This is a genomic window from Pseudomonas sp. NPDC086581 (assembly GCF_044746165.1).
GTDB lineage: Bacteria > Pseudomonadota > Gammaproteobacteria > Pseudomonadales > Pseudomonadaceae > Pseudomonas.
Genome location: NZ_JBIVBR010000024.1, coordinates 1 through 46,728 on the forward strand (window position 1 = coordinate 1; position 46,728 = coordinate 46,728).

39 protein-coding genes and 1 pseudogene are annotated in these 46,728 nt (G+C 65.8%); 13 read left to right on the forward strand and 27 right to left on the reverse strand.

Translation table 11 applies throughout. From position 1 onward, the window contains the following. Positions 1–136: 136 nt before the first annotated feature. From ACIPK7_RS29185 to ACIPK7_RS29200, 4 genes are all read right to left on the reverse strand, one after another. Entirely contained in the window at positions 137–451 is a 315-nt protein-coding gene (locus tag ACIPK7_RS29185; RefSeq protein ID WP_192430932.1) for an AzlD domain-containing protein, read from the reverse strand. Beyond that, complete coding sequence (locus ACIPK7_RS29190) at positions 448–1,146, reverse strand: AzlC family ABC transporter permease (RefSeq protein ID WP_401091819.1); 699 nt, start codon at positions 1,144–1,146, stop codon at positions 448–450. The genes ACIPK7_RS29185 and ACIPK7_RS29190 overlap by 4 nt, the downstream gene beginning before the upstream one ends. A gap of 108 nt (positions 1,147–1,254) precedes the next feature. Then, positions 1,255–2,277 carry a DNA topoisomerase IB gene (locus tag ACIPK7_RS29195; RefSeq protein WP_401091821.1) on the reverse strand — a complete coding sequence of 341 codons (1,023 nt, stop codon included), beginning with the start codon at positions 2,275–2,277 and terminating at the stop codon, positions 1,255–1,257. 77 nt (positions 2,278–2,354) lie between these two features. Further along, the gene (locus ACIPK7_RS29200) at positions 2,355–3,587 is read right to left on the reverse strand and encodes an oxygenase MpaB family protein (protein ID WP_401091823.1); all 1,233 of its coding nucleotides are present in this window, start codon (positions 3,585–3,587) and stop codon (positions 2,355–2,357) included. Positions 3,588–3,690: 103 nt separating this feature from the next. Between ACIPK7_RS29200 and ACIPK7_RS29205 the strand changes: the two genes are divergently transcribed. After that, positions 3,691–4,299 carry a TetR/AcrR family transcriptional regulator gene (locus ACIPK7_RS29205; RefSeq protein ID WP_192430936.1) on the forward strand — a complete coding sequence of 203 codons (609 nt, stop codon included), beginning with the start codon at positions 3,691–3,693 and terminating at the stop codon, positions 4,297–4,299. Positions 4,300–4,611: 312 nt separating this feature from the next. Here the strand turns inward: ACIPK7_RS29205 and ACIPK7_RS29210 are convergent, their stop codons facing one another. Next, on the reverse strand, positions 4,612–5,814 hold the full coding sequence (locus tag ACIPK7_RS29210) for an NAD(P)/FAD-dependent oxidoreductase (protein WP_401091825.1): 1,203 nt from the start codon (positions 5,812–5,814) through the stop codon (positions 4,612–4,614). A gap of 323 nt (positions 5,815–6,137) precedes the next feature. Between ACIPK7_RS29210 and ACIPK7_RS29215 the strand changes: the two genes are divergently transcribed. Then, on the forward strand, positions 6,138–6,653 hold the full coding sequence (locus ACIPK7_RS29215) for an RrF2 family transcriptional regulator (protein WP_401091827.1): 516 nt from the start codon (positions 6,138–6,140) through the stop codon (positions 6,651–6,653). On the opposite strand, the gene ACIPK7_RS29220 is transcribed toward ACIPK7_RS29215, so the two are convergent. Next, on the reverse strand, positions 6,650–7,273 hold the full coding sequence (locus tag ACIPK7_RS29220) for a cell wall hydrolase (RefSeq protein ID WP_401091829.1): 624 nt from the start codon (positions 7,271–7,273) through the stop codon (positions 6,650–6,652). The two genes, ACIPK7_RS29215 and ACIPK7_RS29220, sit on opposite strands and share 4 nt — an antisense overlap. A 112-nt stretch (positions 7,274–7,385) precedes the next feature. Then, a complete protein-coding gene (locus tag ACIPK7_RS29225) occupies positions 7,386–8,180 on the reverse strand; it encodes an alpha/beta fold hydrolase (RefSeq protein WP_401091831.1) in 795 nt (264 codons plus the stop codon). 401 nt (positions 8,181–8,581) lie between these two features. Between ACIPK7_RS29225 and ACIPK7_RS29230 the strand changes: the two genes are divergently transcribed. Next, positions 8,582–9,286, forward strand: a complete 705-nt coding sequence (locus ACIPK7_RS29230) for an MgtC/SapB family protein (RefSeq protein WP_401091833.1) — start codon at positions 8,582–8,584, stop codon at positions 9,284–9,286. Between the two features lie 19 nt (positions 9,287–9,305). On the opposite strand, the gene ACIPK7_RS29235 is transcribed toward ACIPK7_RS29230, so the two are convergent. The 3 genes from ACIPK7_RS29235 to ACIPK7_RS29245 all read right to left on the reverse strand — a co-directional run bounded on the left by ACIPK7_RS29235 (position 9,306) and on the right by ACIPK7_RS29245 (position 12,377). Continuing rightward, on the reverse strand, positions 9,306–10,391 hold the full coding sequence (locus tag ACIPK7_RS29235; RefSeq protein ID WP_401091835.1) for an MBL fold metallo-hydrolase: 1,086 nt from the start codon (positions 10,389–10,391) through the stop codon (positions 9,306–9,308). A 309-nt stretch (positions 10,392–10,700) separates the two neighbouring features. Beyond that, the gene (ampC, locus tag ACIPK7_RS29240; protein WP_401091836.1) at positions 10,701–11,840 is read right to left on the reverse strand and encodes a class C beta-lactamase; all 1,140 of its coding nucleotides are present in this window, start codon (positions 11,838–11,840) and stop codon (positions 10,701–10,703) included. A gap of 96 nt (positions 11,841–11,936) precedes the next feature. Next, positions 11,937–12,377 carry a hypothetical protein gene (locus ACIPK7_RS29245; RefSeq protein WP_024763830.1) on the reverse strand — a complete coding sequence of 147 codons (441 nt, stop codon included), beginning with the start codon at positions 12,375–12,377 and terminating at the stop codon, positions 11,937–11,939. Between the two features lie 205 nt (positions 12,378–12,582). On the opposite strand from ACIPK7_RS29245, the gene ACIPK7_RS29250 reads away from it, so the two are divergent. After that, positions 12,583–13,629 (forward strand): RNA methyltransferase, encoded by a 1,047-nt coding sequence (locus ACIPK7_RS29250; protein ID WP_401091838.1) that lies wholly within the window; start codon positions 12,583–12,585, stop codon positions 13,627–13,629. Between the two features lie 89 nt (positions 13,630–13,718). After that, positions 13,719–14,603: a helix-turn-helix domain-containing protein gene (locus ACIPK7_RS29255; RefSeq protein ID WP_192430946.1), complete on the forward strand. Its 885-nt coding sequence runs from the start codon at positions 13,719–13,721 to the stop codon at positions 14,601–14,603. 200 nt (positions 14,604–14,803) lie between these two features. On the opposite strand, the gene ACIPK7_RS29260 is transcribed toward ACIPK7_RS29255, so the two are convergent. The 4 genes from ACIPK7_RS29260 to ACIPK7_RS29275 all read right to left on the reverse strand — a co-directional run bounded on the left by ACIPK7_RS29260 (position 14,804) and on the right by ACIPK7_RS29275 (position 19,904). Next, the gene (locus ACIPK7_RS29260) at positions 14,804–16,099 is read right to left on the reverse strand and encodes an FAD-binding oxidoreductase (RefSeq protein WP_192430947.1); all 1,296 of its coding nucleotides are present in this window, start codon (positions 16,097–16,099) and stop codon (positions 14,804–14,806) included. 14 nt (positions 16,100–16,113) lie between these two features. Next, positions 16,114–17,199, reverse strand: a complete 1,086-nt coding sequence (locus tag ACIPK7_RS29265; RefSeq protein WP_192430948.1) for a polyamine ABC transporter substrate-binding protein — start codon at positions 17,197–17,199, stop codon at positions 16,114–16,116. Positions 17,200–17,240: 41 nt separating this feature from the next. Further along, the gene (locus ACIPK7_RS29270; protein ID WP_192430949.1) at positions 17,241–18,599 is read right to left on the reverse strand and encodes a glutamine synthetase family protein; all 1,359 of its coding nucleotides are present in this window, start codon (positions 18,597–18,599) and stop codon (positions 17,241–17,243) included. A 210-nt stretch (positions 18,600–18,809) separates the two neighbouring features. Beyond that, entirely contained in the window at positions 18,810–19,904 is a 1,095-nt protein-coding gene (locus ACIPK7_RS29275; RefSeq protein ID WP_192430950.1) for a polyamine ABC transporter substrate-binding protein, read from the reverse strand. Positions 19,905–20,125: 221 nt separating this feature from the next. Here ACIPK7_RS29275 and ACIPK7_RS29280 point away from each other — a divergent pair, with 221 nt between their 5' ends. Further along, positions 20,126–20,899, forward strand: coding sequence for a nuclear transport factor 2 family protein (locus tag ACIPK7_RS29280; protein WP_253450511.1), 774 nt, complete (start codon positions 20,126–20,128; stop codon positions 20,897–20,899). Between the two features lie 23 nt (positions 20,900–20,922). Here the strand turns inward: ACIPK7_RS29280 and ACIPK7_RS29285 are convergent, their stop codons facing one another. The 4 genes from ACIPK7_RS29285 to ACIPK7_RS29300 all read right to left on the reverse strand — a co-directional run bounded on the left by ACIPK7_RS29285 (position 20,923) and on the right by ACIPK7_RS29300 (position 24,470). After that, positions 20,923–22,209, reverse strand: coding sequence for an NAD(P)/FAD-dependent oxidoreductase (locus tag ACIPK7_RS29285; RefSeq protein ID WP_401091841.1), 1,287 nt, complete (start codon positions 22,207–22,209; stop codon positions 20,923–20,925). Next, positions 22,206–22,949, reverse strand: coding sequence for an amino acid ABC transporter ATP-binding protein (locus tag ACIPK7_RS29290; RefSeq protein WP_401091843.1), 744 nt, complete (start codon positions 22,947–22,949; stop codon positions 22,206–22,208). Before ACIPK7_RS29290 ends, ACIPK7_RS29285 begins: the two co-directional genes overlap by 4 nt. Then, positions 22,946–23,602 (reverse strand): amino acid ABC transporter permease, encoded by a 657-nt coding sequence (locus ACIPK7_RS29295; protein WP_038803618.1) that lies wholly within the window; start codon positions 23,600–23,602, stop codon positions 22,946–22,948. Before ACIPK7_RS29295 ends, ACIPK7_RS29290 begins: the two co-directional genes overlap by 4 nt. A gap of 109 nt (positions 23,603–23,711) precedes the next feature. Beyond that, on the reverse strand, positions 23,712–24,470 hold the full coding sequence (locus tag ACIPK7_RS29300; protein ID WP_401091845.1) for an ABC transporter substrate-binding protein: 759 nt from the start codon (positions 24,468–24,470) through the stop codon (positions 23,712–23,714). Between the two features lie 178 nt (positions 24,471–24,648). Here ACIPK7_RS29300 and ACIPK7_RS29305 point away from each other — a divergent pair, with 178 nt between their 5' ends. Then, positions 24,649–25,425: an IclR family transcriptional regulator gene (locus tag ACIPK7_RS29305; RefSeq protein WP_081516971.1), complete on the forward strand. Its 777-nt coding sequence runs from the start codon at positions 24,649–24,651 to the stop codon at positions 25,423–25,425. 10 nt (positions 25,426–25,435) lie between these two features. On the opposite strand, the gene ACIPK7_RS29310 is transcribed toward ACIPK7_RS29305, so the two are convergent. The 5 genes from ACIPK7_RS29310 to ACIPK7_RS29330 form a co-directional block, all read right to left on the reverse strand. Further along, positions 25,436–29,416, reverse strand: a complete 3,981-nt coding sequence (locus tag ACIPK7_RS29310) for a response regulator (protein WP_401091847.1) — start codon at positions 29,414–29,416, stop codon at positions 25,436–25,438. Positions 29,417–29,465: 49 nt separating this feature from the next. After that, positions 29,466–30,599, reverse strand: coding sequence for an HD-GYP domain-containing protein (locus ACIPK7_RS29315; protein ID WP_192430955.1), 1,134 nt, complete (start codon positions 30,597–30,599; stop codon positions 29,466–29,468). Between the two features lie 160 nt (positions 30,600–30,759). After that, complete coding sequence (gene cobF, locus ACIPK7_RS29320) at positions 30,760–31,524, reverse strand: precorrin-6A synthase (deacetylating) (protein ID WP_401091849.1); 765 nt, start codon at positions 31,522–31,524, stop codon at positions 30,760–30,762. Positions 31,525–31,724: 200 nt separating this feature from the next. After that, the gene (gene metE / locus ACIPK7_RS29325; protein ID WP_401091851.1) at positions 31,725–34,022 is read right to left on the reverse strand and encodes a 5-methyltetrahydropteroyltriglutamate--homocysteine S-methyltransferase; all 2,298 of its coding nucleotides are present in this window, start codon (positions 34,020–34,022) and stop codon (positions 31,725–31,727) included. A gap of 417 nt (positions 34,023–34,439) precedes the next feature. Then, positions 34,440–35,237: a helix-turn-helix domain-containing protein gene (locus ACIPK7_RS29330; protein ID WP_192430958.1), complete on the reverse strand. Its 798-nt coding sequence runs from the start codon at positions 35,235–35,237 to the stop codon at positions 34,440–34,442. Positions 35,238–35,322: 85 nt separating this feature from the next. Here ACIPK7_RS29330 and panB point away from each other — a divergent pair, with 85 nt between their 5' ends. Together panB and ACIPK7_RS29340 are read left to right on the forward strand one after the other, a co-directional pair. Further along, complete coding sequence (gene panB / locus ACIPK7_RS29335; protein WP_192430959.1) at positions 35,323–36,147, forward strand: 3-methyl-2-oxobutanoate hydroxymethyltransferase; 825 nt, start codon at positions 35,323–35,325, stop codon at positions 36,145–36,147. A 71-nt stretch (positions 36,148–36,218) separates the two neighbouring features. Continuing rightward, the gene (locus ACIPK7_RS29340) at positions 36,219–36,665 is read left to right on the forward strand and encodes a GNAT family N-acetyltransferase (protein ID WP_192430960.1); all 447 of its coding nucleotides are present in this window, start codon (positions 36,219–36,221) and stop codon (positions 36,663–36,665) included. A 4-nt stretch (positions 36,666–36,669) separates the two neighbouring features. Here ACIPK7_RS29340 and ACIPK7_RS29345 read toward each other — a convergent pair whose 3' ends face one another. Beyond that, complete coding sequence (locus tag ACIPK7_RS29345) at positions 36,670–37,338, reverse strand: TIGR04211 family SH3 domain-containing protein (RefSeq protein ID WP_192430961.1); 669 nt, start codon at positions 37,336–37,338, stop codon at positions 36,670–36,672. A gap of 308 nt (positions 37,339–37,646) precedes the next feature. Between ACIPK7_RS29345 and ACIPK7_RS29350 the strand changes: the two genes are divergently transcribed. Then, complete coding sequence (locus tag ACIPK7_RS29350) at positions 37,647–37,982, forward strand: co-regulatory protein PtrA N-terminal domain-containing protein (protein ID WP_192430962.1); 336 nt, start codon at positions 37,647–37,649, stop codon at positions 37,980–37,982. Between the two features lie 17 nt (positions 37,983–37,999). On the opposite strand, the gene ACIPK7_RS29355 is transcribed toward ACIPK7_RS29350, so the two are convergent. Together ACIPK7_RS29355 and ACIPK7_RS29360 are read right to left on the reverse strand one after the other, a co-directional pair. After that, the gene (locus tag ACIPK7_RS29355; protein WP_192430963.1) at positions 38,000–39,385 is read right to left on the reverse strand and encodes a heavy metal sensor histidine kinase; all 1,386 of its coding nucleotides are present in this window, start codon (positions 39,383–39,385) and stop codon (positions 38,000–38,002) included. After that, positions 39,382–40,056, reverse strand: coding sequence for a heavy metal response regulator transcription factor (locus ACIPK7_RS29360; protein ID WP_192430964.1), 675 nt, complete (start codon positions 40,054–40,056; stop codon positions 39,382–39,384). The genes ACIPK7_RS29355 and ACIPK7_RS29360 overlap by 4 nt, the downstream gene beginning before the upstream one ends. A 439-nt stretch (positions 40,057–40,495) precedes the next feature. Here ACIPK7_RS29360 and ACIPK7_RS29365 point away from each other — a divergent pair, with 439 nt between their 5' ends. The 3 genes from ACIPK7_RS29365 to ACIPK7_RS29375 all read left to right on the forward strand — a co-directional run bounded on the left by ACIPK7_RS29365 (position 40,496) and on the right by ACIPK7_RS29375 (position 46,291). Then, entirely contained in the window at positions 40,496–41,707 is a 1,212-nt protein-coding gene (locus tag ACIPK7_RS29365; RefSeq protein ID WP_401091859.1) for a TolC family protein, read from the forward strand. Between the two features lie 171 nt (positions 41,708–41,878). After that, the gene (locus tag ACIPK7_RS29370) at positions 41,879–43,129 is read left to right on the forward strand and encodes an efflux RND transporter periplasmic adaptor subunit (RefSeq protein WP_401091855.1); all 1,251 of its coding nucleotides are present in this window, start codon (positions 41,879–41,881) and stop codon (positions 43,127–43,129) included. Positions 43,130–43,141: 12 nt separating this feature from the next. Beyond that, positions 43,142–46,291 (forward strand): CusA/CzcA family heavy metal efflux RND transporter, encoded by a 3,150-nt coding sequence (locus ACIPK7_RS29375; protein ID WP_401091857.1) that lies wholly within the window; start codon positions 43,142–43,144, stop codon positions 46,289–46,291. A gap of 334 nt (positions 46,292–46,625) precedes the next feature. Here the strand turns inward: ACIPK7_RS29375 and ACIPK7_RS29380 are convergent. Further along, positions 46,626–46,728 (reverse strand): annotated as a pseudogene (locus ACIPK7_RS29380) (IS110 family transposase); the annotation flags it as partial.

The window sequence follows — 46,728 nt, forward strand, 5'->3', positions numbered from 1 at the left end:
CGACATCGGCCAGGGCCTGGCCAGCCGCGAGGAGCAGTGGCAGCGCGGTGAAATCGCCAATCCCTGACGGCCCGCCCTGAATGAAAAAGCCCCGGTCATGTGCCGGGGCTTTTTTTCGGGCCTTTGCCGCCAGCCCCTATAGCCACCAGCGCAGCAGATAGAACGCGCCCATGCTGAGCAGCACGCTGAGCAGCACGTTGCGCGTCCACAGCACCAGCGCCACGGCGACGATGGCGCCGAGCAGGTAGGGGTTGTCCTGGCGCAGGTTCAGCTGGTGCTCGGGTAGGAACACGATCGGTCCGCAGATCGCCGTGAGCATCCCCGGCACGGCAAAGCCGAGGAACTGCCGCACGTTGCTGCCCAGGCGGATCGGCAGGCGCGGTTCGAGGAATACGTAGCGGTTGAAGAACACAATCAGCCCCATGCCGAAGATCACTGCCCAGGCCATCATGCGCGCACCCCCGAGAATTTCTGGCAGAGGAAGCCGGCGAACATCCCCGCCAGGCCGGAAAGCACCAGTGCCGAGCCGATCTGCCAGTAGCTGAGCAGCACCGAGCAGAACAGCGAGACGGCGACACAGACCACGGTCGGGATGTTCTTCACCACCGGCACGATCAGCGCGACGAAGGTGGCGGCGATAGAGAAGTCCAGCCCGAGGTGCTCGAGGCCGGGAATGTTGGTACCCACCAGCACGCCGGCGAGGGTGAAGAGGTTCCAGGCGATGTAGAACGTCAGGCCGACGCCCAGCGCGTACCAGCGGTTGAAGGTGTTGCGGTCATGGCCGCTGACCAAGGCGAACAATTCATCAGTGAGCAGAAAGCCCAGCCCCGCGCGCCAGCGCCCCGGCAGGCCGGCTATCACCGGGCGCAACGTCATCCCGTAGAGCAGGTGCTGCGAAGTCAGCAACAGCGTGGTGATCATGATCGAGAAGAAACCGGCGCCGCCCTTGAGCATTCCGATGGCTACCAGTTGCGCGGCACCGGCGAAGACGATGGCCGACAGGCCCTGGCCGTGCAGCGGCGAAAGCCCGGCGTCAATGGCCAGGGAACCGGCGAGCAGGCCCCAGGGCAGGACCGCGAGCGACAGCGGCATGATGTCGATGGCGCCACTGAGGAAGGCGCGGGAAGGAAGCTGGTCTTGGGGCATGGACGTTTCTTGCAGGCAGTTAAGTGCCGTCAGCGTGGCAGAAAAACGCCGCCCCTGGCTTGAACAATCTTGCTGTCGTTGCCCTCGCGCGCGTTGCCTCCTGACTTCTCACGACGGCGGCCGGGCCAGGAACCCGAGCAGGGTGGCCTCCTCGGCACTGAGATTTTGCCGCTTGCGCGCCTTGCGCAGGCCGACCAGCTCGCCCGCAAGGAAGGCTTCGATCACCCGTGGATGCACGTAGCACTTGCGGCAGATCGCCGGGGTGTTGCCCAACTCGGCGGCGACCTGCTGGATGATTGCCTTGAGCTGGCGGTTGGCGCTTTTCTCGTTCTCCCAGCGCGCCTTGCGGCAGTACTCCAGGGCCAGGGTGGTACCGGCCCAGGTGCGGTAGTCCTTGGCGGTGAATTCCTCGCCGGCGTGCTCGCGCAGGTAAGCGTTGATATCCCGGGAATCGATCATGTGTCGCTGACGCTGTTCATCCAGGTACTGGAAGAGTTGCTGGCCGGGCAGTTCCAGGCAGCGCCGGAGGATGCGCGCCAGGCGCGGGTGTTCGATGTCCACGCTGTGCTTCACGCCGCTCTTGCCGCGAAACGCAAAGCGGATGCGTGCGCCCTGAACCTCGACATGGCGATTACTCAGCGTGGTGAGGCCGAAAGAGCGATTCTCCTTGCGGTAGCGCTGGTTGCCGATGCGGATCAGCGTGCGGTCGAGCAGTTCGACCACGGTCGCCATGACCTTTTCCGCCCCCAGTCCCGGCTGCGCCAGGTCCTGCGCGATGCGTCGGCGCAGAGCTGGCAGGCTCTCGCCGAAGCGCAGCAGGCGTTCGTACTTGGCGCTATCGCGCACCTCGGTCCAGCGCGGGTGGTAGCGGTACTGCTTGCGCCCGCGCACGTCGCGCCCGGTGGCCTGCAGGTGGCCGAGCGGGTCGATGCAGATCCATACATCGATGTACGCCGGCGGAATGGCGAGCTGGTTGATGCGCTGGATTTCCGCCTCCACGCGAATGCGCTCGCCGCCGGGGTCGAAGTAGGCGAAGCGCCCGCGCAGCCGTCGCCGGCTGATGCCTGGCAGGCTGTCGTCGACGTAGTGCAGGTCAGGCGGTAGTTCCAGCAGCTCCGGTGGTGTACTCATGGCAATTCCTCGAAGGCCTTCCCGTCAATGGAGCGCGAAAGGGCGCTTCGAGTGCCGTATTTTTCGTCGTACAGCCTTCAGGGACGTGCGTCTTCGGCTGCCAGGTGAGTCGGCGAGACCAGCCGTGGATCGGCACCGCCAAACAGGGTGAGCAGGTAGTCCTCCTGGCTTTGCAGGCCGTGGCGCACCAGCCAGCCGCGGCCGCCGGGCACTGCGCGAAGCAGGCAGTGGAAGAGGAAGCGCGGCGGCGCGGTCAGCAGCGGGTACCAGGGCAGGCTGCCGCCGGGCAGGCCGAGGGCGCGACGGCCGTCGGCATCGATGAAGGTGTCGGCGATGCTCAGGTGGATGGCCCGGTTCAAATGTCCGCGCAGCCAGGCGAAGTTGGTGTAGTGGCGTTGCAGCGGCTCGTCCACCAGTGCCGAGCCGAGGATGCGACTGCTGTCGTCCGGCGGCGCCTGGGACAGCAGGTTGTGGTAGAGCGCACGGATCGCGTCATTCTCGCTGTCGCACAGCCAGCGCTCCTCGACGCCCATCAGCCAGGCGATGTAGCGCCAGAGGTGGATGATGGCTTCGCGCTCGTGCCGACTCAGGAGCACACCCAGCATGCGCTGGCCGATCAGGAAGATCGCCGAGAAGGCCAGGTAGGTCGCGTGCATGTCGCCCTGGTTGACTGGCAGGCCGTCCTGGGCGAAGTCCCACTCTTCCAGACGTGAAACCCGCCGTCGCACCAGGGCATGCACGAGCCGGACATGCAGCGTGCTGCGATAACCCGCCGCGCCGCGCGCCATGCCGCCGGGACGGGTGCAGTCGATCCACCATTTGGTGGTTTCCGCGATGCGCCGCTGCGGGCCTTTCTCCAGCGCGCCGGTGAGCACCAGGGTGCGGTTGATCCCGGAAGCCTGGTAGCCGGCCAGCAGGCCCAGGTCACGCAGTACGCGCATGCCGGTGAGCCCGGACAGGCCGCAGGCGCGGGCACCCTCTTCGAGGCGTTGCAGGTCGACCCAGGCGGGCAGCGTGTTGACCTGACCGAAGAAGGTCTTCAGCGCTTCGGGTGCCTCGGGGATGGTGGCGATGCCCTGGCTCAGCGCCTGTTCGTACAGGCGCATACCGGCGCCGAGCCCGACATCGAACATCCAATCCACCAGCGCATCCATGGGCGCATCGCCTACCGTTAGGGATTCGCCGATGGCCTGCCAGGTGGCGGCATCCGGCTCGCTTGGTCCCTTGAGGAAACGTTTGACCGGCGCGGCGGTGCGTCGGGCGCGCTGCAGGTCGGCGCCGTGGCGGGTTGGCAGGGCGGTTGCGCTCATCGATTCATACCTTGGTTGGGTGGCCGGGCGAATGCCTCGAATTACGCTATTGCGAGTATTTGCTCGCATTCAACTCGCATCCGGCTCGCACCAGGAGGCAGGCATGAGGAAGCAACCCACGCAGCAGCGCGCCAGCGAGATGGTGGCGGTGCTGGTCGAGGCGGCGGCGCTGGAGATTGGCGAGCGCGGCCTCGACGGCCTGACCACCAACCACGTGGCGCGCCGCGCCGGGGTGAGCGTCGGCTCGCTTTACCAGTACTTCGCCAACAAGGAGATGATCGTCGAGGCCCTGCTGATGCAGCGTGCCGGCACGCTGATGAAGGTGGTGCACCAGCGCGTCACGCCGTTATTGGGTGCAGACATCGGCAGCGTGACCCGCGCGGTGCTGGAGGGCATCTTCGAGCAGGTGGAGGGCGATGCGGCGCAGCGCGAGTTGCTGCGACACTGGCACCGGCTCAATTCCGCGCCGGTGTTCCAGTCCTTGGAGCGGCAGATGATGGAGGTGTGCCGGCAGTACCTGATGCGCCACTTTGACGATTACCGGATCGACAACCTGCCGGCGGTGCTTTTCGTGGTCATCAACTCCGTCCAGTACACCACTGCGCGCTACCTGAGCGAGGCTCAGCCGCTGCTGGGGCGCGAGGAAGTGATCGATACGTTGGCGCGGATGGTTGAATCCCTCTGCGCGCCGCGAAACAAGCAACGCCTGTAGGAGCGAGCCACGCTCGCGATCCGCCGGCAAGGCAGGCGCTCAGGTCAGATCACGGTGATCGCAGGTGACTTGAGATTGGCTGCGAGGATTTCGCGAGCTCTGCTCGCGGATCGCGGGTATTGCCCGTTCCTAACGGATAGCTTTGCGCTCGGATCGTCCCTAACCCTAACCCTCTCCCTTCAGGGCGTGGGAGAGGGAAAACCCAGACGCGGACTTTCAGAAGAATACAGTTGCTCCTACAGGGAAGATCATGTGATTCGGGCATGAATAATCCCCGGAAGGCTTGCGCCAACCGGGGCTCTGCTCAACGCATCAGGCCACGACCGGAATCATCGGGTCAGCGGCTGCCAGCGCGGTGGCGCGATCGGCGGCCGGCGGGTAGATCCATACTGTGTTGATCTCGGTCTTGATCTTCTTGCCTTCCTCACGCTGGAAACGCACCTGGCGATCCCAGCCTTCGGTGAACAGCGCACCCCAGGCTCCCAGGTCCAGGCAGGTCACGTACTTGGGCTGGCTGTAAGGGATGGGCGCCACGCCCAGCAGGTCGGCGGCGGCGTTGTTACCGGCCGAGCGGCCCAGAGAGATGGCATGCTGGCAAGTCATCAGTGCGTAGTTGCCGACTTCGTCCGTCGCGGCGTAAGCCGTGTCGCCGGTGGCGAACACCGCGTCCTGGCCGATCACCTTGAGGTTGCGGTCCACGTGCAGGCGGCCCTGGCGGTCGCGCTCGCCGGCAACCTGTTCGGTCAGCGAGCTGGCGCGTACGCCGGCGGTCCAGATCACTGTTTTCGCCTCGATGCGCTCGCCGCTGGAGAGGGTCGCGCCGTTCTCGTCGATGGATTCCACCGAGGACTTCAGGCGCCATTCCACGCCCAGCTCGGCGGAGGCTTCGGCCACCACGGACTGCGAGGTGGCGCCCAGTGCGCTGCCAATCTCGGCGCCGCGGTCGACCACGATGACGCGCACCTTGGCGTCCGCGCCGAGCACTTCGCGCAGGCGCGCCGGCATTTCAGTGGCGGTCTCGATGCCGGTGAAGCCGCCGCCGGCCACGATCACCGTGTTGCGCGCTTCGGATTCCGGCAGTTGGTGCAGCGCGCGGATGTGCCTTTCGAGGCGCACGGCCTGGTCGATGTCGTCCACGTCGAAGGCATGCTCGATGCCCGGCAGGGCGGGGCGGGCGACCTTGCTGCCGCTGGCGAGGATCAGGCGGTCGAAGCCCAGGGTGGCGACCTTGCCACTGGCGTCGCGGTAGTCCAATTGGCGGCCGTCGACATCGATCTGCTCGGCGCTGCCCTGGATGAAGCTCACGCCCACCGCGCCGAACAGGTCGCCCAGTGGCGCGGCCATCTGGTGCACGTTGGGCTCGTAGAAGCGCGGGCGGATGCGCAGTTCGGCCTGGGGCGCGAGGACCGCGACTTCGATGTCGCCGCGCTGGTGCAGGTCGAGCAGACGCGCGGCGCTCAGCGCGCTCCACATGCCCGCGAAACCGGTGCCGACGATCAGGATGCGTTGTTTCATGGTGCTCTCCGACGAAAAGGATGAATCCAGGTGGTGGGGTTCCCGAGTGCCTGATATCGGAGCGGTTCGCTTCCTGGCTCGCCTCGGATAACTGCGACTATATTTGTCGTAGTTAGGCGGCGCAACCGATTTCTGCGGCAAACTCCGACCATTCGTCACGGTTGGGGCGGGCATCCGCCGCTGCTTCTGTACTGAGGTGGGGCGCGCTGGATAGTCGTGGCCCGCGTGCTGCGGGTGACAGATCGTCAGAATGCATGCTTAAGTGCTTGCCGGAGGCCCGGCAGGGCTTGAAAATAATGCGACTTATGTAGTCGGAGTTTGTAATGGCTTTGTACAGTGCGGGCGTGGAGTACGGCATCCACTGCCTGCTGTTCCTGACGGACGAGAAGGGCGACAGCCGTGAATCCAGCGTGCGGATGCTGGCGGAACTTCAGGGGGTGCCCCAGGAGCTGCTCGCCAAGGTCTTCACCAAGCTGGCCAAGGCCGGGCTGGTCGCGGCCACCGAAGGCGTGCGCGGCGGCTTCCGCCTGGCGCGTCCGGCGGACGAAATCACCGTACTGGATATCGTCAAGGCCATCGACGGCGACAAGCTGATCTTCGAGTGCCGCGACATCCGTGGCCGCTGCGCCGTGTTCGAAGGCTCGCCGCCGGAGTGGGCGACGTGCGGCACCTGCTCTATCCACGCGGTCATGCTCACCGCGCAGAAGCGCATGGAAGAAGCCCTGGCCCAGCAGACCGTGCTGGACCTGGCTCGCCGTGTCGGACGCAAGGCGCCGCCGGAATTCGGCGAGGCCCTGGTGCGCTGGATGGACGCGCAGCGCGACGGCTCCGCGCCCTAGCGCGCGTCACCGCCGCGCGGCTTGTAGAAGACGAACTCGTGGGTCTCTGCCGTGCGGATGTATTCCTTCGCCCAGCCAGGCGAGGCGTGGCGGTCGTGGAAGTACATGGCGCCGCGCGTGCGGTCGCGCAGCTGCTGGTTCAGCGCCCGGCGGGCGATTTCCTTGGCAATGTCATAGCGGTTCTTTTCTTCTACCTGGTCGGAGCGACCGTCGCACCACCAGGAGAATTGGCAGTGCTTCTGTGCCTGGCCCTGCTTTACCACGCCGCACACGGTGTCGGGGAAGCCGCCGTGGCCCATGCGGTTGAGCACCACGTTGGCCACTGCCTCCATGTCCGCCCTGCCGCCGCCCTTGGCTTCCCAGTAGATGGTCCGCGACAGGCAGACGATGGCGTCGTCCAGCGGCGCCTTGCCGGCTGGGTCCAGCGCCTTGACCTCGGATTTGCTGATGGGTACCGGGCTGGTCACCGCCGACGCCGGGTGGGCGACCTGCTGCTCCAGCACTTCGGCCTTGTTCACCGCGGCCTGGGCTTTCTCGTCGGTGGAGGTGCCGATGGAGGCGGCGAAGGAAGAGGGCGCCAACAGGGTGAGCAGCAACAACGGAAGAAGAAGGCGGCACATGTGCGAACCTACCTGCGAAGCGAAATCAGTCTGTCGCTGTGACTGTGCCGCGCAGAATTAGATTCAACTTTCCAGCCAGACGGTAGCCGCCGTAGCCCACGCGCGACGGGGCCTAGGGCAGATAACGCTGAAGGAATTCGTCGACCACCTGTAGCACCGCCGGCTGTTGCTCGCGGTGCGGAACGTGGCCGCAGTCGGGCAGCAGCCTGAGCATCGTTGGCACGCCGGGGACCGAGGTTAAACGCTCCGGGTGTGCGGCCGAGCCGTACTCGTCCTGCTCGCCGTGCATGCTAAGGATCGGGCACTTCACCTGCGCCAGTTCAGCATCCAGGTTCCAGTCGCTGAAATCCTCGGAAAGCCAGGTATCGACCCAGGCACGCAGCACCCAGAAGGCCTTGTGGCCGTGGTACTTCTGCAGGCGCTCAAACTGGCCTTCGCGGGCGAACTCCACTTCGGCGGCGCGGATACCATCGCGGGTGCGATGCTCGACGAAGGCCTGGGCCGATTCGGTGATCAGCGCCGCGCAGGTCTGCGGATGCTGTGCCACACAGGCCACCGCCATGGCGCCGCCGACACTGTGGCCGAACACCACGCAACGCTCGAAACCGAAGTGCTCTTGCACCAGGGGGATGAAGGTGCGCGCCTCATCGTCTATGAAGTCCAGCGGCAGGGCGCCGGGATAGCGCTCGGAGCGGCCGAAACCGAGGCGGTCGTAGGCGATCACCTGGCGACGGGTTCTGCGCGCGAGCTGCTCCGGGAAATCGCGCCACAAGGTCACGCAGCCGAGCGAGTCATGCAGCAGCAGGATGGGTTCGCCGACGGTTTCGGTGGGCGTCCAGTCCTGGGCAAACAGCTGGCCCTTCTCGCTGATGATCCAGTGTTCCCGGGTGGTGACGGTGGACGACATGCAGATAACCAGTGATGTTCGTGCGGGTGCTCATGGTAGGGCCGATAGCCTGCTAAGGAAACCTTAAGGCAGCTCGGCGATGATGACGACTCGCGGCCGGAGCTGTCCCGGGCAGTGCTCACACCGGGTCCGGTCGCTTTTTTTAATTCACGAAGGAGTCCTGCCTTGGACACTTGCCCTGGTCGATTGCGACAGGCCTGAACAGCGAGCCGTCCGGCAGAACCCTGCCACTGTCTCGCTGCGTTGCGGACAGTGGCGATACGCATCCCGCCACGGGATGACGTCTCACCATTCCCCTGCGGGGCCGATCCGGCCCTTCGCCCTCTCTCAATCCACCACCTGAATGCGCGCCGGCATCGCCCGGCGCATGGAGCGGCCGTGCGCCGCGAACGAGGTGGAACATGGATTGGAAAATCTTCCTGCTGCGGGTTGCCGCGGCACTCATTCTGGGCGCCCTGATCGGCGCCGAACGCCAGCTGCGCCAGCGCCTCACCGGCCTGCGCACCAACGCGCTGGTCAGCACCGGTGCCTGTCTTTTCGTGCTGATGACCCAGTCCATGCCGGGGCTATCGGCCGATGCGCCGCGTATCGCTGCGTACGTGGTGTCGGGGATCGGCTTCCTTGGTGGTGGCGTGATCATGCGCGATGGCCTGAACGTGCGTGGCCTGAACACCGCCGCAACGCTCTGGTGCACCGCCGCCATCGGTGTGCTGTGCAGCATGGGGCTGCTGCTGGAAGCGGCGCTGGGCAGCGTGGTGGTGCTTTGCGCCAACATCCTGCTGCGTGACATCGCGCAGCGCATCAACCATCAGGACGTCCTGCCGGCCAGCGAGGCGGAGCAGCGTTATGGCGTCGCCATCATCTGTCGCGCCGAAGACGAGATCCAGGTGCGCAGCCTGATGCTGCACAGCCTGGACAGCAGCGAACTGCGCCTTCAATCGCTGCACAGCGAGGACCAGGCCAACCCGGCGAAACTGGAAGTGCGTGCCGAGCTGCTCGGTGGCCATGGTGCCGCCGGCCAGTTGGAGCGCATGGTCAGTCGCATCAGCCTGGAGAAGGGCGTCAGCTCAGTGCGCTGGCAACTATTCGAGTTGGCCAGCGACTGATTTCGCAACCTGCAAGGACTCAGTTTTCTCGTGCAGCGCGGCTGCCACAGCGCGGCGCCGGTGCACGGGCTTCCTCGGCCACCACGCCGCGCCACCAACGCTCGCCCTGATGGGGCGCCTCGAGGTCGATGCACTCACCCATCATCGGCGTGGTGACGGTGAGCCCGCGCTCGCCAGCGATTTCCAGCACGCGCTCGAAGGGTTCGTACCAGGCGTGCATGGCCAGGTCGAAGGTGCCGTTGTGGATCGGCAGCAGCCAGCGGCCGTTGAGGTCCTGGTGCGCCTGTACGGTCTGCTGCGGATGCATGTGTACATAGGGCCAGTGTTCGTTGTAGGCACCGGTTTCCATCAACGTCAGGTCGAAGTGACCGAAGCGCCGGCCGATCTCGGTGAAACCGTCGAAATAGCCGGTGTCACCGCTGAAGAAGATGCGCAGGCTGTCGTCCTCGATGACCCAGGAGCACCACAGAGTGCGGTTGCCGTCGCGCACGCCGCGGCCGGAGAAATGCTGCGCCGGTGTCGCGGTCAGGCACAGGCCATCCACCGTGGTGCTCTGCCACCAGTCCAGCTGGCGGATTTTCTCTGCCGGCACGCCCCAGTCGAGCAGGCGGTCGCCGACGCCCAGCGGGGTGATGAAGACCTCCGCGCGCTCGGCCAGCACGGCGATGGTCGCGCGGTCGAGGTGATCGTAATGGTCGTGGGAGAGGATCACACCGCGGATCGGCGGCAGGTCGTGCAGGGCAATCGGCGGCGCGTGGAAGCGCTTGGGTCCGGCGAAGCTGAAGGGCGAGGCGCGTTCGGAGAATACCGGGTCGGTCAGCCACCAGCCGCCGCGCAACTTGATCAGCAGGGTGGAATGGCCGAGGCGGTAGAGGCTGCGGTCGGGCGCCTGCTCCAGTTCGTCGCGGCTCAGCGCGCGCACCGGCACCGGGGCGCGAGGTACAGTGTTCTTCGGCTTGTTGAACAGCACATCCCAGAGCACTTTTGCGCTCGGTTCAGGCATATCGGCCGGGCGTGCCTTGAGGTTGCGGAATCTCCCGGCAATGTAATGCGGCGAGTGGCTGTAGTCGTCGATGGGCGCGCGTTGCAGTGGGAGACGGGGCAAGGCACTGAACCTCGGGTGGCGGATTTCGTCAGAGCACCACGCTAACGCTTCCGCGGCCAGGGAGCATTACCGGCATTTTGATTCAGAACATCATCGCCATCGATACAGGCGCGGCGCCCAAGCACGGTCGGGCTGCAGGACCGAGGGTGACGCCCAGTCCTTGCTCGCTAACCGCGTGGCACCGCAGCAGGGCTGTTCGCGAGCAAGCTCGCTCCTACGAAAAGCACCGCAGAGCGGGTCGACCATGCGCGGCCTCGTAGGGCGAATAACCCGGAACGGGTTATTCGCCGTCGCCGCTGGCACGGCGGCTCAATCGAGTTTCGAAAGAATGTCCCAGGCCAGCTTCACCCGCACTTCATTGGGATAGTTGCGGTTGGCGAGGATGACGATGCCGCGCTGCTTCGACGGGACGAAGGCGACGTAGGTGCCGAAACCGCCGGTGGCGCCGGTCTTGTTCACCCAGACGTCCTGCTGCGGTGGCAGCGGTTTGCGCAGGGCGATCACCGGCTGGGTTTCCAGCATGCTGCTGCCGTTGTACTGCTGCAGTTCGGCGAGCTTGGGTGGGTAGGCGTACTGCTCCCAGATCAGGTCCTGGGTCATCGGGCCAACCTGGTAGTAGCCGGTGCGAGTGGCATCCACCGCCGCCCGTAGCTTGTCGCCGAGCTTCACCTCGCCCAGCTGCACCTGGACGAAGCGCAGCAGGTCGCGGCTGCTGGATTTCACTCCATAGGCCTCGTCGGCGATCTGGCCGGGGTTCACCCGTACCGGCGCATCGTCCTTGTCGTATCCCTGGGCGTAGATGGCTTGTCGGGTTACCGGCACGTCGATGTGAGTGTTGCTCAGCCCCAGCGGCGCGAACACGTTGCGCTGCATCGCGGTCTTGAACGGCACGTCGAGCGCTTTCGCGGTGACGATGCCGAGCAGGGCTATGCTGGGGTTGGCGTAGCTGCGCTGGCTGCCGGCGGGGTATTGCGGCTGCCAATTCCTGTAGTAGTCGGTGAGCTGCCGGGGCGTCTTAACCTCTTCGGGCAGTTGCAGCGGGAAGCCGCCGGCGGTGTGGGTGGCGAGCTGGATCAGCGTCACCTTGTCCAGCGCACTGCCGCGCAGCTCCTTCAGATAGCGCGTCGGGCTGTCCTCCAGCTTGAGCTTGCCCGCGGCCTGGGCGAAGCCGGCGAGGGTGGCGGTGAAGGTCTTGCTCACCGAGCCGATCTCGAACAGCGTGTCGCTGCTCACCGGCTGCTTGCTCTCCTTCGACGCCACGCCGAAGTTGTAGAAGCGCTGCTCGCCGTGATCGGTGACGCCTATGGCCAGGCCGGCAATGTTCTGCTCGCGCATGACCTGCTGGGCGAGCTTGTTCACCTTCGTGTCGAAGTCTGGAGGAGCGGCTTGGGCGAAGTTGGCGAGTGCGAGTGCGGTGAGGCTGAACGCGAGGGGAGCGGTCCGGCGCATGAAGACGTCCTGTTACGGTGTATGAGGACTGAACCTAGCATCACATGCTCCGTCGCTCCAGCGGTAGGCGGGGCACCGTGCCCCGCCCGGCGTCCATCAACGAATGTTGTTGATGCTGCCTTTGTTGCCGGTGACCTTGACGTCCACCTTCTTGAATATGAAGTAATCCTGCACGTTCACTTCGTAGCGCGGTGCAACGATCAGATCGGAACCGGAACTCTTCACGGCCTTGTACGCGGCAGCGGCCTTGACCGAGGAGACCGGGTCGAAGGCGGCCAGGCTCATGCCCGAACCGCTTTCGGCGCCGTAGGTCACGCCATCGGCATACTGGCTGTCGCCGCCGAACTTGATGAAGCCGAACAGGATGTTGACCTGGGACTGTCCGCTGATCGGGCCACCGACGGCGACGTCTGCCTTCAGGTCGGTCTTGACGGCGCCGGCGATCGGGGCGATCGGCTGGCTGACGTTGTAGCTGGTGCAGCCGGTGGCGAGGGCGGCGACCGAGACGAGTGCGGCGGCGCTCAGGAACTTCTTTATTCTTACTCCTTGTATGCAAATGCCCCTTTTTGCATTGGATTGGGGGCGGCGGCACTGTAGGGCCCGATGAACGGTTGCTGAATAAGACGAATCTCAAAGGAGGATGCGCGGGGTTGCCACGGCGATGGCTCTAGGACGGACATTTCAGCGCCCTCGACCGGCAGCGCTACGCCGCATCGGCGCCGGGTGGTAGGATTCGCGCCCCATGCGAATCTCCGACCTCGACCAACGCCTCGCCGACCTCGGCGCGCTGCCCATGCACCGCGCTCGGATGCTGCGCGCCTGGCTGCAGGGCAGGCCGCTGGATGCCGGCACCAAGCGGCAGGCGACCGCGGATTTCCTGCCGCTGAGTGTGCGCAATGGCGTGGCGCAGATCGCCGCCGAGCTGGACGCCCTGGCGACCATTCATTCGCGTCATCCCGGTGGCGACAACTCCGAGCGCCTGCTGGTGCGCCTGGCCGACGGGCAGATGGTGGAGAGCGTGCTCTTGCCGCGCGGCGGCGTGTGCGTGTCCACCCAGGTCGGCTGCGCCGTGGGCTGCCGCTTCTGCATGACCGGCAAGAGCGGCCTGCTGCGCCAGCTTTCCACCACCGAAATCGTCGCCCAGCTGGTGCTGGCACGGCGTGTGCGGCCGGTAAAGAAGGTGGTGTTCATGGGCATGGGCGAGCCGGCGCACAACCTCGATAACGTGCTCGAAGCCATCGACCGCCTCGGCACCGATGGCGGTATCGGCCACAAGAACCTGGTGTTCTCCACTGTCGGCGACCCGCGCGTCTTCGAGCGTCTGCCACAGCAGCGGATCAAGCCGGCCCTGGCACTGTCGCTGCACACCAGCAATGCCGAGCTACGTGAGCATCTGCTGCCGCGTGCGCCGAAGCTGACGCCCGAGGAACTGGTGGAGCAGGGTGAGGCCTATGCGCGCGCCACGGACTACCCGATCCAATACCAGTGGACGTTGCTCAAGGGCGTCAACGACAGCCAGGAAGAACTCGACGGCATCCTGCGCCTGCTCAAGGGCAAGTTCGGCGTGCTCAACCTGATCCCCTTCAACGCGCTGGAAGGCGACCAGTACCAGCGCCCGGGCGCTGAACGCATCGTCGAGATCGTCCGCTACCTTCACAGTCGCGGCGTGCTGACCAAGGTGCGCAACAGCGCCGGGCAGGACGTCGATGGTGGCTGCGGCCAGCTACGTGCGCGGGCGACCTACTTGATTGCCAGCTCCGGTCGGCGGATTTCTCGTCTGAGCGAGTAATTACCGCGCGCCTTTGCTGTTCGAGATCTTGCACGGGTATCACGCCGGTTGTTAGCCTTCCCCATCTGAAAAAACCAGCAGGGCTGGGTATGGCGATCCGGGTTGTCGAAGCACAGGAAGTAGATCAGCAGCGCATAGCCATTCCTGGTTGGGAACAGCAGTACACGCAGATGTCCGCCGGGCGATTCGCCGGTCGCATCCTGCACGCCGAAGTCGAGGGGATCGAGCTCTTTGAAGAGCAGATGAACCTGCGCGTGGAGCAGGAGTTCCACGCCCCGCCCGGCGCGCTGGTATTCAGCTTCGACATGTCCGACAACGCCCTCTACCTGCTCGACGGGGAAACCCGCAACGCCTGGGTCACTCCCGAGAACTACCGCGAGGTGGCTGTGGTGATCAAGGAATCGGCGAATTGGGGCCAGCCGGCCGACGCGTTTGCCGACCTGGTGCTGACGCCGCTGCGCTCGGGCCACTGCCAGTCGGTGGCGACCTCGCTGAGCAACCTGCTAACCGGCGCTTCGTCCGGTGACGATCCAATGGATGCGCCGGGTATGGCGCAGAGCATCGTCTCGCACTGTTTCTCGCTGCTGTGCGAAGCGCCCCTGGATGGCGAACGCCGCGCGCGTTCCATCGTCCAGGCCAAACGTGTGGTGCAGCGGGTCAAGGAAGTGGTGAACGACTGCCCCGACGAGCAATTTGGCATGGCCGATCTCGCCGCCAAGGTGGGCGTTTCGCCGCGCACGCTGCAGCAGTCGTTCCTGCATTACGCCGGCATTCCGCCCATTGTCTGGTTGCGCAATCGCCGCCTGAACGCCGCGCGCCGCGACCTGCTGGCCGCCGCGGAGTCCGGCATGACCGTGGCCGAGGTGGCGATGAAGTGGTCGTTCTGGCACCTGGGGCGTTTTTCCCAGTCGTATTTCGCGCTGTTCGGCGAGTATCCGAAGACCACGGCGAAGCAGGGCGGTCGGGTCTGGTAGCGGCGACCCGTCATGGGCGCGGACATTGTCCGCGGATCGCGGGCATGGCCCGTTCCTACTATGGAGCTACGGACCTTCCGTGTAGGAGCTGGCCGTGCCTGCGACAGCCAGCGCGCCGGACCATCACGGATGCAGTCCGCCGCAGAAGATAAAAGAAGCCCCCGAATCGGGGGCTTTTTCGTTTACAGCAGCGCCAGCGATCAGCCGAGCAACTCGCGCACCCGATACCACGCCATGCCCAGCGCCAGCAGCGGCGAACGTAGCAGCTTGCCGCCGGGGAAGGTCAGGTGCGGCACGGCGCTGAACAGGTCCAGCCCCTTGCTCTCACCCTGGTGGATGGCTTCGGCGAGCAGCTTGGCTGACCAGTGTGTGACGTTCAGTCCGTGGCCGGAATAGCCCTGGGCGAAGTACACGTTCGGATGGTTCTTCAGCCGGCCGACCTGCGGGAAACGATTGGCTGTGATGCCGATCATGCCGCCCCACTGGTAGTCGAGCTTCACCTGCTCCAGCTGCGGGAACACCTTGAGCACCTTCGGCCGCATGTAGGCGCCGATGTCCGCTGGGTCGCGCCCCGAGTAGTGGCAGGCGCCGCCGAACAGCAGGCGACGGTCGGCCGTCAGGCGGTAGTAGTCCAGCCCGACCTTCTGGTCGCACAGCGCCATGTTCTGCGGGATCAGCTGCGCTGCCAATTCCTCGGACAACGGCTCGGTGGCCACCACGTAGCTGCCGGCGGGCAGTACCTTGCCGGTGAGCTTCGGCTCCAGCTCGTCGAGGTGAGCGTTACAGCCAAGTACCAGGGTGTTCGCCAGCACGCGGCCCTGGGCGCAGTGCACCACGGCCGTGGTGCCATGCTCGATGCGCAGCACCGGGCTTTGCTCGAAAATCTGCGCGCCAAAAGCCTTGGCCGCGCGGGCTTCGCCCTTGACCAGGTCGAGCGGATGCAGATGGCCCGAGCCCATGTCGATGTGTCCACCCGCGTAGAGGTCACTGGCGACCACTTCGCGCATGCGCTCTGGTGGCACCAGACGGGTCTCATGCGGGTAGTCCGAAGTGCTAAGCGATTCCTGCTCGCGGACCATGGCGGCATACTGCGCCGGGGTATTGGCCAGCTCGCAGAAGCCCCAGCGCAGGTCGCACTCGATGCCCAGTTCGGCGATGCGCTCGGCGACCAGGGCCACCGAATCGACACCCGCCTGCTCCAGGTAGCGCACGCCTTCTTCGCCGACGTACTTGGCGAAGCCGCTGACGTCGTGGCCGATGCCGCGGATCAACTGCCCGCCGTTACGCCCGCTGGCTCCCCAGCCGATGCGCCGGGCTTCCAGCAGCACCACGGAGTGGCCGCGACGGGCCAGCTCCAGGGCGGCGTTCACGCCGGTGAAGCCGCCGCCGATCACGCAGACGTCCGCCCGCACATCCCCGTTGAGGGAAGGGTACTGCTGACGATCACGGGCGGTCGCGGCGTAATAGGACGCGGCGTGCTCCTCGGTGTGCTTCATGGGACTTTCTCGTTTCATTGGTTGAACTTGATCTTGCTCCAGCTGCGGGTCATCAGGCGCATGATCTTGGGCGGCGGCGCCTTGGCGATGTACAGCTTGTCGAGCACGGCCTGGCTCGGGTAGACCTCGGGGTTGTTCTGCATTTCCTCGGGCAGAAGGGTCTTGGCGTCAGCGTTGGCGCTGGGGTAGCCGACATACTCGCTAATGCCGGCTATCACCTTCGGATCGAGGACGTAGTTGATGAACGCCAGAGCCTGCTCCGGATGACCGGCATCGGAAGGAATTGCCATCAGGTCGAACCACAGGTTCGCGCCTTCCTTGGGAATGCTGTAGGCGATCTCGATGCCGTTCTTGGCTTCCTTGGCGCGGGCGGCGGCCTGGAAGACGTCGCCGGAGTAGCCGAAGGCCACGCAGATGTTGCCGTTGGCCAGGTCCGAGATGTACTTGGACGAGTGGAAGTAGGTGACGTACGGGCGCACCGCCACCAGCTTCGCCTCGGCCTTGGGATAGTCCGCCGGGTTGGTGCTGTTGGGATCCAGGCCCAGGTAGTTGAGTACCGAGGGGATCATCTCGTCGGGCGAGTCCATGAAGGCCACGCCGCACGCCTGGAGCTTCTTGATGTTCTCCGGCTCGAACAGCACCGACCAGGAGTCGATCTTGTCGACGCCCAGCACTTCCTTGACCTTGGCGACGTTGTAGCCGATGCCGTTGGTGCCCCACAGGTAGGGCACCGAGTGCTTGTTGCCCGGGTCGTTCTGTTCCAGCAGCTTGAGCAGCGTCGGGTCCAGGTGCTTCCAGTTCGGCAACTGGCTGCGGTCGAGTTCGAGGAACACGCCGGCCTGCACCTGGCGGGTCAGGAAGTGGTTGGATGGCACCACCACGTCGTAGCCGGAACGGCCTGCCAGCAGCTTGCCTTCCAGGGTCTCGTTGGAGTCGAAGACGTCGTACACCGGTTTGACCCCGGTGGTCTTCTGGAAGCCCACGAGGGTGTCCGGAGCGATGTAGTCGGTCCAGTTGTAGATGCTGACCGTCGGTGCAGCGTGTGCGGCCGAGGCAAGGGCTGCCAGGGCGAAGGGCGCAAGGGTGCGCAGCAGTCTCATGGGGACTCCCGAATTGTTGTTGTGAAGTCGGTGACGCGGAATCAGACGCTCAGCAGCAGGAACTCACGCTCCCAGGAGCTGATCACGCGCTTGAAGTTCTCGTGCTCGGTGCGCTTGACCGCCACGTAGCCCTGCACGAACTTCTCGCCGAGGAATTCCTTGAGCACGGCGCAGTCTTCCATCTGCTGCAGCGCGTCCTCGATGGTGATCGGCAGGCGCAGGTTGCGGCGCTCGTAGGCACGGCCCTGGACGGCGGCGCTGGGGTTGATCTGCTCGATCATGCCCAGGTAGCCACAGAGCAGGCTGGCGGCCAGCGCCAGGTACGGGTTGGCGTCGGCGCCCGGCAGGCGGTTTTCCACGCGCATGGCGATCGGCGGCGCGGCGGGGACGCGCAGGCCCACGGTGCGGTTCTCTTCGCCCCACTCCACGTTCACAGGCGCGGAGGTGTCCGGCAGGAAACGGCGGAAGGAGTTCACGTTGGGCGCGAACATCGGCAGCACTTTCGGGATGTACTTCTGCAGGCCGCCGATGTAATGCAGGAACAGCTGGCTCATGGAGCCGTCTTCAGCGGCGAAGATATTCTGGCCGGTGGCGATGTCCAGGACGCTCTGGTGAATGTGCATGGCGCTGCCGGGCTCGTCGGTGATCGGCTTGGCCATGAAAGTGGCGCTGACGTCATGCTTGAGCGCGGCTTCGCGCATGGTGCGCTTGAACACGATGATCTGGTCGGCCAGGCTCAGCGCGTCGCCGTGACGGAAGTTGATTTCCATCTGCGCCGGGCCGTCCTCGTGGATCAGCGTATCCAGGTCCAGGCCCTGCAGTTCGCACCAGTCGTAGACGTCTTCGAACAGCGGGTCGAACTCGTTGGCGGCGTCGATGGAGAAGCTCTGGCGGCCACTTTCTGGGCGGCCCGAGCGGCCGACGGGTGCTTCCAGCGGGAAGTCCGGGTCGCTGCTGCGCTTGGTCAGGTAGAACTCCATCTCCGGCGCCACGACTGGGCTCCAGCCCTTGTCGGCATAGAGCTTGAGCACGCGCTTGAGCACGTTGCGCGGGGACAGCTCGATGGGATTGCCGACCTTGTCGAAGGTGTCGTGGATGACCATCGCGGTCGGTTCCAGCGCCCAGGGCACCAGGAAGATGGCATCCGGGTCGGGACGGCAGACCATGTCGATATCCGCTTCGTCCAGCAGGTCGTAGTAGACGTCGTCATCGACGAAGTCGCCGGTGACCGTCTGCAGCAGAACACTTTCGGGGAGACGCATGCCCCCCTCGCCGAGGAACTTGTTGGTGGGGGAAATCTTGCCGCGGGCGATGCCGGTGAGGTCGCTCACCACGCATTCGACTTCGGTGATTTTCTGTTGCTTCAGCCGTTGCTCCAGTTGCTCGGCGGGGGTGGTCATACAAGCCTCGGGTGTTTTTGGATTTGTAATGGGTGCACATGCAGCGTCTTGCTGCCAGGCGAGGCTAGTGTCGGCGGGAGTCCCGATTGCGTTCTATCCACTTTCCGCAAGGCTTGGGAATCGCCGTGAAAAAGGCGTCCGCTCGAATGCAGAAAGCCCCGGACGCCAGGGGCGACCGGGGCTGCTGCTTTGCAATGAAGGCGTCGAGTATCAGACCCCGGACTTGATCCGGCTCCAGTCGCGGGTGATCAGGCGCAGGATCGACGGGCTCGGCGGCAGGCTGACGTACATGCCCTTGACCAGCTCGGCGTTGGGGTAGACCGCCGGGTTTTCGCGGACCTTCGGGTCCATCAGCGCCTTGGCCGGCACGTTGGCGTTGGCGTAGTGCAGGTAGTCGCTGGTCCTGGCGATCACGTCCGGGCGCATCAGGTAGTTGATGAAGGCATGGGCGCCTTCGGGGTTGCGGGCGTCCTTGGGGATGGCCAGGTTGTCGAACCAGATGTTCGTGCCTTCCTTCGGCACGCTGTACTCGACATCCACCGCGCCGCCGGCTTCCTGCGCGCTTTTCTGCGCCTGCAGCACGTCGCCGGAGAAGCCGATGGCCACGCAGACGTTGCCATTGGCGAGGTCGGCGATGTACTTGGTCGAGCTGAAGTAGGTCACCGAGGGCTTGAGGCTTTCCAGCAGTTTGGTGCCGGCCTCGTAGTCCGCCGGGTTGTTGCTGTTGGGGTCCTTGCCCAGGTAGTGCAGGGCCAGCGGCAGGATCTTCGCCGGTGAGTCGAGGAAGGCCACGCCGCAGCCCTTGAGCTTGGCGAGGTTCTCCGGCTTGAACACCAGGTCCCAGGAGTCCAGCGGCGCATCGGCGCCCAGCGCGGCCTTGATTTTCGCCGGGTTGTAGCCGATGCCGACGGTGCCCCAGAGGTAGGGCACGGCGAAGCGGTTGCCCGGGTCGGACTGGGCTACGCGGGCCAGCAGGTCGGGGTCGAGGTTCTTGCGGTTGGGCAGCAGCGCGTTGTCCAGCGGGCGATAGACGCCGGCCTTGAGCTGGCGGGCGAGGAAGTCCGCCGAGGGCACCACCACGTCGAAGCCCGAATGCCCGGTGAGCAGCTTGGCCTCCAGCACTTCGTCGGACTCGAAGGCGTCGAGCACCACCCTGATCCCGGTTTCCTTCTGGAAGTCCTGCAGCACGGTCGGCCCGATGTAGTCGGCCCAGTTGGCGAAATGCACCTCTTGCGGCGCCGCCAGCACCGGCAGCGCGACACCGGCCAGCAGGCCGGCCAGACAACCCAAAGCACGCTTGTTCATCTTCACTCCTGGAGGACGCCGGCTTGCGCGGCGCCAATGCGATCGGCAGGTGGGAAACGGGCCTTGTTCTGTTGTTCTCGGCCCTGGTCGAAAACTAGGCGCGGCGCGGCTTTGCGTCGTTCTTCCGTGCACGGGCGGAATCGGCGATGCCGCTGCGGACCCGCGGCGCTGTGCAGCGCGCAGCCCACGCCTTACGCTGCGGCCCAGGCGGAGGGAAAACCATGAACGATGAAACCGAGCGCACCCGCGAAGTGGTCACGCGCTACCACCAGTGCTGGATGAACCGCGACGTCGAAGGCGTGCTGGCGATGTTTCATCCGCAGGTGCAGTACTGCGACTTCTACAACGACCTGGAAATCCCCGCCAGCGAGCTGCCCGGCTATATCCGCACAGCCATGCCGCGCAGCCCGCAGCATCACATCGAACACATCGACCAGATTCGCGCCGATGGCGACACGGCGTTCATCCAGTACCGCTCGCGCCTGACCCTGCGGCGCAGCAGCCGGCTGGCCTCGTTCCGTGCCAGCGAGGCGATCACCGTGCGCGACGGCCTGATCTGGCGCGTCCACGAGTACGCCACGCCGGTGCGCGAGCAGCGCGAGGAGGGCGTCAAGGACCAGCGTCGCCTGGGCCTGAACTCGGCCCAGGTGGGGAAGATGCTGCTGGATATCGAGTCCTACTTCGGCAGCGCCCATCCCTATCTCGACCCGGAGATGGACCTGGAGCGCCTGGCGCGGGCCACCGGCTACACGCGCAACCAGATTTCCTACCTGCTCAATCAGGTGCTCGGGCAGAGCTTCTACCGCTACCTGAACCAGGCGCGCATCGGTCATCTGCTGGAGCGCCTGCGCGAGGAGCCGGCGGCGCGCATCGACGAACTGGCGTTCGCGGTGGGCTTCAATTCGCTATCGGTGTTCTATCGCTGCTTTCGCGAGCACACCGGGCAGCCGCCGCGCGCCTATCTGGCGGCGCTGCAGGAAGGCAGTCCGGCCTGACGAAGACGCCAGGCCGGGCACTCTCAGAGAATGGCGTCGAGCAGCCGGTACCAGGCGATGCCCACGCCCAGGTAAAGGCGCTGCAGGCCGTGGAAGGGAATCGGCCGCACCGGGGTGATGGGGAAGGGGAAGTCCTTCTCGCGTTCCAGCACACGTTCTGCCAGGTGACGGCCCAGGGTCGAGGCCATGGCGATGCCGCGGCCGTTGTAGCCCAGCAGGATGCTCAGGTTCGGCGCCGGCTCATGCAGCCGTGGCATGAAGTCCGGGGTGAGCGCCACGCGGCCGCTCCACTGGTACTCGAACTCCACCTCGGCCAGCTGCGGGAACAGGCCCAGCAGGGAGCGCTTCAGGTGCAGCCAGTCGCCGGGCGAGCGTGGCTCGGCGAACGGGCCGCGACCTCCCAACAACAGCCGGCCGCGAGCGTCCTGCTTGAAGTACAGCAGCAGCCGGCGCGCATCCGAGCAGACTTCGCCATTGGGCAGCACGCTGCGCCGCAGGTTTTCCGGCAAGGGCCTGGTGGCGACGATGAAGCTGTTGGCGGCGATCACCGTCTGCCGCAGTTTCGGCCAAAGGTCGTCGGTGTAGCCGTTGGTGGCGAGGATCACCCGTTCGGCGGTCACGCTGTGCCCGTTATCGGTGCTGAGCTGCCAGCCGCTGCCGTGGCGACGCAGGTCGGTTATGCGGTTGTGGCCGTGGATGGCGGCGCCCTCTGTCAATGCGGCTCGAGCCAGGCCGCGCACGTAGCTCAGCGGCTGGACGCTGCCGGCGCGCGGGTCGACCCAGGCGCCGAGGTAGTCGTTGCTGCCGATGCGTTGGGCAACGCTGCGCTTGTCGAGCATCTCCACCGGCACGCCACGCTGGCGCCACTGCCCGGCGCGCTTCTCGATGGCGCGCAGGGCGGCGGGCGAGGCGGCGGGCTGGATCCAGCCCTTGCGGGTAGCTTCGCAGTCGATGTCGTAACGGCGGATCAGCTCGAAGACTTCATCGGCAGCGCCGCCGGCGACCTCGATAAGGCGTTCGGCCTTGTCGCCGCCGAACATGCGCCGCAGGTCGTCCGGGTCATGCTTGAGGCCGGGGATCACCTGCCCGCCGTTGCGCCCGGAAGCGCCCCAGCCCGGCTCGCCGGCATCCAGCACGCAGACGCGCACGCCGTTGCGGGCCAGGTGCAGGGCGGTCACCAGCCCGGTGTAGCCGGCGCCGACGATGGCGACGTCGACCTGCTTGTCTTCAGCCAGCGCCGGTGTGGCCGGGCCGGCGTTCGCGGTGGCCGCCCAGAGCGACGGCGGCAGCGCCAGGGGCTGGGCGTTCATGCCTGGCCCCCGTCGGTGTTGAGCAGGCGCCGGAGGAATTCCTGGGTGCGCGGCTGGCTCGGCGCGCCGAGCACATCCTTGGCGGTGCCTTCCTCGACGATGCGGCCGCCATAGAGGAAGCAGACCTTGTCAGCCACTTCGCGGGCGAAGCCCATCTCGTGAGTCACCACCACCATGGTCATGCCTTCGTCGGCGAGCTTGCGCATCACCGCCAGTACTTCGCCCACCAACTCCGGGTCCAGCGCCGAGGTCGGCTCGTCGAAGAGAATCGCCTTGGGGCGCATGGCCAGGGCGCGGGCGATGGCGACGCGCTGCTGCTGGCCGCCGGAAAGTTCGTCCGGGTAGGCGTCCAAGCGGTGGCTCAGGCCGACCTTTTCCAGCAGGGCACGGGCGTGTTCGCGGGCGGCGTCCGGGCGCTCCTTCTTCACGTACACCGGGCCTTCCATGACGTTCTGCAGCGCGGTGCGGTGGGGGAACAGGTTGAAGCGCTGGAACACCATCGCCACCTGGGTGCGGATTTCGTGGATGGAATGGGCGTGGCGGTCGACGCGCTCCTGGCCCACCAGGATGTCGCCACCCTCGTAGGTTTCCAGGCCGTTGATGCAGCGCAGCAGGGTGGATTTGCCCGAGCCGGACGGGCCGATCAGGCACACTACCTGGCCGCTTTCCACCGACAGGTCGATGCCTTCGAGGACACGGGTGCTGCCGTAGCTTTTGTGCAGCGACTGGATGCGGATCATGCTTTCTTCCTCGTGGCGATGCGCGCTTCGAGGCGGCGCAGGGCATACGACAGCGGCAGGCTCAGGGCCAGGTAGAGCAGGGCGACCAGGGTGTAGACGGTCATGTTCTCGAAGGTCGAGGAAGCGATCAGCTGGCCGGCGCGGGTCATCTCGGCCACCGTGATGGTGGACACCAGCGAGGAGTCCTTGAGCATCATCACCAGGGTGTTGCCGTAGGGTGGCAGGGCGATGCGGAAGGCCTGCGGCAGCACCACCCGGCGCATGATCATCGGGCCGCGCATGCCGAGGGATTCGGCGGCTTCGATCTGTCCTTGCTGTATAGCCTGGATGCCGGCGCGGAAGTTCTCCGCCTGGTACGCCGAGTAGGCGATGCCCAGGCCGATGATGCCGGCCTGCATGGCGGAAAGCTGCACGCCGAAGTCCGGCAGCACGAAGTAGATGTAGAACAGTTGCACGATGATCGGCAGGCCGCGGATCACGTTGACCACTGAGATGCCGAACAGCGCCACGGCGCGGATTTTCGACACCATCATCAGGGCGAAGGCCAGGCCGATGAGCGAGCTGAGCAGGAACGATGCAATCGTGACCTGCACGGTGACCACTGCGCCACTCAGGAGAATGGGCAGGAAGTCCAGAGCATTCTGGAGAAACATAGGGGCTCCGTGAGCGGAAAACTGAGGGCGGCCGCCACCCTTCACCGGGCGCAGGGCTCCGGCGAAAGGTACGGATGAGTCGTGGGAGCGGCGGGGAGAACGGCGGACGTCAGTCCAGGTGCCACTTGCCGATGATGGCGGCGAGGGTGCCGTCGGCCTTGATGCTGGCGATGCCCTGGTTGACCTGGGCGAGCAGTTGCGGGTCGCCCTGGCGCAGGATCAGGCAGACTTCGCCCTTGATCTGCGGTTGGTAGCTGTCCACCAGGCGTACCTTCTTCAGGCTGCCCTTGGCCATCTGGTAGGCGAGGATCGGGTGGTCGCCGAAGCCGGCCTTGATGCGCCCGAGCGCCAGGTCGCGGGTGAGGTCGGCGAGGGAGTCGTAGCCGCGCACTTCCTTGAAGATGCCGCGCTGGTTGAGCTTGTCGATGAAGATGGTGCCGACCTGGGCGCCAACCACTTCGCCCTTGAAGTCATCCATGCTGGCGTAGGCCTTGTCGTCGTCGGCGCGCACCACCAGTCCTTCGCCGTACTCGAACACCGGGTCGGAATACTGCACCACTTTCTCCCGCTCGGGCGTGCGCAGCATGGCGGCGGAAATCAGGTCGATCTTCTTAGCGGTGAGCGAGGGAATCAGCGCGGCGAAGGTGGTCTGGGCGATTTCCACGTCAAAGCCGCCGGCCTTGGCCACGGCCTGAGCGGAGTCGACCATCATGCCCTGGATGCTGTTGGTCTTGACGTCGAGGAAGGTGAAAGGCACGCCGGTGGCGGTGGCACCGACTTTCAGAGGTTCGGCCTGGGCGGCGAAGGATGCAGCGCAGCTGGCGACGAGCGCGAGGGCGCAGGAAAACACGCGGAGGCGAGGATGCATTGGTGAACTCCCATTTGACGCGGATTTGTTGTCTTTATGCGTTATGGATAGCCTCAAGTATCGGCAGGAGGCGTTGGTCGCAATATAAATGATTTACAAGAATCGTAAAGAGATTTATAAATATCGCATATCGATATTTGTGGCCTGATAAAGGCATGTTTCCTGCCAAGGACGAGACATGAGCGACAACGAAAACAGCCTGTTCAACCAGTCACTGGAAAAGGGCTTGGCCGTGCTGCGCGGCTTCAACGCGCGCAACCGCACCATGAACTTGGCGGAGGTAGCCGAGGCTGCGGATATCACCAAGAGTTCGGCGCAGCGGATGATCCACACGCTCGAAGCGCTGGGGTACGTGAGCAAGCACCCGCAGACCAAGCGCTTCCAGCTGACGCCGCAGGTGATGGAGATCGGCTACAACTACCTCGCCGCCGACACCCTGGTCGACGTGGCCAACCCCTTCCTCGCGGAGCTGGCGCAGACTACCGGCGAGACCACCAACCTCACCGAGCCGGTGCGCACGGACATGCTCTATGTCGCGCGCTTCGTGGGGCCCAAGTTCATCCCGATTCACCTGCCCATCGGCAGCCGCATCCCCATGTATTGCACCGCCTCGGGTCGCGCCTTTCTGAGCGCGCTGAGCGATGACGAGGTGCTGGAGTTGCTTCAGGGCAGCGACCTTTCCAGCCACACCCAGTACACCCGGACGTCGCTGGAAGAAATCCTCGCGGAGATCGCCGAGATCCGCCGCAAGGGTTATGCGATCAACAGCGAGGAGCTGTTTCTGGGAGACATGGCGGTGGCCGCGCCGGTGCGCAACAGCCAGGGCCGCCCGGTGGCTTCGGTGCATGTGGTGGCGCCCACCAGCCGCTGGACCCGCGAAGACGCCGAGCGCCGCCTGGCGCCGGCGGCCATCGAGTGCGCACGGGCGATCAGTACCTCGATCAGGACGCTCTGAGGCGGCTCGCTCAGGCTTGCGGCCGCAGCGGCTCGGGCATTGTGTCCAGCAGCCGTTGCAGCTGCGTCAGGGCACGTTCGTAGTCAAATCCTTCGACGGCTTCGGTTATCTCCCGCAGCAGCCCGGCCCGTGGCGGGTCCGAGAACGCGTTGCCCAGCCGGGCGATCAGTTCGCCGGCACTGGTGTCGCTGTCTTCCAGCAAGGTGAGCAGCCGCTGGAGGAGGGCTGTGACCTGCTCGTCTGGCAGGGCGGCAGCAGGTGCTTCTGCAGGAGGCACTGCGGGGAGCGCTGCGCCGAGATTCGCCAGGCCAGTCAGCACCGTTTCCAACTGCGCCTGCACATCGAACAGCAGACGTGAGATCAGCTCTTCCGGGGAAGGTCCCTGGCAGGCGTCCTCGAGCACGGTGGCGGCCCGTGCCAGCGCCAGGGCGCCGATGTTGGCGGCTGCGCCGCGCAGGGTGTGGGCGGCGCGGCGACGGGCAGTCGGGTCGGCCGTGGAGTCGAGGGCACGAAACTCGCCGACGAAGCCTCGGTAGCTGGTGCGGAAGCGCTGCAGCAGTCGTTCGTAGAGTGCCGCCTTGCCGGCGCAGGTGGCCAGCCCGGCGCGGCTGTCGATGTCCGGCAGGTCGAACTGGCTGGCGGGCGATACCGTCGGCGCCGGCGCGTTTGCAGTGTCCCGGCGCTGCCGCGGCTCGATCCAGCGCGACAGGGTGAGGAACATCGCGGGCGGGTCGACGGGCTTGGCGATGTGATCGTTCATGCCGGCGGCCAGCGCCAGTTCGCGGTCTCCGGCCATGTTGTTGGCGGTCATGGCGATGACCGGCAGCTGCGCCAGTTCCGGCCGCTGGCGCAGCGCCTGGGTCGCCGCGTAACCGTCGAGCACGGGCATCTGGCAGTCCATCAGTACGCAGTCGAAATGCCGGTCGACGGCCAGCCGGTCCAGCGCTTCCTGGCCATTGCAGGCCAGCACGATCTCGATGCCGGCATCGCCCAGCAGCTCCATCGCCAGCTCCTGGTTCAGCTCGTTGTCCTCAACCAGCAATACCCGGCTGCCGGCGACCCGGGCCATGGCCTCGTCGGCGGCGCTCTGGCGTTCGCGGCTGCGCGGCTCGACGACGCTCTGCTTGCCCAGGGCGATGTTGATCGATTCCAGCAGGGTGGAGGGCGTCACGGGTTTGGTCAGCACCGTGCCCAGCTCGATGCCGCGTTGCTGGGCGGCATCGAGCGCTTCCTCGCGGCCGAAGGCTGTCACCATGATCACCGCCGGGACGCTCTCGCAGTGGCCGTCGTGCAGCCGCGCGACCACCTCGATGCCGTCCATGCCCGGCATCTGCCAATCCACCAGCACAAGCTGGTAGGGCAGCTGCCGCTGTTCCGCTTCTCTGATCCATTCCAGCGCCTCGTTGCCGTTGCGCGCGACGTCCACTTCGAGGCCGTAGCTGAGCGCCATGCCGGAGAGAATTTCCCGCGCCGAGGCGTTGTCGTCGACCACCAGGGCGCGCACCCCGAGCAGTTCGTCCGCCCGCAGCATGCGCCGAGGCGCGGCCGCCTCGGGGATGCCGAAATGTGCGTGGAAGTGGAACACCGATCCCTTGCCCGGCTCGCTCTCCACCCAGATGCGTCCGCCCATGAGCTCCACCAGGCTCTTGGAGATCGACAGCCCCAGCCCGGTGCCGCCGTAGCGGCGCGACGTGGAGGAGTCCGCCTGGATGAACGACTGGAACATGCGCCCGCATTGCTCGGCGGTCATGCCGATGCCAGTGTCGCGCAGCCAGAAGTGCAGTTCCGCGTCCTGAGGGCCGAGAGCGACGGGATCGATGCCAAGGACGATCTCCCCGTGCTCGGTGAACTTCACTGCGTTGTTGCCCAGGTTGAGCAGGATCTGGCCCAGGCGCAGCGGGTCGCCGACCAGGGAGGTCGGCAGGTCCTGGCTGAGTTGGAAGAGCAGTTCCAGGGAGCGCTCCTCGGCCTTGAAGCCGACCAGCGCCGAGAACTGCTCAAGCACGTCTTCCAGCCGGAATTCGACGTGCTCCACGCTCATCATCCCGGCTTCGATCTTCGAGAAGTCGAGGATGTCGTTGATGATGCCGAGCAGGCCCTCGGCAGAGCGGTGGACCTTCTGCACGTAGTTGTACTGGCGTGTGTTGAGGCCGCTTTTCAGGGCGAGGCTGCTCATGCCGATGATCACATTCATCGGCGTGCGGATTTCATGGCTCATGTTGGCGAGGAACTCGCTCTTGGCGCGGGTCGCTTCCTCGGCCAGCTCCTTGGCGCGATGCGTCTGCTGCTCGACCAGCTTGCGCTCGGTAATGTCGTACAGCCAGGCGAGCACGGCGGGCTCGCCATGGTGGAGGACGGGCAGGTAGGTCGCGAGGATGTCGCGCTCGCCACCGTGGCTGTCGTACATGCGGACTTCGCGTTCGATCATCTGTTCGCCTGCCAGCATCTCGTTCCAGATTTCCTCGCGTTCGGCCCTCTCGACATAAAGACCGACCGCGGCATCGCCGACCTTCAGGCCGAAGTTCTCGACGAACGCGGGATTCACCAGGTGCAGGTGCTCGCGGGTGGCGATGGCGACGCTGACCGGGCTGCAGTCGAGGATGTACTGCAGGCGCTTTTCGCTTTCCTGGAGGGCGGCGGCCTGTTGCTCCATCAGTTCCGCCTGGCTCAGGGTCTCCTTGAGCAATTGCTCGGTGCGCGAGTTGCGCTCGAGGATTTCCAGGTTCATCGCCAGCAACGGCACGAACTCGTCCAGCAGCGACCTCTGGATCGGCTCCAGCACCTTCAGGCCCTCCAGTGCCAGTACGCCGACCAGGCGCTCGCCGTGGATCAGCGGGAGTACATCGAGGAACAGCGGCGGCGCATACTCGCCCGCGTGTTGCCGATCGGGCTGGTGCAGATGGATCGGCGCGCGCTGCTTGGCGCGCTGGCCGACCAGACCCTGGCCGAGGGGCACCCGCCGGGGCAGGTCTGGCGGCGCTGCATAGCTGCCCAGCAGGACCAGCTCTTCGCTGTCCTGCGCGTGGACGTGCAGCGAGGCGCGGCGCAGCGCCAGCAAGGGCGCGAGGGCGGTCAGGGTGCGATCGCCCAGCTCGCTGGAGCCAGCGACCGACTGCATCTGCCCGCTGAGCGTCGCCACCTGGGTCTTCACCCAGCGCTGGTCGGCCATCTGTTGCGCTTCGGACTGCAGGGCGGTGATCGCCCGCGCCATTTCGCCGACTTCGTTGGGGTAATCCTGGAACGGTACCTGCACATCCAGTTCGCCCTTGCTCAGGGCATCCACCGAGAACCGCAACTGGTCGGCCGGCCGACGAATCGACTGGCTGATCAGGATGCCGAACAGCACGCCGCCTCCAAGGCCCAGCACCAGAAGCCAGATGGTCAGCTGGACACTGCGGTAAAAGCGCTCCGTGGCCAGATTCACCTCCAGGTCCGCGCCCTGGCGCTTGACCTGAGCCACCTCGGCCAGCGCCTGGTTGGCGACCTCGCCCGGCCGTTGCAATGCGGTGGAGGAGAGCAGGGCGATGGCCCCCAGATCGGTGGCTTGTCCGCGGCGGATAGGCTGGTCGTTGAGCTCCAGTACATGCTTGATCTGATCCTGGTACTCCTCGTAGGCGGCCTCGAATCGCACCAGCCCCTGCTGGGCGGAGGTCCGGTAGATAAGCGGCCGCGCCAGTTCGATTTCCTCGCGCAGGTTGCTGCGAACTTCGTTGAACTGCTTGACTGCCTGCGCCCGGCCGTTCTCGTCGGCGGCCAGCACGAACTGGCGGATGCTGCGTCCCATGCCCGCCAGTGCAACTCGGGCCGCCTCGATGTGCGAAAGACCGAGCATCTCTTTCTCGTAGATCACATTGATCTGTTCGATCTGTTGACGCTGCACATGCAGGCCGTAAAGGCCGAGAAACAGGGCGAGCAGCAGGATGCCGCCGAACCCTAGCACCAGCCGGGTACGCAGCTTCAGGCGCTGCAGATAGCCGAGCAGATTCACCATCGGGCCGCCTCCTGGCCGGGGTTGGCGCGAGCGTTGCGGGTTATGCCTTTCAGGCCCCCGGAGTTGCCACGGCCGGGTCGCCATCACTGTCGTTGAAGCGCTCGGCAATGCCGCGGAACTCATCTTCCAGCGCGAGGAAGGCATCCACGATGTCCGGGTCGAAGTGCATGCCGCGCTGGGACTGGATGTACTCCACCGCCACCGCGTGCGACATCGCGGGCTTGTAGACCCGCTTGCTGATCAATGCGTCATAGACATCGGCCACTGCCATCAACCGCGCCGAGAGTGGGATCGCGTCGCCGGCCAGGCCTTCGGGGTAGCCCGAGCCGTCCCACTTCTCGTGGTGGCCGTAGGCAATCTGCTTGGCCAGGCGCAGGAAGGGCACGTCCATGCCCAGGCGCTCCTCGGCCTTCTCCAGGGCATCGAGCCCCAGGGTGGTGTGCTTCTTCATCAGCTCGAATTCCTCGGCGGTGAGCTTGCCGGGCTTGAGCAGGATGTGGTCGGGAATGCCGACCTTGCCGATATCGTGCAGCGGTGCGGACTTCAACAGTAGCTGCCGCGTCTCCTCGTCCAGCTCGGCGGCGAAGCGTGGGTGCTGATGCAGGTGCTCGGCCAGCGCGCTGACGTAGTGCTGGGTGCGGCGGATGTGGTTGCCGGTCTCGTTGTCGCGGGTCTCGGCCAGGGATGCCATGGCGATGATGGTGACGTCCTGGATCGCCGCCAGCTCGCGGGTGCGGCGCTGCACTTCCTGTTCGAGGAATTCGTTCTGGTCGCGCAGGAAGTCGGCGGCGGCCTTGATGCGCAGCTGGTTATCCACGCGCATCAGCACGGTGGGCGGGTTGATCGGTTTGGTGAGGTAGTCCACCGCGCCCAGTTCCAGTCCACGGATTTCCTCGTCGGCGGCGACCTGTGTGGTGATGAAGATCACCGGGATTCGCTGCGTACGGATGTCTTCACGCAGACGTCGGCAGACCTCGAAACCGTTCATGCCGGGCATCATCACGTCCAGCAGGATGAGGTCCGGCGGATCGTCGGACTGGGCGATCTGCAGTGCCTTTTCGCCGGTTCGCGCGGCCTTGACGCGGTACAGCAGCTTGAGCAGCTCCGAGAGGAGTGTGAGGTTCTCGGGAGCATCGTCGACGATGAGGATCGTCGGACGAACAACGGGACCAGGTGCATTCATTGACCATCCTCCGCCGAAGGCTGCGCGCCAGAGGATTTCCTTTCTGCGCGCCGGGATCAGTATAGACCTCGCCGGGCTTGGACCCCGGGCCAGGTCGCCGTGCGTGCGACCAGCCGTCGCGGCACGACGAAATGACTCTAGCCGCTTTTGCGCAGGCTGCTCAGGCGTCCTTCGGCGCGCGCCGTAGCAGGTAGGTGTCCATGATCCAGCCGTTGGCCTCGCGGGCCGCCTGGCGGGTGCGCTGGATGTCTGCGCCGACTTCGGCGAGCCGCCCGCTACGGAGGATTTCGTCTGTCGTGCCGACGTAGGCGCCCCAGTAGATTTCCAGCTCCGGGTCGTCCAGCTGGCGGTAGGTGTCCTCGGCGTCGAGCATCACCACGACGCTCTCGGCATTGGCCGGAAAGCCCTCGGCCAGGCGGCGGCCGGTGGTAATCTGCACCGACTGGCCAATGGCGTTCAGCGGCACCCGGTGGCGCGCGGCGAGCGCCTGCACGCTGGTGATGCCGGGGATCACCTGGTAGTCGAAGCTCACCCGGCCCTCGCGCAGCACGGCATCGAGGATGCGCAGGGTGCTGTCGTAGAGCGACGGGTCGCCCCAGACGAGGAAGGCTCCGCACTGACCGTCCTGCAGTTCGTCCGCGATCAGGCGCTCGAACACCTGCTGCTTGGCGAGGTTGAGGTCGCGCACCTGCCCGGCGTAGTCGCCCTCGCGCACGCGCTCGGGGCTGTCGGCTTCGACGATGCGGTAGTCGCCGCGGGTGACGTAGCGCCCGAGGATGTCGCGGCGCAGCTGGATCAGCTTGTCCTTGGCCGCGCCCTTGTCCATGAGGAAGAACACGTCCGCGCGGTTCATCGCATTGATCGCCTGCACGGTGAGGTACTCGGGGTCGCCGGCGCCGATGCCGATGATGAGCAGCTGCTTCATGTCTGGTTCCGCATTACTGGGTTCGAAGGGCTCCAAGAGTACGCCTGTCCGGCGCTGCGCTCATCTGGCGGATCGCCGCGGTAGCAGCAGCGTAGGGCGGATAACGCCTGGGGCGTTATGCGCCCTACGCGGACGTCATCGCCCTCAGCCCGTAGGATGGGTATCGCTAGGCTCCACGCCATCCTGCATACAGCGCCCTCTCAGCCCAGCAGTGCCAGGTCCTTGCGCAGCTCGCGGGCCGCCGCGACCATGTTAACCAGCGCCGCTTCCGTTTCTGGCCAGGCACGTGTTTTCAGGCCGCAGTCAGGGTTGACCCACAGGCGCTCGGCGGGAATCCGTTGCGCGGCCTTGCGCAGCAGCTTGACCATCTCGTCCTTGCCCGGCACACGTGGCGAATGGATGTCGTAGACGCCCGGACCGATTTCGTTGGGGTATTCGAACTTCTCGAAGGCTTCCAGCAGCTCCATGTCCGAGCGCGAGGTTTCGATGGTGATCACGTCGGCGTCCATGGCGGCGATGGATTCGATCACGTCGTTGAACTCGCTGTAGCACATGTGGGTGTGGATCTGGGTTTCGTCGCGCACGCCGGAGGCGCACAAACGGAAGGCTTCGGTGGACCAGTCGAGGTAGCGGCCCCAGTCGCTGCGGCGCAGTGGCAGGCCCTCGCGGAAGGCGGCTTCGTCGATCTGCACGATCCTGATGCCCGCGCGCTCCAGGTCGACGACCTCGTCGCGGATCGCCAGGGCCAGCTGGCGCGCCTGGGTTTCGCGGGAGACGTCCTCGCGCGGGAAGGACCACATCAGCATGGTCACCGGGCCGGTCAGCATGCCCTTCATTACCTTGCTGGTGAGGCTTTGCGCGTATCGGATCCACTCCACTGTCATCGCCTTCGGCCGGCTCAGGTCGCCGAAGATCACCGCCGGCTTCACGCAGCGCGAGCCGTAGCTCTGCACCCAGCCAAAGCGGGTGAAGAGGTAGCCGTCGAGCTGCTCGGCGAAGTATTCGACCATGTCGTTGCGCTCCGCCTCGCCGTGTACCAGCACGTCGAGGCCCAGGTTTTCCTGGATTTCCACGGCATGGCGGATTTCGCTGTGCATGGCCTCGGTGTAGTCGGCGACGCTGAGCTTGCCTTGCTTGAAGGCCTGGCGCGCCAGGCGGATGGCCGAGGTTTGCGGGAAGGAGCCGATGGTGGTGGTGGGGAAGTCCGGCAGGTTGAGGCCGGCGCGTTGCTTGACGATGCGCTGGGCAAAGGGCGACTGGCGCTGGCTATCGGCGGCTTTCACTGCCGCGAGACGGGCTTTCACCTCCGGTTTGTGGATGCGAGGCGAGGCAGCGCGGCTGGCCTGCACGGTGCGGCTCTGCTCCAGCGCGGCGAGGACTTGCGGAGCTTCGGGCTGATTGATGGCGCGGGCGAGCAGGGCGACTTCGGCGCACTTCTGCACGGCAAAGGCCAGCCAGCTCTTCAGCTGGGCATCCAACTGGTCTTCGCGCTCCAGGTCCACCGGGCTGTGCAGCAGCGAGCAGGACGGCGCGACCCAGAGGCGATCACCTACGCGGTCATGGGCATGGCGCAGCACTTCCAGGCTCTTCTCCAGGTCGCAGCGCCAGACGTTGCGACCGTTGACCACGCCGAGGGAAAGAATCTTGTAGGCCGGCAGGCGGTCGAGGATGGTCGGGAACTGCTCCGGTGCGCGCACCAGGTCGAGGTGCAGCCCATCTACCGGCAGGCCGGCGGCCAGTCCCAGGTTGTCGTCCAGGCCGCCGAAGTAGGTGGCCACCAGCTTCTTCAGCGGCTCGCTCTGCAGCAGGTTGTAGGTGCGCTCGAAGGCGTTCTTCCAGTCCGGCGGCAGGTCGAGGGCGAGGATCGGTTCGTCGATCTGCACCCACTCCACGCCTTGCGCGGCCAGGCGGCGGAAAATCTGACCGTAGAGCGGCAGCAGGCGCTCGACCAGATTCAGCTTGTCGAAGTCGGCCCCTTTGGTCTTGCCCAGCCAGAGATAGGTCAGTGGGCCGATGACCACCGGTTTTACCTGATGGCCGAGGGCGTGGGCTTCCTCCACTTCCTCGAACAGTTGCTCCCAGCTCAGTTCGAACTGCTGGTCAGCGCTGAATTCGGGGACGAGGTAGTGGTAGTTGGTGTCGAACCACTTGGTCATCTCTTGGGCATGCGCGCCGCAGCACCCCGTACTGACGCCTCGCGCCATGGCGAACAGGGTCTGCAGGGTGGGCTTGGCTTCGCCATGGCCACGGAAGCGTTCCGGGATGACACCAAAGGTCAGCGAGTGGGTCAGCACCTGGTCGTACCAGGCAAAGTCGCCCACCGGCAGCAGGTCGATGCCGGCGTTCTTCTGCACTTGCCAGTGGGCGGCGCGCAGCTCGCGGCCAATAGCGCGCAGACCGGCTTCGTCCAGTTCGCCCTTCCAGAAGGCTTCCTGGGCTTTCTTCAGCTCGCGGTCGCGGCCGATGCGGGGAAAGCCGAGGTTGTGTGCCAGCGCCATGTGAATCTCTCCATTGAATCAACGATGGCGAGATTTTCCCGGTGGATGCTGCATGAGACAAACTCAATATTCTTGTGATGAACATAAGAGATTCTCATGTTGCTTTGGCTTGCTGCAGGAGGGGGGCAACGTCCGCGCAAGCAGCCGCCAACCTATCGCGTCCCTCTTTGTAGGATGGGTATCGCTGTGCTCCACCCATCCGACGTCGGCGCCCTACGGCAGGGCCTGCGTTGGGCGTTCGCGAGCAAGCTCGCTCCTACAGGGTGCGGCGATACGGCTCTTCGTAGAAGCGAGCTCGCGAACCGCAGGTCAATCGGCGGATAACCCGTTCCGGGTTATGCGCCCTACGGTCTGTGCATTCTGGTGTTAACCCGCAGGAGCGGACCTTGTCCGCGAATTCCTTCTTCTCGCGCCGGCCTATCCGTCGCGTCCGCGCATCTGCCGCGCCAGAGCTCCAGGCGAGGTGTGGAGCTGGCGCTGGAACAGTTCGATGAACGCTGAAGTAGATTCGTAGCCCAACTCACCGGCAATGAGTGTCACCGACTCGCCGCGTTCCAGCCTCGGCAGTGCTGCCAGCAGTCGCACCCGCTCGCGCCATTCGCGGAACGACAGCCCGGTCTCGTCGCGGAACAGTCGCGCCAGGGTGCGCCGCGAGGCACCGACGCGCTGCGCCCAGTCTTCGATGCCCAGGCGTTCGCCGGGATATTCCTGCAGGTGATCGGTGACGCGCCGCAGGCGGGCATCACGCGGCAGCGGCAGGGCCAGGCCGGAGTCCGGCGCGCTGTGCAACTCGTCCACCAGCACCTGCATGAGCCGGGCTTCAGGTCCTCCGTCGGGGTAGTCGCGGGAGAACTCGCTGGCGCGCTGGATGAGGTTGTCCAGCAGCGGCGAGATTTCCAGCACGCGGCACGGCCCCAGGCCGACCGCCAGTTCCGGCGCCAGGTAGAAGCTGCGATGCACCACCAGCGTGCGCGCACGGGCGCTGTGGCGAACGCCCGCCGGCAGCCACATCGCCCGGCGCGGTGGAATCACGCAGGCGTACTGTTCGGTCGTCGCCTCGAGTACGCCGCTGGCGGCGTACATCAGTTGGCCCCAGGGATGGGAGTGGGTCTCCACCTCGTGGCCGGCAGGCATGTCGAAGGCGCGTAGCCACACCGGGCGGGGCAGCGAAGTGAAGCCGGGAAGTGCCAGAGCATCCTGTCCCGCTGACGGCATAGCTTGTCTCACTGTCGGAAGTGGGTCATGGAGGGCCGATGGTAGCGTCTTCCCCGGTCAATATCAGCCACCCGTGGAGAGCACCATGAGCAGCCATCGTCCGCAACAACGCCTGTCGATCCTGGACATCCGCCAGCGCCGCGAGCCCGGCAGCCTGGTCGTGCTGACTGCCTACTCGGCGCCCATGGCGCGGTTGCTAGACCCGCACGTCGACATGCTACTGGTGGGGGACTCGCTGGGCATGGTGCTCTACGGCATGCCGCACACCCTGGCCGTCAGCCTCGACACCATGATTGCGCACGGCGCCGCCGTGGTCCGGGGCTCGCAACGGGCGTGCGTGGTGGTGGACATGCCCTTCGCCAGCTACCAGGCCTCGCCGCAACAGGCGTTCCTCGCTGCCGCGCGGGTGCTCGCCGAAAGTGGAGCGCAGGCGCTGAAGCTGGAAGGCGGTGCGGAGATGGCCGAGACCATCGCCTTCCTGGTCGAGCGTGGCATTCCGGTGATGGCGCATATCGGCCTGATGCCGCAGAAGGTCAACGCCCTCGGCGGCTTCAAGGTACAGGGCAAGGAGGAAGCCGGCGTTGCGCGGGTGCTGCGCGACGCTGATGCGGTCGCTGCCGCCGGAGCCTTCAGCGTGGTGCTCGAAGGCGTGCTGGAGCCGGTGGCGCGGCAGGTCTGCGAGCGGCTGGAGATCCCGGTGATCGGTATCGGCGCCTCACCCGCTTGCGCCGGGCAGGTGCTGGTGACCGAGGACATGCTGGGACTATCTGGCGAGCAGATCCCGCGCTTCGCCCAGCAGTATGTGCGGGTGGACGAGCTGATCGGCGCGGCGGCCGAACGCTTCGCCAGCGAGGTGCGTGGGCGCGAGTTTCCACAGGCGCGGCATTGCTTTGGGATGGCGAGGGAGTGAGTCGCAAAGGCGCTTGCCTCTGTTGGCCGGCATCGTCAGTCTCGTGGGGTTTAAGGCCATGGACGCCCGCAATGAACCTCTCGTTCCGCCTCGCCCATATCACCGATGTCCCCTACGTGCAGCGCGGCGAAGAGGCCTATATCCGCCAGTGGGAGCCCGCCCATGAGGCGCGCTGGCGCGAAGACTTCGACCGGCACCTCGCGCGCTGGCTGGAGCACTTCGAGCGCCTGACCATCGCGGAGTACGAAGGCGAGAGTATTGGCTACAGCTTCTGGTTGCCCGAGGAGGGCAGTGCAGAGCTTTGCACCTTGGGCGTCAGCGTGGCGTGGCGGGGAAAGGGCGTCGGTGCGGCGCTTTTGCAGCGCTACATCGCCGATGCCCGGCAGGAAGGCTGCACGCGACTGAAGCTCAGCGTGCGCCCTGATAACCCGGCGCGGCGCCTCTACGAGCGCGCCGGGTTCGAGCCGCAGGGCAGCGACGCCCTGGGCTATCGGCAATACGAGCTGCGCATCGACTGAAGCGTCAGACCCACTCGGTGCTGCGCTTGCGGCGCACACGCAGCATGGTCGGCAAGATCAGCCCGGCGAGCAGGCCGGCGCCGGCGATGCTGCCGCCGTAGGCCATGTAGCGCATTAACACCTGCTTGTTCTCGTCGCCCAGTTGCGCCTGGGTATCACGCAGCTGCGAGCGTGCCTGGTTCAGCTCGGCGTCCAGCGCGCTGCGCGCGGCCTGCAACTCGTCGATGAGCTTCTTGCGCGCGTCCAGGGTTTCCTGCATGCCCTGCACGCGGTTTTTCCAGGAGTCGTCGATGGTCTGCAACTGGGTGGTCAACTCGGTGACCTTCTGTTCCAGCGAGGGCAAGCGCTCGGCCTGACCGGGCTTCTCCTGCAGGTCTTTGCTGGCGATCCACACGGTGCTGCCGCTGTCGCTGCGTACCTGGCTGTAGTCGCCAGAAGTGCTGACCAGCTGGACCTTTTGGCCGGAGGTCAGGGTGCCGACGATGCGGTAGCCGTCGGTGGGGCCGCTGCGCACGTAGGTGCTCAGGCTGTCGTTCACCCAGCGCGCGTTGCTGGCGGGCTCCTCGGCCCTGACCGGGGCGCCTGCGGCCAGCAGACCGGCGAACAGGCAGGCACCCAGGATGCGGGTCTGGAGGGAAGAAACTCGTGCGGGGAAGCGACGCGATAGGGACATGGGCAATCTTCACATGACTTGGAACGAAACCCGCCTTGCGGGAGCGAAAACGTCGGCCGGGAAACTTATTGAGAACTGACCGGGTGGCCAATGGCCAGGAAACCCACCCGGGGGGCCGACAGCACACAGACAGTTGTCGGACGCCGAGAGTTCACCGTTGAGAAAATGCACGGATGAGTGGTGGAAATTGCCTGTAATGGCAGGGAAGCCCGTGTGCCGGATAACCGAATCGTCATCCTTGCCTCAGCTTCCCGTTAGCGGCGGCCTCTTAAGGTGGAGTCACTTTCAACCACCACGAGGTGACTGCCATGAAACTCTCCCGCATCTTTCTGACCGCGGCCCTGCTGGGCGCTTCCTCCCTGGCCCTGGCCGACGGTGGCGGCGACATCACCTTCGCCCGCATGGAGCAGGCCCGCCAGCAAGCCATGCAGGCCCGCCAGAGCGCACCGTCGCCTACGCAGATCGCCGAGGCGAAGCAGTACACCTATGGGATGAACCTGGACATCGCCGAGGTCGTCGCAGTAACGCCCATGAGCAACGACTGCGGCGTGATTCCGGTGCAGTTGCGCTACAAGGATTCCTTCGGCGACGAGCAGGCCATCGAGTACCGCACTGAGCGCGTCGCCTGCCGCGCCACCCGCTGATCCTGAACTGATGGCGTTCAGTCGGGTGAGGAAGGAAACGTCAAGAGGAAGCGCGTCGGCCCTTCCTCCGAGCTTTGCGCGCTGGTCGACCCCAGATGCAAGTCCATGATCGAGCGCACGATGGCCAGCCCCAGGCCCGTGCCGCCCTGCGCGCGCGAGCGGCCCTTGTCCACCCGGTAGAAACGCTCGAACAGGTGCTCCAGGTGCTCGGCGGCAATGCCTGCGCCAGGGTTCTGCACCTGCAGCGTCACGGCTTCGCCATCGTCCCGAATTTGCACGCTGATGCGCTCGCCCTCGGGCGTGTGGCGGATGGCGTTGGACAGCAGGTTGGAAATGGCGCGCTGGATCATCAGGCGGTCGCCCACCACCAGTCCGTTACCTTCGATGACGATGGAGAGCGACTTCTCCTCGGCACTGAAATCGAACAGTTCGGCGACCTTCGCCGCCTCCTCTTCCAGCCGCACCGGCTCCTGCGGCAGCAGCGTGCGCGGATGGCTGACCTGGGCGAGAAACAGCATGTCGCTGACGATCCGACCGACCCGCTCCAGTTCCTCGGTGCTCGCCGCCAGCACCGCTTCGTACTCTTCCTTTTCCCGTGGCCGCGACAGCGTCACCTGAGCCTTGCCCAGCAGGTTGCCGATGGGCGAGCGCAGTTCGTGGGCGATGTCGTCGGAGAACTGCGTGAGCTGCTGCACGCCGCCATCCAGCCGATGCAGCATCAGGTTCAGTGCCCGCGCCGCCTTGCCCAGCTCACGTGGCAGGTCCTGCAGCGGAATGCGGTGGCTGAGGTCCTGAGTGGTGACCAGCGAAGCAACCTGACCAAACTGGCGCAACGGCTGCAGGCCACGCTTGGCCACCAGGCGCGCGCCGAGGGCGATCAGCAGCAGCAGCGGTGGCACCGCTAGCCAGGCCGAACGCAGGAAAGCGCCGAGCAGCGCGTCGTCGTCGCGCCGATCCAGGGTGAGGAACACCCGCAGGCTGTTGCCGTCGCGCAGACGGACAAGGCTGCGTTCGGTGAGCAGCCGGCGGCCGTCCGGCGCGGTCCAGCCGAAGGCGCGACCGTTGCCGGCGAACTCATCGAGTATCGGCAGATCGGCATGCGGCCCGCTGCTGAATTGCGCCGCTCGCCCGCGCCGTTCATCGAGCAGCGCGGCGCTGAGGTTGTCGTGGCCCATCAGTTGGTCCTGCAGGGCGTGGCCGCGCAGGGGGAGGGCGGCGAGGCCGGGGTCGGCCTCCAGCGCGTGGCGCAGTTGCCCGAGCTTGTCCTCCAGCTCGCGGTGGGCGCGTTGGTCCAGCTGATGGTCGAGGGCTAGATAGGCCAGGGTGAGCAGCAGGATCATCAGCACCGAACCCAACAGGCCGACCCACAGGCCGATGCGCAGCGACAGGCTGGCTGGCTTCATACGCGGGGCTCCAGCACGTAGCCGACCCCGCGCAGGGTGTGGATCAGCTTGTCGGCGAAGGGATCGTCGACCTTCGCGCGCAGGCGGCGGATGGTGACTTCCACCACGTTGGTGTCGCAGTCGAAGTTCATGTCCCAGACCAGCGAGATGATCTGCGTGCGCGAGAGCACTTCGCCGCTGCGGCTCATCAGCAGGTGCAGCAGGGCGAACTCCTTGCTGGTCAGGTCGATGCGCTGGCTGTCGCGATAGGCGCGATGGCGGCCGGGGTCCAGCTCCAGCCCGCCGATCTGCAGGACCTGCGGCTGGTCGATGCGTTCGCTGCGGCGCATCAGCGAGCGTACGCGGGCCAGCAGTTCGGGGAACTCGAAGGGCTTGAGCAGATAGTCGTCGGCGCCCAGGTCGAAGCCTTTCACCCGCTCGGTGAGGCGGCCGCGGGCGGTCAGCATCATCACCCGGATGTCGCTGTGCTGGCGCAGGCTGGCGAGCACGCCCCAGCCGTCCATCTGCGGCAGGTTCACATCGAGGATGACCAGATCGTAGGCGCACTGGCGGGCCAGGTGCAGGCCGTCGACGCCGTTGTCGGCGCGGTCGACGACATAGCCACTTTCGCTCAGTCCCTGTTGCAGATAATCGGCCGTCTTGTGGTCGTCCTCGATAAGCAGGATTTTCATGAATAGTTACCCGGTAATTGCGTGAAGAGTGATGCCGCAGGCGTAGGGAAAGTTCAGGCCGACAACGAGAAAGGCGCGCAGTCTAGAAGCTGTAGCGACTTCAGGGTCAACGGTGGCGATGTCGCATTTCTTGCTGCTGAAGAAATGCTGAAAGTTCTGTAGGTGGCTGGTCTTAAAGGAATTTCAGAAGTGATCGGGTTTCGCTGAAGTTCGTTGAATTGTTTCCTGAAGTTACCTGGAAGAAGCGCGTGGCCTTTTTAAATACATACAACGGGAAGTCGGCAGATGGCCAATTACATGTTTGTAATTATCCAGTCACCTTGCCGCTAGAGAGGCACTTCTAGATTCGCCGGTGGAAATGACGGCATGCCGTCGAAGTTGACTCCACCGTGCGAGGTTCGCCGTGTTTTCAAGACGTAATGGATGGGCCGCGCCGGCAATGCTGCTGGCGTTGTTGCTCTGGCAGTTGCCAAGCAAGGCGCAGGCCCGCGAGATCGGAATCGAGGAGGCCCTGCAGGCCGCTGCCAGCGGTAATCCTGAGCTAGCCGCCAGCGGCAGGGAAATCGGCATCGCCCAGGGGCTGCGCGATCAAGCTGGCCTGCTGCGCAACCCGACCTTGTCCTGGGAGCAGGAGGGCACCGAGTCGCGCAATCGCACCACCACCCTCGGCATCAGCCAGCCGCTGGAGCTGGGCGGCAAGCGCGGCGCGCGGGTGGAGCTGGCCGAGCGCGGCCAGGACGTCGCAGCGCTGGGCCTTGAATCGCGGCGCAACCAATTGCGTGGCGAGGTGATCGCGGTTTTCTTCACGGCCTTGCGCGCTCAGGAGCGGGAGCGCCTGGCGCAGCAGACCGTAGAGCTGGCACAGCGCGGCGTGACCGCCGCTGAGGGGCGCGTGCGCGCCGGCAAGGCGCCGCCTCTGGAGGCCAACCGCGCGCAGGTGCAACTGGCCGAGGTACGTCTGGAGCAGGACCGCGCCCGTCGCGAACGCGCGGATGCCAACCAGGCGCTGGCCGCGCTGATGGGTCGGACCTCGCCGGACTTTACCGGCGTGCGCGCCGAAAGCGCCGGGGCCTTGCCCGCGCTGCCAAATCCCGATGAGCTGCTGCGCCGCCTCGGCGACAGCGCAGAAATGCGCCTGGCGCAGGGTCGCATCGACGAGGGCGAAGCCGCCGTGCGCCTGGCGAAGACCCAGCGCATTCCCGACCTCGATGTCAGCCTGGGCAGTCAGGAGGCCATCGAGGAGGGCAACCGCGACCGCATGGCGGTGATCGCTTTCAGCCTGCCGTTGCCGCTGTTCGATCGCAACCAGGGCAACATCCTTGCCGAGTCACGTCGCTCCGATCAGGCTCGCGACCTGCGCAATGTCACCGAGCTGCGCCTGCGCCAGGAAACCCAGCAGGCGCTGCAGCAGTGGAGCACCGCCCAGGGTGAGGTGAATACCTTCCGCCATACCATCCTGCCTAGCGCCCAGACCGCCGTGGAAAGCGCCACGCGCGGTTTCGAGATGGGCAAGTTCGGCTTCCTCGAAGTGCTTGACGCCCAGCGCACGCTGATCACTGCCCGCGACCAGTACCTGCGCGCGCTGGCCCAGGTCAGCGACGCCTGGGGACGGATCGAAAGGATCTACGGCGATGTCGGCGCGGCCCACTAACCGTTGCCGGGCCTGGCTCGGCCTGCTGCTCCTGAGCCTGACGCCAACGGCTGCCGCACCCATTACCGGCGTGCCCGTGCACTGGTGCGTCCACGAGCTCTTCAGCACTCTCAATCACCCTGCCGTGCTTGCGCTGCGACGCGGCGCCGGCGGAAATTTCCCGGAGCTTCCATGATCAAGAAAACCCCTCTTGCCGCCACCGTTCTGCTGGCCTCCGTGCTGGGCGTCAGCGCCTACGCCTGGATGGGCAGCGAACAGGCCGGTGACAGCCACCTCGACGACGCGACCCATGCGGACGGCGAGCACCACGGCAACGCCGCGCCGACGCGTCATGCCGAAGCAACCAGCCATGTCGATGGCGAGCATCACACCGTTCAGGATACGGAAGGCGAAGAGGAGGGCCTGCACCTCAGCCCTGCGCAGATACAGGCTGCCGGCATCCAGTTGGCCACGGCTGGGCCGCAGGCGCTGAACGAAGCGTTCAGCCTGCCCGGCGAGATCGGCTTCGACCAGGACCGCACCGCCCACGTCGTGCCGCGCACCCCCGGCGTGGTGGAGTCGGTGGCGGTGGACCTCGGGCAGAGCGTGAAGAAAGGTCAGCTGCTGGCAGTGATCGCCAGCCAGCAGGTCTCCGAGTTGCGCAGCGAGCTGGCCGCCGCTCAGCGCCGGGTGAGCCTGGCGAGCAGGACCTTCGAGCGTGAGCGTGAGCTGTGGCGGGAGAAGATTTCTGCCGAGCAGGACTACCTGCAGGCGCGCCAGGACCTGGAAGAAGCGCGCATCGGCCTGACTAACGCGCAGCAGAAGACCAACGCGCTGAGCGGCGTGTCAGCCAGCGCTGGCGGCAATCGCTATGAGCTTCGCGCGCCTTTCGACGGCGTGGTGGTGGAGAAGCACCTGGTACCCGGCGAGGTGGTCAGCGAGACCACTGCGGCTTTCACGCTGTCCGACCTGTCGCGGGTCTGGGCCAGCTTCAGCGTGGCGCCGCAGGACTTGGCGCGAGTGCAAGTGGGCAAGCCGGCGCGGGTGGAGGCGACGGACCTCGGGATGCAGGTCGACGGCCGCGTCAGCTATGTCGGCAACCTGCTCGGTGAGCAGACCCGCAGCGCGTTGGCCCGCATCACCCTGGCCAATCCCGACGGCGCCTGGCGCCCCGGCCTGTTCGTCAACGTGCGGGTGAGCAGCAGTGCGCGCCAGGTGCCGGTCGCGGTGCCGGAGCAGGCGATCCAGGAGGTGGAAGGCAAGCCCAGCGTCTTCGTGCGCAGCGCAGAAGGCTTCGACCCGCGGCCAGTTGATCTCGGCGCGCGCAGCGCAGGGCTCGTCGAGGTGCTGGCCGGGCTTGTCGCCGGTGACCAGGTGGCGACTGAAGGCAGCTTCATTCTCAAGTCGGAGCTGGGCAAGGGCTCGGCGTCCCACGCGCACTGACGGGGCGAGACCATGTTCGAACGCATCATTCGTTTCGCCATTGAGCAGCGCTATCTCGTGCTGCTCGCTGTCCTCGGCATGGCCGGCCTGGGTATCGCCAGCTACCAGCAGCTGCCCATCGACGCGGTGCCCGACATCACCAACGTGCAGGTGCAGGTCAACACGTCAGCGCCGGGCTTCACGCCGCTGGAGACCGAGCAGCGCGTCACCTACCCGGTGGAGACCGCCATGGCGGGCCTGCCGGGCCTGCAGCAGACGCGCTCGATCTCGCGCTCGGGGCTGTCGCAGGTGACGGTGATCTTCAAGGACGGTACCGACCTGTTCTTCGCCCGCCAACTGGTCAACGAACGCTTGCAGCAGGCGCGCGAGCAACTGCCCGAGGGCGTCGAGTCGGCCATGGGGCCGATCTCCACCGGCCTCGGGGAAATCTTCCTGTGGACCATCGAGGCCGAGCCGGGCGCGCGCAAGGAGGACGGCAGCGAGTACACGCCGACCGACCTGCGGGTGATCCAGGACTGGGTGATCAAGCCGCAGTTGCGCAACGTGCCCGGCGTCGCCGAAGTGAACACCATCGGCGGCTTCGCCAAGCAGTTCCAGGTTGCGCCCGATACCCGCCGGCTGGCGGCCTACCGGTTGACCCTGGCGGATGTGATCGCCGCGCTGGAGCGCAACAACGCCAACGTCGGCGCCGGCTACATCGAGCGCAACGGCGAGCAGTTGCTGGTGCGCGCACCGGGGCAGGTGGGCAGCCTGGAGGACATCGCCAATATCGTGGTGGCCAATGTCGACGGCACGCCGATACGCCTGCGCAACATTGCCGAGGTCGATCTCGGCCGCGAGCTGCGTACCGGTGCCGCCACCGAGGATGGCCGCGAAGTGGTGCTCGGCACGGTGTTCATGCTGATCGGCGAGAACAGCCGCACCGTCGCCAAGGCTGCCGCCGCCAAGCTCGAAGAGATCAACCGTACGCTGCCGGCCGGGGTCAAGGCGGTGACCGTCTACGACCGCACGCAACTGGTGGACAAGGCCATCGCCACGGTCAAGCGCAACCTTACCGAGGGCGCGATCCTGGTGATCGCGGTGCTCTTCCTGTTCCTCGGCAACATCCGCGCGGCGCTGATTACCGCCATGGTGATCCCGCTGGCCATGTTGTTCACCTTCACCGGCATGTTCAGCAACCGCATCAGCGCCAACCTGATGAGCCTCGGCGCGCTGGACTTCGGCATCATCGTCGACGGCGCCGTGGTGATAGTCGAGAACGCCATCCGCCGCCTGGCCCACGCGCAGCAGCACCACGGCCGCATGCTGACCCGCAGCGAGCGCCTGCATGAGGTCTTCGCCGCGTCGAAAGAAGCGCGCCGGGCGCTGATCTACGGCCAGCTGATCATCATGGTGGTGTACCTGCCGATCTTCGCGCTGACCGGCGTCGAGGGGAAAATGTTCCACCCCATGGCCTTCACCGTGGTGCTGGCGCTGCTGGGCGCGATGATCCTCTCGGTGACCTTTGTGCCGGCGGCCATCGCGCTGTTCATCACCGGCAAGGTCAAGGAAGAGGAGAACCTGCTGATGCGCGGTGCGCGCCGCGCCTACGAGCCGGTGCTGGACTGGGTGATGGCGCGTCGCGCGCTGGTAATTGCCAGCGCTGCCGTGCTGGTGGTGCTTTCCGGGCTGCTCGCCAGTCGTATGGGCAGCGAGTTCGTGCCCAGCCTGGGCGAGGGCGACTTCGCCCTGCAATCGCTGCGCACGCCGGGGACCAGCCTGTCGCAATCGGTGGCCATGCAGGAAAGGCTCGAGCGCCAGGTGCTCGACAAGGTGCCTGAGGTGCAGCGCATGTTCAGCCGCACCGGCACCGCGGAGATCGCCTCCGACCCGATGCCGCCTAACATTTCCGACGCCTACGTGATGCTCAAGCCCAAGGAGCAGTGGCCCGACCCGAAGAAGAGCCGCGCGCAGCTGGAGGCGGAAATCCAGGAGGCAGCCAACGGCGTGCCGGGCAGCGCCTACGAGTTGTCGCAGCCGATCCAGCTGCGTTTCAACGAGCTGATTTCCGGGGTGCGCAGCGACGTGGCGGTGAAGGTCTTCGGCGATGATATGGACGTGCTGAACAAGACTGCCGAGCAGATTGCCGGTGTATTACGTCAGGTGCAGGGCTCGTCCGAGGTGAAGGTCGAGCAGACCAGCGGCCTGCCGGTGCTCACCGTCAACATCGACCGTCAGCGAGCAGCGCGCTATGGGCTGAATGTCGGTGACATCCAGGAAAACGTCGCCGTGGCCATCGGTGGCCGTGAGGCGGGCACGCTGTTCGAGGGCGACCGCCGCTTCGACCTGATCGTGCGTCTGCCGGAAAACCTGCGCAGCGATATCGACGCGCTGTCACGCATGCTCATCCCGGTGCCAGCGCCGGCCAACGCCACCGACTCGCGCATCGGCTTCATCACCCTGGGCGAAGTGGCGCGCCTGGAATTGGTGCAGGGGCCGAACCAGGTCAGCCGTGAGAACGGCAAGCGTCTGGTGGTGGTCAGCGCCAACGTACGTGGGCGGGATATCGGCTCGTTCGTCTCCGAGGCCAGCGCTAGCATCGGGCAGCAGGTGAAGCTGCAGGCCGGTTACTGGACCACATGGGGCGGCCAGTTCGAGCAGTTGCAGTCGGCGGCGCAACGCCTGCAGATCGTGGTGCCGGTGGCGCTGCTGCTGGTGTTCACCCTGCTGCTGATGATGTTCAACAACGTCCGCGACGGGCTGCTGGTGTTCACCGGGATTCCCTTCGCCCTCACCGGCGGCGTGGTCGCGCTATGGCTGCGCGATATTCCCTTGTCGATCTCCGCCGGCGTCGGTTTCATCGCGCTGTCGGGGGTGGCGGTGCTCAACGGCCTGGTGATGATCTCCTTTATTCGCAGCCTGCGGGAGGAGGGGCGCAACCTCGACGCGGCGATCCGCGAGGGCGCGCTGACGCGCTTGCGCCCGGTGCTGATGACGGCGCTGGTGGCCTCGCTGGGCTTCGTGCCCATGGCCTTGGCGACGGGCACGGGGGCGGAAGTGCAGCGGCCACTGGCGACGGTAGTGATCGGCGGCATCCTGTCCTCCACGACACTGACGCTGCTGGTGCTGCCGGCGTTGTATCGGTGGATGCATCGGCGGGATGAGGAGGGGCAGGGGGCCTGACATCTAGCTCCCTCTGGATGATGGGTGCGCCTAGCCAAGGGACGCTCCTACAGGTCAGCACCGGAGTTGCTGCTCTTGTAGGAGGGAACCTTGTCCGCGAAATCCCTTGCGGCGGAATTGGCAGTCACAGGCATATTCCATCGACCATCGACCATCGACCATCGACCATCGACCATCGACCATCGACCATCGACCCTCGACCATCGCCTGTCGGCGATTCGTGAAGGTTCTCCGCGATGCCTTTCCTCTTGCTTGTGGTCGGGCGTTCAGCGCCGCTTCGGCGTACGCGTGAACTTCTTGTTTCGCCCCCTCGGGCGAGCAACCGTGTTCGGCGTCAAGCTATTTTGGGCCGAAAAGGTGCCTGGTCACGGAGCATTGCGTTGAGGATGGTGAGCAGCTTGCGCATGCAAGCGACCAAGGCCACTTTGCTGGGTTTA

Excerpts from the sequence above, each read along its gene's own strand:
- ACIPK7_RS29265 (WP_192430948.1), bottom strand. The coding sequence starts at position 17,199 with ATGAGACTGCTGCGCACCCTTGCGCCCTTCGCCCTGGCAGCCCTTGCC.
- ACIPK7_RS29375 (WP_401091857.1), top strand. The coding sequence starts at position 43,142 with ATGTTCGAACGCATCATTCGTTTCGCCATTGAGCAGCGCTATCTCGTG.
- metE (WP_401091851.1), bottom strand. The coding sequence starts at position 34,022 with ATGGCGCTGGCACACAACCTCGGCTTTCCCCGCATCGGCCGCGACCGC.
- ACIPK7_RS29215 (WP_401091827.1), top strand. The coding sequence starts at position 6,138 with ATGGCTTTGTACAGTGCGGGCGTGGAGTACGGCATCCACTGCCTGCTG.
- panB (WP_192430959.1), top strand. The coding sequence starts at position 35,323 with ATGAGCAGCCATCGTCCGCAACAACGCCTGTCGATCCTGGACATCCGC.
- ampC (WP_401091836.1), bottom strand. The coding sequence starts at position 11,840 with ATGCGCCGGACCGCTCCCCTCGCGTTCAGCCTCACCGCACTCGCACTC.
- ACIPK7_RS29310 (WP_401091847.1), bottom strand. The coding sequence starts at position 29,416 with ATGGTGAATCTGCTCGGCTATCTGCAGCGCCTGAAGCTGCGTACCCGG.
- ACIPK7_RS29260 (WP_192430947.1), bottom strand. The coding sequence starts at position 16,099 with ATGAAGCACACCGAGGAGCACGCCGCGTCCTATTACGCCGCGACCGCC.
- ACIPK7_RS29290 (WP_401091843.1), bottom strand. The coding sequence starts at position 22,949 with ATGATCCGCATCCAGTCGCTGCACAAAAGCTACGGCAGCACCCGTGTC.
- ACIPK7_RS29300 (WP_401091845.1), bottom strand. The coding sequence starts at position 24,470 with ATGCATCCTCGCCTCCGCGTGTTTTCCTGCGCCCTCGCGCTCGTCGCC.
- ACIPK7_RS29340 (WP_192430960.1), top strand. The coding sequence starts at position 36,219 with ATGAACCTCTCGTTCCGCCTCGCCCATATCACCGATGTCCCCTACGTG.
- ACIPK7_RS29255 (WP_192430946.1), top strand. The coding sequence starts at position 13,719 with ATGGCGATCCGGGTTGTCGAAGCACAGGAAGTAGATCAGCAGCGCATA.
- ACIPK7_RS29360 (WP_192430964.1), bottom strand. The coding sequence starts at position 40,056 with ATGAAAATCCTGCTTATCGAGGACGACCACAAGACGGCCGATTATCTG.
- ACIPK7_RS29305 (WP_081516971.1), top strand. The coding sequence starts at position 24,649 with ATGAGCGACAACGAAAACAGCCTGTTCAACCAGTCACTGGAAAAGGGC.
- ACIPK7_RS29200 (WP_401091823.1), bottom strand. The coding sequence starts at position 3,587 with ATGAGCGCAACCGCCCTGCCAACCCGCCACGGCGCCGACCTGCAGCGC.
- ACIPK7_RS29355 (WP_192430963.1), bottom strand. The coding sequence starts at position 39,385 with ATGAAGCCAGCCAGCCTGTCGCTGCGCATCGGCCTGTGGGTCGGCCTG.
- ACIPK7_RS29280 (WP_253450511.1), top strand. The coding sequence starts at position 20,126 with ATGAACGATGAAACCGAGCGCACCCGCGAAGTGGTCACGCGCTACCAC.
- ACIPK7_RS29190 (WP_401091819.1), bottom strand. The coding sequence starts at position 1,146 with ATGCCCCAAGACCAGCTTCCTTCCCGCGCCTTCCTCAGTGGCGCCATC.
- ACIPK7_RS29370 (WP_401091855.1), top strand. The coding sequence starts at position 41,879 with ATGATCAAGAAAACCCCTCTTGCCGCCACCGTTCTGCTGGCCTCCGTG.
- ACIPK7_RS29250 (WP_401091838.1), top strand. The coding sequence starts at position 12,583 with ATGCGAATCTCCGACCTCGACCAACGCCTCGCCGACCTCGGCGCGCTG.
- ACIPK7_RS29195 (WP_401091821.1), bottom strand. The coding sequence starts at position 2,277 with ATGAGTACACCACCGGAGCTGCTGGAACTACCGCCTGACCTGCACTAC.
- ACIPK7_RS29315 (WP_192430955.1), bottom strand. The coding sequence starts at position 30,599 with ATGAATGCACCTGGTCCCGTTGTTCGTCCGACGATCCTCATCGTCGAC.
- ACIPK7_RS29295 (WP_038803618.1), bottom strand. The coding sequence starts at position 23,602 with ATGTTTCTCCAGAATGCTCTGGACTTCCTGCCCATTCTCCTGAGTGGC.
- ACIPK7_RS29365 (WP_401091859.1), top strand. The coding sequence starts at position 40,496 with ATGCTGCTGGCGTTGTTGCTCTGGCAGTTGCCAAGCAAGGCGCAGGCC.
- ACIPK7_RS29275 (WP_192430950.1), bottom strand. The coding sequence starts at position 19,904 with ATGAACAAGCGTGCTTTGGGTTGTCTGGCCGGCCTGCTGGCCGGTGTC.
- cobF (WP_401091849.1), bottom strand. The coding sequence starts at position 31,524 with ATGAAGCAGCTGCTCATCATCGGCATCGGCGCCGGCGACCCCGAGTAC.
- ACIPK7_RS29350 (WP_192430962.1), top strand. The coding sequence starts at position 37,647 with ATGAAACTCTCCCGCATCTTTCTGACCGCGGCCCTGCTGGGCGCTTCC.
- ACIPK7_RS29205 (WP_192430936.1), top strand. The coding sequence starts at position 3,691 with ATGAGGAAGCAACCCACGCAGCAGCGCGCCAGCGAGATGGTGGCGGTG.
- ACIPK7_RS29220 (WP_401091829.1), bottom strand. The coding sequence starts at position 7,273 with ATGTGCCGCCTTCTTCTTCCGTTGTTGCTGCTCACCCTGTTGGCGCCC.
- ACIPK7_RS29270 (WP_192430949.1), bottom strand. The coding sequence starts at position 18,599 with ATGACCACCCCCGCCGAGCAACTGGAGCAACGGCTGAAGCAACAGAAA.
- ACIPK7_RS29185 (WP_192430932.1), bottom strand. The coding sequence starts at position 451 with ATGATGGCCTGGGCAGTGATCTTCGGCATGGGGCTGATTGTGTTCTTC.
- ACIPK7_RS29210 (WP_401091825.1), bottom strand. The coding sequence starts at position 5,814 with ATGAAACAACGCATCCTGATCGTCGGCACCGGTTTCGCGGGCATGTGG.
- ACIPK7_RS29330 (WP_192430958.1), bottom strand. The coding sequence starts at position 35,237 with ATGCCGTCAGCGGGACAGGATGCTCTGGCACTTCCCGGCTTCACTTCG.
- ACIPK7_RS29345 (WP_192430961.1), bottom strand. The coding sequence starts at position 37,338 with ATGTCCCTATCGCGTCGCTTCCCCGCACGAGTTTCTTCCCTCCAGACC.
- ACIPK7_RS29225 (WP_401091831.1), bottom strand. The coding sequence starts at position 8,180 with ATGTCGTCCACCGTCACCACCCGGGAACACTGGATCATCAGCGAGAAG.
- ACIPK7_RS29285 (WP_401091841.1), bottom strand. The coding sequence starts at position 22,209 with ATGAACGCCCAGCCCCTGGCGCTGCCGCCGTCGCTCTGGGCGGCCACC.
- ACIPK7_RS29230 (WP_401091833.1), top strand. The coding sequence starts at position 8,582 with ATGGATTGGAAAATCTTCCTGCTGCGGGTTGCCGCGGCACTCATTCTG.